General features: G+C 59.5%; 53 protein-coding genes, 3 tRNA genes, 1 other RNA gene and 1 other annotated feature (2 of these 58 cut by a window edge). Of the genes, 35 read left to right on the top strand and 22 right to left on the bottom strand.

Going from position 1 to position 55718, the window contains the following annotated elements:
- The 8 genes from thrS to ihfA all read left to right on the top strand — a co-directional run.
- A protein-coding gene (thrS, locus tag ACJ8HH_RS06340) for a threonine--tRNA ligase (protein ID WP_025159696.1) crosses the window boundary here: on the top strand, nt 1-1011 show its 3' portion. 918 nt of this gene lie to the left of the window's left edge; only the last 1011 of its 1929 coding nucleotides appear in the window; its start codon lies beyond the left edge, outside the window; the stop codon is at nt 1009-1011.
- Nucleotides 1012-1014: 3 nt separating this feature from the next.
- Nucleotides 1015-1566 (top strand): translation initiation factor IF-3, encoded by a 552-nt coding sequence (gene infC, locus ACJ8HH_RS06345; RefSeq protein ID WP_048233542.1) that lies wholly within the window; start codon nt 1015-1017, stop codon nt 1564-1566.
- Nucleotides 1567-1664: 98 nt separating this feature from the next.
- Nucleotides 1665-1862 (top strand): 50S ribosomal protein L35, encoded by a 198-nt coding sequence (gene rpmI / locus ACJ8HH_RS06350; RefSeq protein WP_004931418.1) that lies wholly within the window; start codon nt 1665-1667, stop codon nt 1860-1862.
- 43 nt (nt 1863-1905) lie between these two features.
- Nucleotides 1906-2262 (top strand): 50S ribosomal protein L20, encoded by a 357-nt coding sequence (gene rplT, locus ACJ8HH_RS06355; RefSeq protein ID WP_004931417.1) that lies wholly within the window; start codon nt 1906-1908, stop codon nt 2260-2262.
- 113 nt (nt 2263-2375) lie between these two features.
- Nucleotides 2376-2498: a sequence feature (Phe leader region), on the top strand.
- Nucleotides 2380-2424, top strand: coding sequence for a pheST operon leader peptide PheM (gene pheM / locus ACJ8HH_RS06360; RefSeq protein ID WP_121626058.1), 45 nt, complete (start codon nt 2380-2382; stop codon nt 2422-2424). (Overlaps the previous feature by 45 nt.)
- A 172-nt stretch (nt 2499-2670) precedes the next feature.
- A complete protein-coding gene (pheS, locus tag ACJ8HH_RS06365) occupies nt 2671-3654 on the top strand; it encodes a phenylalanine--tRNA ligase subunit alpha (protein ID WP_004931416.1) in 984 nt (327 codons plus the stop codon).
- Nucleotides 3655-3668: 14 nt separating this feature from the next.
- On the top strand, nt 3669-6056 hold the full coding sequence (gene pheT, locus ACJ8HH_RS06370) for a phenylalanine--tRNA ligase subunit beta (RefSeq protein ID WP_060443258.1): 2388 nt from the start codon (nt 3669-3671) through the stop codon (nt 6054-6056).
- A gap of 4 nt (nt 6057-6060) precedes the next feature.
- Complete coding sequence (ihfA, locus tag ACJ8HH_RS06375; protein WP_004931414.1) at nt 6061-6357, top strand: integration host factor subunit alpha; 297 nt, start codon at nt 6061-6063, stop codon at nt 6355-6357.
- A 185-nt stretch (nt 6358-6542) separates the two neighbouring features.
- Here ihfA and ACJ8HH_RS06380 read toward each other — a convergent pair whose 3' ends face one another.
- Nucleotides 6543-6674 carry a hypothetical protein gene (locus ACJ8HH_RS06380; RefSeq protein ID WP_033653919.1) on the bottom strand — a complete coding sequence of 44 codons (132 nt, stop codon included), beginning with the start codon at nt 6672-6674 and terminating at the stop codon, nt 6543-6545.
- A gap of 232 nt (nt 6675-6906) precedes the next feature.
- Between ACJ8HH_RS06380 and ACJ8HH_RS06385 the strand changes: the two genes are divergently transcribed.
- From ACJ8HH_RS06385 to ACJ8HH_RS06455, 15 genes are all read left to right on the top strand, one after another.
- Nucleotides 6907-7323, top strand: a complete 417-nt coding sequence (locus ACJ8HH_RS06385; protein WP_033638328.1) for a DUF2502 domain-containing protein — start codon at nt 6907-6909, stop codon at nt 7321-7323.
- Nucleotides 7324-7501: 178 nt separating this feature from the next.
- Nucleotides 7502-8509 (top strand): vitamin B12 ABC transporter permease BtuC, encoded by a 1008-nt coding sequence (btuC, locus tag ACJ8HH_RS06390; protein ID WP_033638330.1) that lies wholly within the window; start codon nt 7502-7504, stop codon nt 8507-8509.
- 45 nt (nt 8510-8554) lie between these two features.
- Nucleotides 8555-9106 carry a glutathione peroxidase gene (locus ACJ8HH_RS06395; protein ID WP_033646314.1) on the top strand — a complete coding sequence of 184 codons (552 nt, stop codon included), beginning with the start codon at nt 8555-8557 and terminating at the stop codon, nt 9104-9106.
- Nucleotides 9107-9111: 5 nt separating this feature from the next.
- Nucleotides 9112-9867 (top strand): vitamin B12 ABC transporter ATP-binding protein BtuD, encoded by a 756-nt coding sequence (gene btuD / locus ACJ8HH_RS06400; RefSeq protein WP_043147376.1) that lies wholly within the window; start codon nt 9112-9114, stop codon nt 9865-9867.
- 397 nt (nt 9868-10264) lie between these two features.
- Nucleotides 10265-11419: a UDP-4-amino-4-deoxy-L-arabinose aminotransferase gene (gene arnB / locus ACJ8HH_RS06405; protein WP_033646312.1), complete on the top strand. Its 1155-nt coding sequence runs from the start codon at nt 10265-10267 to the stop codon at nt 11417-11419.
- On the top strand, nt 11376-12386 hold the full coding sequence (arnC, locus tag ACJ8HH_RS06410; RefSeq protein ID WP_194243198.1) for an undecaprenyl-phosphate 4-deoxy-4-formamido-L-arabinose transferase: 1011 nt from the start codon (nt 11376-11378) through the stop codon (nt 12384-12386). Before arnB ends, arnC begins: the two co-directional genes overlap by 44 nt.
- A complete protein-coding gene (gene arnA, locus ACJ8HH_RS06415; protein ID WP_033647431.1) occupies nt 12386-14368 on the top strand; it encodes a bifunctional UDP-4-amino-4-deoxy-L-arabinose formyltransferase/UDP-glucuronic acid oxidase ArnA in 1983 nt (660 codons plus the stop codon). The genes arnC and arnA overlap by 1 nt, the downstream gene beginning before the upstream one ends.
- Nucleotides 14365-15270: a 4-deoxy-4-formamido-L-arabinose-phosphoundecaprenol deformylase gene (gene arnD / locus ACJ8HH_RS06420; protein WP_049234258.1), complete on the top strand. Its 906-nt coding sequence runs from the start codon at nt 14365-14367 to the stop codon at nt 15268-15270. The genes arnA and arnD overlap by 4 nt, the downstream gene beginning before the upstream one ends.
- Complete coding sequence (gene arnT, locus ACJ8HH_RS06425) at nt 15267-16931, top strand: lipid IV(A) 4-amino-4-deoxy-L-arabinosyltransferase (protein WP_033653922.1); 1665 nt, start codon at nt 15267-15269, stop codon at nt 16929-16931. Before arnD ends, arnT begins: the two co-directional genes overlap by 4 nt.
- Nucleotides 16928-17272, top strand: a complete 345-nt coding sequence (arnE, locus tag ACJ8HH_RS06430) for a 4-amino-4-deoxy-L-arabinose-phosphoundecaprenol flippase subunit ArnE (RefSeq protein ID WP_033653923.1) — start codon at nt 16928-16930, stop codon at nt 17270-17272. Before arnT ends, arnE begins: the two co-directional genes overlap by 4 nt.
- Complete coding sequence (arnF, locus tag ACJ8HH_RS06435; protein WP_049234262.1) at nt 17269-17661, top strand: 4-amino-4-deoxy-L-arabinose-phosphoundecaprenol flippase subunit ArnF; 393 nt, start codon at nt 17269-17271, stop codon at nt 17659-17661. The genes arnE and arnF overlap by 4 nt, the downstream gene beginning before the upstream one ends.
- Before the next feature lie 176 nt (nt 17662-17837).
- A complete protein-coding gene (locus tag ACJ8HH_RS06440; protein WP_016927954.1) occupies nt 17838-18302 on the top strand; it encodes an NlpC/P60 family protein in 465 nt (154 codons plus the stop codon).
- Nucleotides 18303-18361: 59 nt separating this feature from the next.
- A complete protein-coding gene (locus tag ACJ8HH_RS06445) occupies nt 18362-19375 on the top strand; it encodes a lipoate--protein ligase A (protein ID WP_060387834.1) in 1014 nt (337 codons plus the stop codon).
- Between the two features lie 510 nt (nt 19376-19885).
- On the top strand, nt 19886-20617 hold the full coding sequence (locus ACJ8HH_RS06450; RefSeq protein WP_033646308.1) for an EAL domain-containing protein: 732 nt from the start codon (nt 19886-19888) through the stop codon (nt 20615-20617).
- A 258-nt stretch (nt 20618-20875) separates the two neighbouring features.
- A complete protein-coding gene (locus tag ACJ8HH_RS06455; protein WP_033646307.1) occupies nt 20876-22318 on the top strand; it encodes a protein adenylyltransferase SelO in 1443 nt (480 codons plus the stop codon).
- 37 nt (nt 22319-22355) lie between these two features.
- Here the strand turns inward: ACJ8HH_RS06455 and ACJ8HH_RS06460 are convergent, their stop codons facing one another.
- The 9 genes from ACJ8HH_RS06460 to ppsR all read right to left on the bottom strand — a co-directional run bounded on the left by ACJ8HH_RS06460 (nt 22356) and on the right by ppsR (nt 31294).
- Nucleotides 22356-23141, bottom strand: coding sequence for a heme ABC transporter ATP-binding protein (locus ACJ8HH_RS06460; protein WP_033646306.1), 786 nt, complete (start codon nt 23139-23141; stop codon nt 22356-22358).
- The gene (locus ACJ8HH_RS06465) at nt 23134-24138 is read right to left on the bottom strand and encodes a FecCD family ABC transporter permease (RefSeq protein WP_033638351.1); all 1005 of its coding nucleotides are present in this window, start codon (nt 24136-24138) and stop codon (nt 23134-23136) included. Before ACJ8HH_RS06465 ends, ACJ8HH_RS06460 begins: the two co-directional genes overlap by 8 nt.
- Complete coding sequence (locus ACJ8HH_RS06470; protein WP_049212650.1) at nt 24138-24968, bottom strand: heme/hemin ABC transporter substrate-binding protein; 831 nt, start codon at nt 24966-24968, stop codon at nt 24138-24140. The genes ACJ8HH_RS06465 and ACJ8HH_RS06470 overlap by 1 nt, the downstream gene beginning before the upstream one ends.
- The gene (locus ACJ8HH_RS06475) at nt 24965-26002 is read right to left on the bottom strand and encodes a hemin-degrading factor (protein ID WP_033638353.1); all 1038 of its coding nucleotides are present in this window, start codon (nt 26000-26002) and stop codon (nt 24965-24967) included. Before ACJ8HH_RS06475 ends, ACJ8HH_RS06470 begins: the two co-directional genes overlap by 4 nt.
- A gap of 66 nt (nt 26003-26068) precedes the next feature.
- Nucleotides 26069-28150: a TonB-dependent hemoglobin/transferrin/lactoferrin family receptor gene (locus ACJ8HH_RS06480; protein WP_197760861.1), complete on the bottom strand. Its 2082-nt coding sequence runs from the start codon at nt 28148-28150 to the stop codon at nt 26069-26071.
- A gap of 94 nt (nt 28151-28244) precedes the next feature.
- Nucleotides 28245-28427 carry a hemin uptake protein HemP gene (hemP, locus tag ACJ8HH_RS06485; protein ID WP_016927944.1) on the bottom strand — a complete coding sequence of 61 codons (183 nt, stop codon included), beginning with the start codon at nt 28425-28427 and terminating at the stop codon, nt 28245-28247.
- A gap of 171 nt (nt 28428-28598) precedes the next feature.
- Nucleotides 28599-29084, bottom strand: a complete 486-nt coding sequence (locus tag ACJ8HH_RS06490) for a glutathione peroxidase (protein ID WP_033646302.1) — start codon at nt 29082-29084, stop codon at nt 28599-28601.
- A gap of 105 nt (nt 29085-29189) precedes the next feature.
- On the bottom strand, nt 29190-30236 hold the full coding sequence (locus ACJ8HH_RS06495) for a 3-deoxy-7-phosphoheptulonate synthase (protein WP_197760860.1): 1047 nt from the start codon (nt 30234-30236) through the stop codon (nt 29190-29192).
- A gap of 197 nt (nt 30237-30433) precedes the next feature.
- Nucleotides 30434-31294: a posphoenolpyruvate synthetase regulatory kinase/phosphorylase PpsR gene (gene ppsR / locus ACJ8HH_RS06500; RefSeq protein WP_049234269.1), complete on the bottom strand. Its 861-nt coding sequence runs from the start codon at nt 31292-31294 to the stop codon at nt 30434-30436.
- 459 nt (nt 31295-31753) lie between these two features.
- Between ppsR and ppsA the strand changes: the two genes are divergently transcribed.
- Nucleotides 31754-34132, top strand: coding sequence for a phosphoenolpyruvate synthase (gene ppsA, locus ACJ8HH_RS06505; protein ID WP_041034881.1), 2379 nt, complete (start codon nt 31754-31756; stop codon nt 34130-34132).
- Between the two features lie 109 nt (nt 34133-34241).
- Here ppsA and rprA read toward each other — a convergent pair.
- Together rprA and ydiK are read right to left on the bottom strand one after the other, a co-directional pair.
- An RNA gene (gene rprA, locus ACJ8HH_RS06510) (antisense sRNA RprA) lies at nt 34242-34351 on the bottom strand.
- 258 nt (nt 34352-34609) lie between these two features.
- Nucleotides 34610-35710 (bottom strand): AI-2E family transporter YdiK, encoded by a 1101-nt coding sequence (gene ydiK / locus ACJ8HH_RS06515; protein ID WP_047567779.1) that lies wholly within the window; start codon nt 35708-35710, stop codon nt 34610-34612.
- A 244-nt stretch (nt 35711-35954) separates the two neighbouring features.
- Here ydiK and ydiJ point away from each other — a divergent pair, with 244 nt between their 5' ends.
- Both ydiJ and menI read left to right on the top strand, forming a co-directional pair.
- Complete coding sequence (gene ydiJ, locus ACJ8HH_RS06520) at nt 35955-39011, top strand: D-2-hydroxyglutarate dehydrogenase YdiJ (RefSeq protein ID WP_197766190.1); 3057 nt, start codon at nt 35955-35957, stop codon at nt 39009-39011.
- Nucleotides 39008-39424 carry a 1,4-dihydroxy-2-naphthoyl-CoA hydrolase gene (menI, locus tag ACJ8HH_RS06525; RefSeq protein WP_016927938.1) on the top strand — a complete coding sequence of 139 codons (417 nt, stop codon included), beginning with the start codon at nt 39008-39010 and terminating at the stop codon, nt 39422-39424. The genes ydiJ and menI overlap by 4 nt, the downstream gene beginning before the upstream one ends.
- Nucleotides 39425-39469: 45 nt before the next feature.
- Here menI and ACJ8HH_RS06530 read toward each other — a convergent pair whose 3' ends face one another.
- Nucleotides 39470-39874, bottom strand: coding sequence for a hypothetical protein (locus ACJ8HH_RS06530; protein WP_004931369.1), 405 nt, complete (start codon nt 39872-39874; stop codon nt 39470-39472).
- A 527-nt stretch (nt 39875-40401) separates the two neighbouring features.
- On the opposite strand from ACJ8HH_RS06530, the gene sufA reads away from it, so the two are divergent.
- From sufA to ACJ8HH_RS06565, 7 genes are all read left to right on the top strand, one after another.
- A complete protein-coding gene (gene sufA, locus ACJ8HH_RS06535; RefSeq protein ID WP_004931368.1) occupies nt 40402-40773 on the top strand; it encodes a Fe-S cluster assembly scaffold SufA in 372 nt (123 codons plus the stop codon).
- Between the two features lie 14 nt (nt 40774-40787).
- Nucleotides 40788-42284, top strand: coding sequence for a Fe-S cluster assembly protein SufB (gene sufB, locus ACJ8HH_RS06540; RefSeq protein ID WP_039566388.1), 1497 nt, complete (start codon nt 40788-40790; stop codon nt 42282-42284).
- Between the two features lie 43 nt (nt 42285-42327).
- On the top strand, nt 42328-43074 hold the full coding sequence (gene sufC, locus ACJ8HH_RS06545; protein ID WP_016927936.1) for a Fe-S cluster assembly ATPase SufC: 747 nt from the start codon (nt 42328-42330) through the stop codon (nt 43072-43074).
- Nucleotides 43049-44335, top strand: a complete 1287-nt coding sequence (gene sufD / locus ACJ8HH_RS06550) for a Fe-S cluster assembly protein SufD (protein ID WP_033638361.1) — start codon at nt 43049-43051, stop codon at nt 44333-44335. The genes sufC and sufD overlap by 26 nt, the downstream gene beginning before the upstream one ends.
- Nucleotides 44332-45558: a cysteine desulfurase SufS gene (gene sufS / locus ACJ8HH_RS06555; protein ID WP_039566382.1), complete on the top strand. Its 1227-nt coding sequence runs from the start codon at nt 44332-44334 to the stop codon at nt 45556-45558. The genes sufD and sufS overlap by 4 nt, the downstream gene beginning before the upstream one ends.
- A 36-nt stretch (nt 45559-45594) precedes the next feature.
- Nucleotides 45595-46011 (top strand): cysteine desulfuration protein SufE, encoded by a 417-nt coding sequence (sufE, locus tag ACJ8HH_RS06560; protein WP_197766191.1) that lies wholly within the window; start codon nt 45595-45597, stop codon nt 46009-46011.
- A gap of 297 nt (nt 46012-46308) precedes the next feature.
- Nucleotides 46309-47322, top strand: coding sequence for a L,D-transpeptidase family protein (locus ACJ8HH_RS06565; protein WP_033638364.1), 1014 nt, complete (start codon nt 46309-46311; stop codon nt 47320-47322).
- Between the two features lie 141 nt (nt 47323-47463).
- Here the strand turns inward: ACJ8HH_RS06565 and ACJ8HH_RS06570 are convergent, their stop codons facing one another.
- The 7 genes from ACJ8HH_RS06570 to ACJ8HH_RS06600 form a co-directional block, all read right to left on the bottom strand.
- Nucleotides 47464-47700: a major outer membrane lipoprotein gene (locus tag ACJ8HH_RS06570; RefSeq protein WP_004931354.1), complete on the bottom strand. Its 237-nt coding sequence runs from the start codon at nt 47698-47700 to the stop codon at nt 47464-47466.
- A 308-nt stretch (nt 47701-48008) separates the two neighbouring features.
- Nucleotides 48009-49421 (bottom strand): pyruvate kinase PykF, encoded by a 1413-nt coding sequence (gene pykF, locus ACJ8HH_RS06575; protein ID WP_033638367.1) that lies wholly within the window; start codon nt 49419-49421, stop codon nt 48009-48011.
- Nucleotides 49422-49814: 393 nt separating this feature from the next.
- Complete coding sequence (locus tag ACJ8HH_RS06580; protein WP_077039016.1) at nt 49815-50120, bottom strand: cupin; 306 nt, start codon at nt 50118-50120, stop codon at nt 49815-49817.
- A gap of 111 nt (nt 50121-50231) precedes the next feature.
- A tRNA-Val gene (locus ACJ8HH_RS06585) sits at nt 50232-50308 on the bottom strand.
- A 20-nt stretch (nt 50309-50328) separates the two neighbouring features.
- Nucleotides 50329-50405 (bottom strand) — tRNA-Val (locus ACJ8HH_RS06590).
- Nucleotides 50406-50425: 20 nt separating this feature from the next.
- Nucleotides 50426-50502, bottom strand: a tRNA-Val gene (locus ACJ8HH_RS06595).
- Between the two features lie 182 nt (nt 50503-50684).
- On the bottom strand, nt 50685-52061 hold the full coding sequence (locus tag ACJ8HH_RS06600; RefSeq protein ID WP_033638369.1) for an MATE family efflux transporter: 1377 nt from the start codon (nt 52059-52061) through the stop codon (nt 50685-50687).
- 238 nt (nt 52062-52299) lie between these two features.
- Here ACJ8HH_RS06600 and ACJ8HH_RS06605 point away from each other — a divergent pair, with 238 nt between their 5' ends.
- Nucleotides 52300-52950 carry a riboflavin synthase gene (locus tag ACJ8HH_RS06605; protein WP_033638371.1) on the top strand — a complete coding sequence of 217 codons (651 nt, stop codon included), beginning with the start codon at nt 52300-52302 and terminating at the stop codon, nt 52948-52950.
- Nucleotides 52951-53004: 54 nt separating this feature from the next.
- Nucleotides 53005-53298: an I78 family peptidase inhibitor gene (locus ACJ8HH_RS06610; protein ID WP_033648175.1), complete on the top strand. Its 294-nt coding sequence runs from the start codon at nt 53005-53007 to the stop codon at nt 53296-53298.
- Between the two features lie 73 nt (nt 53299-53371).
- On the opposite strand, the gene cfa is transcribed toward ACJ8HH_RS06610, so the two are convergent.
- Both cfa and punC read right to left on the bottom strand, forming a co-directional pair.
- Nucleotides 53372-54523 (bottom strand): cyclopropane fatty acyl phospholipid synthase, encoded by a 1152-nt coding sequence (gene cfa, locus ACJ8HH_RS06615; protein WP_033638372.1) that lies wholly within the window; start codon nt 54521-54523, stop codon nt 53372-53374.
- Between the two features lie 344 nt (nt 54524-54867).
- On the bottom strand, nt 54868-55718 hold the 3' portion of the coding sequence (punC, locus tag ACJ8HH_RS06620) for a purine nucleoside transporter PunC (RefSeq protein ID WP_060428189.1). 361 nt of this gene lie beyond the right edge of the window; 851 of the gene's 1212 nt are visible here — the last part of the coding sequence; its start codon lies off the right edge, out of view; the stop codon is at nt 54868-54870.

Here is a 55718-nt window from a genome sequence, read left to right on the forward strand (position 1 = left end):
ACCGGCCACTGGGAAAACTACAAAGACGCCATGTTCACCACCGCGTCGGAAAACCGCGAATATTGCATCAAGCCGATGAACTGCCCGGGCCACGTGCAGATCTTCAACCAGGGCCTGAAGTCGTACCGCGATTTGCCGCTGCGCATGGGCGAGTTCGGCAGCTGCCACCGCAATGAGCCATCGGGTTCCCTGCACGGCCTGATGCGCGTGCGCGGCTTCACGCAGGATGACGCCCACATCTTCTGTACCGAAGAGCAGGTGCGCGCTGAAGTGAACGAATGCATCCGCATGGTGTATGACGTGTACGGCACTTTCGGCTTCGACAAGATCGCCGTCAAGCTGTCAACTCGCCCGGAAAAACGCATCGGCACCGACGACATGTGGACCCGTGCGGAAGAAGACCTGGCCGCCGCGCTGACCGAGAACGGCATTCCGTTTGAATATCAGCCGGGTGAGGGCGCCTTCTACGGACCGAAAATTGAATTTACCCTGCATGATTGTTTGGATCGCGCATGGCAATGTGGTACCGTGCAGCTCGATTTCTTCTTGCCGGGCCGTTTGGGCGCTTCGTATGTTGGCGAAAACAACGATCGCGTCGTGCCGGTAATGATTCACCGCGCCATTTTGGGCTCCATGGAACGTTTCATCGGTATCCTGACCGAAGAATACGCCGGGTTCTACCCGACCTGGATCGCTCCGGTGCAGGTGGTGGTGATGAATATCACCGACAGCCAGTCTGATTACGTCCAGCAATTGACCAAAAAACTGCAGGATGCAGGCATTCGCGTGAAAGCGGACTTGAGAAATGAGAAGATTGGCTTTAAAATTCGCGAACATACTTTACGTCGAGTCCCTTACATGTTGGTGTGCGGCGACAAAGAGGTCGAAGCAGGCAAAGTTGCCGTTCGTACCCGCCGTGGCAAAGACCTGGGAAGCCTGGACGTAAACGAAGTCGTAGACAAGCTGCTGAAAGAGATTCGCAGTCGTAGTCTTCATCAACTGGAGGAATAAAGTATTAAAGGCGGAAAACGAGTTCAACCGGCGCGTCCTAATCGCATTAACAGAGAAATTCGCGCGCAAGAAGTTCGCCTAACCGGCGTCGATGGCGAGCAGATTGGTATTGTCAGTCTGAATGAAGCTCTTGAAAAAGCTGAGGAAGCGGGCGTTGATTTAGTAGAAATCAGCCCAAATGCCGAACCGCCAGTTTGCCGAATCATGGATTACGGCAAATTCCTCTACGAGAAGAGCAAGTCGACGAAAGAACAGAAGAAGAAGCAAAAAGTTATTCAGGTCAAGGAAATCAAATTCCGTCCTGGCACCGATGATGGCGACTATCAGGTCAAACTACGCAACCTGATTCGCTTTCTGGAAGATGGCGATAAAGCCAAAATCACCCTGCGTTTCCGCGGGCGTGAGATGGCGCACCAGCAGATCGGTATGGAAGTGCTTAACCGCGTCCGTAAAGACCTGTGTGAAGATATGGATCTGGCAGTGGTCGAATCCTTCCCTACGAAGATCGAAGGCCGCCAGATGATTATGGTGCTCGCTCCTAAGAAGAAACAGTAAGGCTTACAAGTAATGGAACCCGCGCGGCGCTTGCGCTGTGTGGGTTTTATTCGCCCAACTGATTCGTTGTTTAACAATGCGAAGTGGATTTAATTAAAATGCCAAAGATTAAAACTGTACGTGGTGCAGCCAAGCGCTTCAAAAAAACCGGCAGCGGTGGTTTTAAGCGTAAACATGCCAACCTGCGTCATATTCTGACCAAAAAAGCAACCAAGCGTAAACGTCACCTGCGTCCGAAAGGCATGGTGTCTAAAAACGATCTGGTCCTGGTTACCGCGTGCCTGCCGTACGCATAAGCCATTTTTTTTGAATTTAGAATAAGACTTTAGGAGAGAGCATATGGCTCGCGTAAAACGTGGTGTAATTGCACGCGCACGTCACAAGAAAATTATGAAGCAGGCGAAAGGCTACTACGGTGCCCGTTCGCGCGTATATCGTGTTGCCTTCCAGGCAGTAATCAAAGCAGGCCAGTATGCTTACCGTGACCGTCGTCAACGTAAGCGTCAGTTCCGTCAGCTGTGGATTGCACGTATCAACGCAGCTGCTCGTCAGAACGGTCTGTCTTACAGCAAGTTCATCAACGGCTTGAAAAAAGCGTCGATCGAAATTGACCGTAAGATCCTGGCTGACATCGCAGTCTTCGACAAAGTGGCCTTCGGCGCACTGGTTGAGAAAGCGAAAGCAGCTCTGGCGTAAGTCAGTAGAAGAGGGAGCTTGCTCCCTCTTTTAATCTTTGTTTTCAGCGACAAATATTGACTTTCATTGTCCGCAGCTATATCACTGGTGGGCAATCATCGACAAGGTACCGCAATCATGCACGCAGCTATTTTTCGTTTCTTTTTTTACTTTAGCGCCTGATTTCAGGAGGCTTTGCGCGTAAGAAAAGAAACGAAAAGTAGCGCCTAAGCCTCCCTCGTGGAGGCTTTTTTGTTTTTGGCCATCGTCCCGCCTTGCAACGCGTTGCGGTGAGTATGGCTGGCGTTCAGCTCAGGTGAGCCGCCCGGCCGGCAACGCATTGAAAAGTCTTTGAAGATTGCTCAAAGGCGTGTTCGAATATAGATAACAATTACTTAGGGCCATCCCGGCCAGAGGAAGAGGAAAGCAATGCCACATCTCGCAGAGCTGGTTGCCAATGCCAAGGCAGCCGTAGAAGATGCCCAGGATGTTGCCGCGTTAGATTTGGTGCGCGTCGAATATTTTGGCAAGAAAGGTCATTTCACCTTGCAGATGCAGTCTCTGCGCGACGTCCCGGCGGAAGATCGTCCGGCGGCCGGCGCGGTGATCAACCAGGCCAAGCAAGAGGTGCAAGACGCCCTGAACGCGCGTAAGAACGCGCTGGAAAGCGCTGCGCTGAACGCGCGCCTGGCGGCTGAAACCATCGACGTCTCCCTGCCGGGCCGTCGCATGGAAAACGGCGGTCTGCATCCGGTAACCCGCACCATCGACCGTATCGAAACCTTTTTCGGCGAGCTGGGCTTCTCCGTTGCCACCGGCCCGGAGATTGAAGACGATTACCACAACTTCGACGCGCTGAACATTCCGGGGCATCACCCGGCGCGCGCCGACCACGATACTTTCTGGTTCGACGCCACGCGCCTGCTGCGCACCCAGACTTCCGGCGTGCAGATCCGCACCATGAAGAACCAGCAGCCGCCGATCCGCATCATTGCGCCGGGCCGCGTTTATCGTAACGACTACGATCAGACGCACACCCCGATGTTCCACCAGATGGAAGGGCTGATCGTCGATAAAGACATCAGCTTCACCAACCTGAAGGGCACGCTGCACGATTTCTTGAACAACTTCTTTGAAGAAGACCTGCAGGTTCGTTTCCGTCCGTCCTACTTCCCGTTCACCGAGCCGTCCGCTGAAGTGGACGTGATGGGCAAGAACGGCAAATGGCTGGAAGTGCTGGGCTGCGGCATGGTGCATCCGAACGTGCTGCGCAACGTGGGCATCGATCCGGAAGTTTACTCCGGCTTCGCCTTCGGCATGGGCATGGAGCGCCTGACGATGCTGCGTTACGGTGTCACCGACTTGCGCGCATTCTTCGAAAACGATCTGCGTTTCCTCAAACAGTTTAAGTAAGGCGGGAATATCACATGAAATTCAGTGAACTCTGGTTGCGCGAGTGGGTAAACCCGGCCATCAGCAGCGAAGCATTATCCGATCAAATCACCATGGCCGGCCTGGAAGTGGACGGCGTGGATCCGGTTGCCGGCGCGTTTAACGGCGTCGTCGTGGGCGAAGTGGTCGAGTGCGGTCAACATCCGAACGCCGACAAACTGCGCGTCACCAAGGTTAACGTAGGCGGCGAACGCCTGCTCGACATCGTCTGCGGCGCGCCAAACTGCCGTACCGGCCTGAAAGTGGCGGTCGCCACCGTGGGCGCGGTGCTGCCGGGCGACTTCAAAATCAAGGCCGCCAAGCTGCGCGGCGAACCTTCGGAAGGCATGCTGTGCTCGTTCTCCGAGCTGGGCATTTCCGACGATCATGACGGCATCATCGAGCTGCCGCTGGATGCGCCGATCGGCACCGACATCCGCGACTATCTGAAACTGAACGACAACACCATCGAGATCAGCGTCACGCCGAACCGCGCCGACTGCCTGGGCATCATCGGCGTCGCGCGCGACGTGGGCGTACTGAACCAGGTTGCGCTGACCGAGCCGGACATGAGCCCGGTGGCCGCTACCATCGACGCCACGCTGCCGATCCGCGTTGACGCGCCGCAGGCGTGCCCACGCTATCTGGGGCGCGTGGTGAAAGGTATCGACGTCAAGGCGCCAAGCCCGCTGTGGATGCGTGAAAAACTGCGTCGTTGCGGCATCCGTTCTATCGATGCCGTGGTAGACGTCACCAACTATGTGCTGCTGGAGCTTGGCCAGCCGATGCACGCTTTCGATCTGGGCCGCATCGACGGCGGCATCGTGGTGCGCATGGCGGAAGAAGGGGAAACCCTGACGCTGCTGGACGGCAACGAAGCCAAACTGAGCGCCGACACCTTAGTGATCGCCGATCATCAAAAAGCGTTGGCGATGGGCGGCATCTTCGGCGGCGAGCATTCCGGCGTCAACGGGGAAACTCAGGACGTGCTGCTGGAATGCGCCTTCTTCAGCCCGCTGTCGATCACCGGCCGCGCACGCCGTCACGGCCTGCACACCGATGCGTCTCACCGCTATGAGCGCGGCGTCGATCCGGCGCTGCAGTACAAAGCGATGGAGCGCGCCACGCGCCTGCTGCTAGACATCTGCGGCGGCCAGGCCGGCCCGGTTATCGACGTAACCCACGAAAACGAACTGCCGAAGCGCGCCACCATCACGCTGCGCCGCGAGAAGCTGGATCGTCTGATCGGCCACGTGGTGCCGAGCGAGCAGGTCAGCGACATTCTGCGCCGCCTGGGCTGCCAGGTGACCGAGCAGGGCGACAGCTGGCAAGCGGTCGCGCCGAGCTGGCGTTTCGATATGGAAATCGAAGAGGATCTGGTGGAAGAAGTGGCGCGCGTTTACGGCTACGACAACATCCCGGATGTGCCGGTGCGCGCCGATCTGGTGATGACCCAGCATCGCGAAGCCGATCTGACGCTCAAGCGCGTGAAGACCATGCTGGTCGATCACGGCTACCAGGAAGCGATCACCTACAGCTTCGTCGATCCGAAAGTGCAGGCGCTGCTGCACCCGAATGAAGACGCGCTGATCCTGCCGAGCCCGATTTCGGTCGAGATGTCGGCGATGCGCCTGTCGCTGTGGACCGGTTTGCTGTCCGCGGTAGTGTATAACCAGAACCGTCAGCAGACGCGTCTGCGCCTGTTCGAAAGCGGCCTGCGCTTTGTGCCTGATAGTGCGGCAGATCTGGGTATTCGTCAGGACGTCATGCTGGCAGGCGTGATCGCCGGCCATACGCACGATGAGCATTGGGATCTGGCGCGCAAGCCCGTCGACTTCTATGATTTAAAAGGGGATCTGGAGTCTGTCCTCGAACTGACCGGTAAATTATCCGAAATTCAGTTCCGGGCGGAAGCCAATCCGGCCCTGCATCCAGGGCAGAGTGCGGCGATTTATTTGCACGGCGAACGCGTAGGTTTCATCGGTGTGATTCACCCGGAACTTGAACGTAAACTGGATCTTAACGGCCGCACCGTGGTGTTTGAACTGGAGTGGAACAAGCTTGCGAGCCGCGCCGTGCCTCAGGCGCGGGAGATTTCGCGCTTCCCGGCAAACCGCCGTGATATCGCCGTTGTGGTGGCTGAAAACGTCCCCGCAGAAGATATTTTGGCCGAGTGTAAGAAAGTTGGCGCAAATCAGGTAGTTGGCGTAAACTTGTTTGACGTGTACCGTGGCAAGGGCGTGGCAGAAGGTGACAAGAGCCTGGCTATCAGTCTGGTATTGCAGGATACCGCTCGTACACTGGAAGAAGAGGAGATAGCCGCTACCGTTGCAAAATGCGTAGAGGCTCTAAAACAGCGATTCCAAGCATCCTTGAGGGATTGAACCTATGGCGCTTACTAAAGCTGAAATGTCAGAACACCTGTTTGAGAAGCTTGGGCTTAGCAAACGGGACGCCAAAGACCTGGTGGAACTGTTCTTTGAAGAGGTCCGTCGGGCCCTTGAGAATGGCGAACAGGTAAAACTGTCGGGTTTTGGCAACTTTGATCTGCGTGACAAGAACCAACGTCCGGGGCGTAACCCGAAGACCGGCGAAGACATTCCGATTACGGCGCGCCGCGTGGTGACCTTCCGTCCGGGGCAGAAGCTGAAAAGCCGGGTAGAAAACGCCAGCCCGAAAGGGTGAGTGACGTGTGATATCAAAAAAGGCCGCTTGCGCGGCCTTTTTCTTTTTTGGCATAAAATTCAGTTTATTCCTAATGGGCAATGTAAGAATTAAAATCCTGCGTTCAAACGCTACGGCGAAAGTTTATTTAAGCTCGATTTCGGAATATTCTTAACTCTTATTTGGTGAGAGGCATTGTTTTCGCTTCAATAACGGCCGTGATAATGGCCAGGGCCATCGCCACGGTGGCCGCCGCCCCAGTGCGGGCCCCAGCAGCAGGCGCTGAGGCTTGCTGTCAGGGCCACAACGGCCAGCAGGCTGCCTATACGTTTAATCATCTTATTATCCTCCGATGGAAATTCGCTTAATTATAATTGCCGCGCCGCTTGAGAGCCGTCAGTTATTCGTTAAGCCTTGTCAGCGATTATGATAATTAAAGGCGAGGGCAAACAGTGTAGGGATTGTGTAAGGCCGTCGAAAACAATCTGAAAATAGGCATCGGTGAGATAGTGGTTAAATAAACGCGCTGATATAACCACTGCAGCAAGAAAAATAGAGTGAGAAGGCAAAATGAAAAAGATCCTGTTGCTGGTGTGTTTCCCGCTGTTGCTGCCGCTGGCGGCGCAGGCCGATGTCTCTGTCGATATCAATGTGCCGGGCGTTTCTCTGCATCTGGGGGATCAGGACCGTCGCGGCTACTACTGGGATGGTTACGACTGGCGTCCACCGCAGTGGTGGCATGCGCATCAGGGCCGCGGTCTGGGTGAGCGCAATGCGCGCGGCATGTACTGGGACGGCGGCCGCTGGCAGCCATCGCCGCCGCGTGGCTACGATCACCGTGAGCCGGCACGCAGCGGCAATCCGTTCCGCGGCGATCGCGATAATCGCGACCACGAGCGCAATCATGACGATCGCGGTGCCTCCGACCGCCGCGATGACGGCCGCGGCCAGCCTTATCCACCGGGCAACGCCGGCCCGCATCGTTAACCCTGAGTTTATCGGCGGCTGGTTTTGCCATCATCGTTGCGATGACGGGCAAGGCCAGCCGCTGCTTTCCTGCGCCATCATCCACGCAAGGCTTCCCCTTGCGGCGTTAACCCCCTAATATTCGACTCAAACGTCAATTATCCGGCCACGACAGCGGCCGGCAGGGAACCGCCGCGCCATGCCAACCAGCCGTACCTTCACCTTATTGTTGCAACATCAACGCTACCGCGATAAACGCCAGATCGGTCTGCTGGCGCTGGGCGTGGCGGTGGCGTTGCTGTTCAGCCTTTGCGCCGGCGACCAATGGATATGGCCGTCAGAGTGGTTCAGCGATCGGGCGCAACTGTTCGTCTGGCAACTGCGTTTGCCGCGCGCGCTGGCGGTGATGCTGGTCGGCGCCGCCCTGGCGGTGGCGGGCGCGGTAATGCAGGCGCTGTTTGAAAACCCGCTGGCGGAGCCCGGTCTGCTGGGCGTCGCTAACGGCGCCGGCGTTGCGCTGGTGCTGACGGTGTTGTTGGGGCAGGGGTTGTTGCCGGTGGCGCTGATGAGCGCCGCCGCGATAGCCGGTGCGCTGGCGATGACCTTCTTGTTGCTGGGCTTCGCTCGCCGCCGACGTCTGACCAATGCGCGGCTGTTGCTGGTCGGCGTGGCGCTGGGCATCGTGTGCAGCGCGCTGATGACCTGGGCGGTCTATTTCAGCACCAGCCTCGATCTGCGGCAGCTGATGTACTGGATGATGGGCGGTTTCGGCGGGGTCGACTGGCGCCAAAAGTGGCTGGTGCTGGCGCTGCTGCCGGTGCTGCTGTGGCTGTGTGGCCAGGGCAAAGCGCTCAACCTGATGGCGCTGGGCGAGGTACAGGCGCGGCAACTTGGGCTGTCGCTGCATCTGTGGCGTAACCTGCTGGTGCTGGCGATCGGCTGGCTGGTCGGCGTCAGCGTGGCGCTCGCCGGGGTGATTGGCTTCGTTGGGTTGGTGATCCCGCATATTTTGCGGCTTATCGGCCTGACCGACCAACGCTATCTGTTGCCGGCCTGCGCGCTGGCCGGGGCCGGGGTGTTGCTGGTGGCCGATGTGGTTGCCCGCATTGCGCTGCTGGCGGCCGAGCTGCCGATCGGCGTGGTGACCGCCACGCTGGGGGCGCCGCTATTTATCTGGTTACTGACCCGGGCAAAAGGCGTAAGGTAGTTCTCTTCATTCACCTGCCATTAAAAAACCAAAGGATGACAACCGATGAGCAAGCCAATCGACAACCTGCCGTTACAAACCATTGAAAATCAGCCGACCACGCTGGGCGCCTACCAGGGTAAGGTGCTGCTGGTGGTCAACGTAGCCTCGGAATGCGGGCTGACCAAACAGTACGAAGGGCTGGAAGCGCTGTACGAAGCCTACCGCGATCAAGGGCTGGAAGTCCTCGGGTTCCCGTCCAATGAATTCCTGGGCCAGGAGCCGGGCAGCAACGAAGAGATCCTGGCGTTTTGCCGTGGCACCTTCGGCGTGCAATTCCCGATGTTCGCCAAGATTGAGGTGAACGGCGAACGCCGTCATCCGCTGTACCAGGCGCTGATTGCCTCACAGCCGGAGGCTGTCGCACCGCAGGGCAGCGAGTTTCTGACGCGGATGACCAGCAAAGGGCGTGCGCCGAAGCACACCGGCGATATTCTGTGGAACTTCGAGAAATTCCTGATCGCGCGCGACGGCACGGTGATCCAGCGCTTCTCGCCTGACACTACGCCGGAAGATCCGGCGCTGGTGGCGGCGGTGAAACAAGCGCTGGCAGGATAAGACAGATGCTGCAACTCGTTGAGGTTGGGGTGGCGGGGCGCCTGGCGCCTTTTTCGGCACAGATTGACGGCGGGTTGCAGGTTCACCTGATCGGCCCCAATGGCGCAGGGAAGAGCACCCTGTTGGCGCGGGTGGCGGGCATGCTGCCGGGGCTGGGCGAAGTCTGCCTGGACGGACGCGCGTTGGCCGATTATCCGGGGAGCGAGCTGGCGCGCCGACGCGGTTATCTCAGCCAGCAACAGCCGCCGGTGTCGTTGATGCCGGTGTTTCAGTATTTGGCGTTGCACCGGCCTGCCGGCGCGGCGCAAACCGAGGTGGAGCACGCCATTCTCTATCTATGCCAGCGGTTGAAGCTGGTGGATAAGCTGTCACGCACGTTGACGCAGCTTTCCGGTGGCGAATGGCAGCGGGTGCGGCTGGCGGCGGTGTTGCTGCAGGTGTGGCCCAGCGTCAATCCGCACAGCCGGTTGTTGTTGCTGGATGAACCGACCAATAGCCTGGATGTGGCGCAAAAGGTCGCGCTGGATCGCCTGCTGCGCGAATTCTGCCAAAGTGGGCGCAGCGCGCTGGTGTGCGCGCACGATCTGAATCATACCCTGCAGCAGGCCGATCGGGTTTGGTTGCTGCACGCTGGGCAGCTGGTCGCGCAGGGCATCACCCGTGAGGTGATGGCGCCCGACCTGTTGTCGCAGATCTATGAAGTGGATTTTCACCTGCAATGGGTGGGGAACCAGCGTTGGATCATGACGCGCACGGCTTAATTCGTCCCGGCAGCATAAATGTAAACGAAAACTAAACGTAGTGAATATAAATAGCCGGGTAATCATCGGCTATTATTGTTCCACCGCTCATTTTATCGTGGGTTTTATTGAAAAACGTCAATGACGTGCTAGGCTTGATTCGGAAAAAATAAAATAAGTAAATAATTATTAATATATATAATAAATTGATTTTCATAGTAAATTTAAATTAATGATGACGGCGCCTACCTATCAGTTCTCCCACTGATGACACGTCTCGTCTTAAGGTTTAGTTAAGCTTGCGGCCTTACATTGTCAGTTAATCCACGGAAACGATTCTTCTCTGGCGTTTAATATTCGTTAAACGAAAGGGATTTACAGTGTCATCAAAAGCAGCTCGATACGTTTGGGGTTAACTATGGATCAATTTTTGCCTTTCTCTCGTCCGGCCATCGGCGATGAAGAAATCGCCGCGGTAGAGAAAGTATTGCGTTCCGGTTGGATCACCACCGGGCCGCAAAACCAGCAACTGGAAAGCGACTTCTGCTCCACTTTCGGCTGTAAGCACGCCATCGCCGTCAGTTCCGCCACGGCGGGCATGCACATCACGCTGATGGCGCTGGGCATCGGCGCTGGCGACGAAGTCATCACCCCTTCGCAAACCTGGGTCTCCACCCTCAACATGATCGAGCTGCTGGGCGCCACGCCGGTGATGATCGACGTTGACCGTGATACGTTGATGGTCAGCGCCGCCGATGTCGAGGCTGCCATCACCCCGAATACCAAAGCGATTGTTCCGGTGCATTATGCCGGTGCTCCCCTGCAAATGGATGCGCTGCGCGCCGTAGCCGCACGCCATCGCTTGCCGCTGATCGAAGACGCCGCCCACGCGGTCGGCACGCGCTACAACGGCGAATGGGTCGGCGCACGCGGCACGGCGATTTTCTCTTTCCACGCGATTAAAAACGTGACCTGCGCCGAAGGCGGCCTGATCGCCACCGACGACGATGCGCTGGCGGATCGCCTGCGTTGCCTGAAGTTCCACGGTCTGGCCGTCGATGCCTTCGATCGCCAGCAGCTTGGCCGCAAACCGCAGGCCGAAGTGGTGGAGCCTGGTTACAAATACAACCTGTCCGACATTCATGCGGCGATCGCCGTGGTGCAACTGTCGCGCTTTGCTGAGCTGAACGCGCGCCGTAAGGCGCTGGCACAGCGCTACCTGAGCGCGCTGGAAGGCTCGCCGTTCCAACCGTTGGGCGTGCCGGATTATCCGCATGACCACGCCTGGCACCTGTTTATGGTCCGCGTCGATCCCGCGCGTTGCGGCATCGATCGCGACCAACTGATGGAGCGCCTGAAAGAGGTTGGCGTCGGCACCGGGCTGCATTTCCGCGCCGCGCATACTCAGAAATTCTACCGTGAGCGTTATCCGCAGCTTTCTTTGCCGAATACCGAATGGAACTCGGCGCGGCTGTGCACCTTACCGCTATTCCCTGATATGACCGACGCCGACGTGGATCGCGTGGTCAATGCCTTGTCTTCTGTTGTGGAGTCTTTACGTGCCTCGCGTTGAACCGATTAAAAAAGTATCGGTAGTCATCCCGGTATACAACGAGCAGGAAAGCCTGCCGGCGTTGCTGGAGCGGACTACTGCCGCCTGTAAGCAGTTATCTCAACCTTATGAAATCATCCTCGTCGACGATGGCAGCAGCGACAACTCCGCTGACATGCTGACTGCGGCGGCGGAAAAGCCGGATAGCCACGTGATCGCCGTCTTGCTGAACCGCAACTATGGCCAGCACTCGGCCATTATGGCCGGTTTCAATCAGGTGACCGGCGATCTGGTGATTACGCTGGACGCCGATCTGCAGAACCCGCCGGAGGAGATCCCACGGCTGGTCAGCGTGGCGGAAGAGGGCTATGACGTGGTGGGCACCGTGCGCGCCAACCGTCAGGACTCCTGGTTCCGCAAAAGCGCCTCGCGCGTGATCAACATGATGATTCAACGCGCCACCGGCAAGTCGATGGGGGACTACGGCTGCATGCTGCGCGCCTACCGTCGTCATATCGTTGAGGCGATGCTGCACTGCCATGAGCGCAGCACCTTTATCCCGATCCTGGCGAATACCTTCGCCCGCCGAACGACCGAGATCGACGTGCGTCACGCCGAACGCGAGTTTGGTGACTCCAAGTACAGCCTGATGAAGCTGATCAACCTGATGTATGACTTGATCACCTGCCTGACCACCACGCCGCTGCGTTTGCTCAGCGTGGTCGGCAGCATCGTGGCGCTGTCCGGGTTTGTGCTGGCGCTGGTGCTGATAGCGCTGCGTCTGCTGCTCGGCCCTGAATGGGCCGCCGGCGGCGTGTTCACCCTTTTCGCCGTCCTGTTCACCTTTATCGGCGCCCAGTTTGTCGGCATGGGGCTACTGGGTGAATACATCGGCCGCATCTATACCGACGTGCGCGCGCGTCCTCGCTATTTTGTTCAGAAAGTGGTCGGTGCACAGCAGGGCCACAATACTCAGGAAGAAGAATGATGAAAGCTATTGTATTTGCTTACCATGATATTGGCTGCGCCGGTCTGAAAGCGCTGACTGAGGCGGGTTATGACGTGCAGGCCGTGTTCACGCACACCGACGACCCTGGCGAGAACAACTTCTTCTCCTCCGTGGCCCGTTTGGGCGCCGAATTGGATCTGCCGGTCTATGCGCCAGAGGACGTAAACCACCCGCTGTGGGTTGACCGCATTCGCGCACTGCAGCCGGACGTGATCTTCTCGTTCTATTACCGCCACATGCTGAGCGACGAGATCCTGTCGCTGGCACCGCAGGGCGGTTTCAATCTGCACGGTTCGCTGCTGCCACGTTACCGTGGCCGTGCGCCGGTGAACTGGGCGCTGGTGAACGGCGAAACCGAAACCGGCGCCACGCTGCACAAGATGGTGAAACGCCCGGACGCCGGGGACATCGTCGGGCAGCAAAAAGTGGCCATCGCCGACGGCGATACCGCGCTGACGCTGCACAAAAAAGTGCTGGAAGCCGCGCAGATCGTGTTGAAAGAGCAACTGCCGAAGCTGAAGAACGGCACCGCCACCTTCACCAGGCAGGATGAGTCCCAGGCCAGCTACTTCGGCCGCCGCAGCGCGGCGGACGGCGAGATCCTGTGGCACAAATCCGCCAAAGAGATCAACAACCTGGTGCGCGCCGTCACCGAGCCGTACCCGGGGGCGTTCAGCTACCTCGGCCAGCGCCAGCTGATCGTCTGGCGCTCTCGCGTGCTGGATACCCAACACGATAAGCAGCCGGGCACCGTGCTGAGCACCTCGCCGCTGGTCATCGCCTGTGGCGAAGGCGCGCTGGAGATCGTCGCCGGTCAAAACGACAGCGGTCTGTACGTGCAGGGCAGCCGCCTGGCGCAGGAAATGGGCATCGTCACCGACGTGCGTCTGGCCGCCAAGCCGAACGCCGCGATGAAACGCCGCACCCGCGTACTGATCCTCGGGGTCAACGGCTTCATCGGCAACCACCTGACCGAGCGCCTGCTGCGCGACGATCGCTACGACATCTACGGTCTGGATATCGGCTCTGACGCCATCAGCCGCTTCCTCGACAACCCGCGCTTCCACTTCGTGGAAGGCGACATCAGCATCCACTCCGAGTGGATCGAGTATCACATCAAGAAATGCGACGTGGTGCTACCGCTGGTGGCGATCGCGACGCCGATCGAATACACCCGTAACCCGCTGCGCGTGTTCGAGCTGGACTTCGAAGAGAACCTGAAGATCGTTCGCGACTGCGTGAAATACAACAAGCGCATCATCTTCCCGTCTACTTCCGAAGTGTATGGCATGTGCGACGACAAAGAGTTCGACGAAGACCATTCGCGCCTGATCGTTGGGCCGATCAACAAGCAGCGCTGGATCTATTCGGTCTCCAAACAGCTGCTGGATCGGGTGATCTGGGCTTACGGCGCCAAAGAAGGCCTGAAGTTCACGCTGTTCCGTCCGTTCAACTGGATGGGGCCGCGCCTGGATAACCTGGACGCGGCGCGCATCGGTTCTTCCCGCGCCATCACCCAGCTGATCCTCAACCTGGTGGAAGGTTCGCCGATCAAACTGATGGACGGCGGCGCGCAGAAACGTTGCTTCACCGACATCAACGACGGCATCGAAGCGCTGTTCCGCATCATCGAGAACCGCGACGGCCTGTGTGACGGCCAGATCGTCAACATCGGCAACCCGACCAACGAAGCGAGCATTCGCGAGCTGGCGGAAATGCTGCTGGAAAGCTTCAACAACCATCCGCTGCGCGACCGCTTCCCGCCGTTTGCCGGCTTCAAGGACGTGGAGAGCAGCAGCTACTACGGTAAAGGTTACCAGGACGTCGAGCACCGCACGCCGAGCATCAAAAACGCTCACCGCCTGCTGGGCTGGCAGCCGACCATCGAGATGAAGCAAACCATCGCCGATACGCTGGACTACTTCCTGCGCACTACCGTTCAGGAAGGGAACGGTGCATGAAGAAAGTCGGTCTGCGGGTTGATGTAGATACCTTCAGCGGCACCCGTGAAGGGGTGCCGCAGTTGCTGGACCTGTTCGAAAAGTACGACATTCAGGCCAGCTTCTTCTTCAGCGTGGGACCGGACAACATGGGGCGCCATCTTTGGCGCCTTTTGCGTCCGAAATTTTTGTGGAAAATGCTGCGTTCGAACGCCGCCTCGCTGTACGGTCTGGACATTCTGCTGGCCGGCACCGCCTGGCCGGGACGCAACATTTCACGCGCGCTGGGGCCGCTGATGAAGCGCACCGCCGAAGCCGGCCATGAGGTCGGGCTGCACGCCTGGGATCACCAGGGGTGGCAGGCCAGGGTCGGCAAGTGGAGCGAGGCGCAGCTGACCGAACAGGTGCAGCTGGGCGTCGACGCCCTGAGCGCCTGCACCGGCCAGCCGGTGAAATGCTCCGCCGTGGCGGGCTGGCGCGCCGATACGCGCGTGCTGGAGGTCAAACAACGCTTCGGCTTCCATTACAACAGCGATTGCCGCGGCACCCATCCGTTCCGTCCGGTGCTGAGCGACGGGCGCCACGGTACGGTGCAGATCCCGGTGACGCTGCCGACCTTCGATGAAGTGATTGGCAGCGAAGTCAGCATGGCCGACTTCAACGACTATATTCTGCGCGCCATCGAGAACGATCGCGGCGTGCCGGTGTACACCATTCACACCGAAGTGGAAGGCATGTCGCAGGCGGCGATGTTCGAACAGTTATTGCAACGCGCACAGCGGCAGGGCATCGAATTCTGTCCGCTGAGCGCGCTGTTACCGCAAGATTTGGCGTCACTGCCGTTGGGCCGCATCAAGCGCGCTCCTTTCCCCGGCCGCGAAGGTTGGCTGGGCTGTCAAACCGATGTGAAGGACGTTACATGAAGGCGCTAAAAGGATCCTGGGCCATTGTGCTGGCCGTTTTTTTTGCTCTGGTTTACCTGATCCCGCTTAACGGCCGCCTGCTGTGGCAGCCGGATGAGACGCGTTATGCCGAGATCAGCCGTGAAATGCTGCAGCGCGGCGATTGGGTCGTGCCGCACCTGCTGGGGTTGCGCTATTTCGAAAAGCCGGTGGCGGGTTACTGGTTCAATAACATCAGCCAGTGGCTGTTTGGCGAAAACAACTTTGCGGTGCGTTTCGGCTCGGTGTTCAGCACCGGCATGACCGCGCTGCTGGTGTTCGCGCTGGCGATGCTGATGTGGCGCAATGCGCGCCGCGCCAGCCTGGCGGCGCTGATGTTCCTGTCGATGGTGCTGGTGTTCAGCATCGGCACCTACAGCGTGCTGGATCCGATGATCTCGCTGTGGCTGGCGGCGGCGATGGTCAGTTATTACCTGACGCTGAAAGCCACCTCGGTCAAAGGCAAGCTGGGCGCTTACGCGTTGCTGGGCCTGGCCTGCGGCATGGGCTTTATGACCAAGGGCTTCCTGGCGCTGGCGGTGCCGGTGATCGCGGTGATCCCGATCGTCATTCAGCAACGCCGCATCAAGGATCTGCTGTGCTATGGCCCGGTGGCGATCGTGACCGCTACGCTGCTCAGCCTGCCGTGGGCGCTGGCGATCGCGCAACGTGAACCCGATTTCTGGAATTACTTCTTCTGGGTCGAGCATATTCAGCGTTTCGCCGAAGATAACGCCCAGCACAAGGCGCCGTTCTGGTATTACCTGCCGGTCCTGCTGGCGGCGGTGCTGCCGTGGCTGGCGCTGCTGCCCGGTGCGCTGCTCAAGGGTTGGCGCGAGCGCGTACAGCGTCCGGAGCTGTTCTTTCTGCTGAGCTGGGCGCTGATGCCGCTGATCTTCTTCAGCATCGCCAAAGGCAAGCTGCCGACCTACATTCTGCCGTGCATGGCCCCGCTGGCGCTGCTGATGACCGCCTATGCGGAAGACTACGCCGCCACGCTGCGCGCCAGGCTGTTCAAGGCTAACGCCTGGCTGAACGGCCTGTTCGGCCTGATCGGCATCGTGGCGCTGGTGGTGTTGAGCTCCGGTCTGCTGCCGAAGGCACATCTGTTTACTCCGCAGGAGTGGCCGAAACTGGTGCTCGGCCTGATCGCCTTCGGCGGCTGGCTGCTGTTCGCGCTGGTTTCCGTACGCGACAACGGCCGCCAATGGCGCTGGGCGGCGGCTTGCCCGGTGCTGCTGTGCCTGGTGATCGGTTACGCCATCCCGCAACAGGTGACCGATTCCAAACTGCCGCAAAACTTTGCCCGCGCCACGATGGCCGAACTGAGCGACAGCCGCTATGTGTTGAGCGACAGCGTCGGGCTGGCGGCCGGCCTGGCCTGGGAGCTGAAGCGCAGCGATGTGCTGATGTACAGCCAGAAAGGCGAGGTGGCCTATGGTCTGGAGTACCCGGACGCCAAGGGGCACCTGATCAGCGATGCCGACTTCCCGCAGTGGCTGGCGCAGGCGCGCAAGCAGGGGAACGTGTCGCTGGTGCTGCAGCTGTCCCGTGGCGAAGCGCTGCCGCAGGAACTGCCCGCCGCAGACAAGGTGGATCGCATGAACCGCCTGGTGCTGATGTGGTATAAACAGCAACCATGATGGGTTTTCTGTTGGTGATTGTGGTCAGCCTGCTCACCTGTGGAGGGCAGCTGTGCCAGAAACAGGCGGCGCACTGTTGGGAACGGGCGGACGAGGCGCGGCTGAAGCTGACGCTGCGCTGGTTGGCGCTGGCGGTGCTGCTGCTGGGGCTGGGCATGGCGGTGTGGCTCAATGTGCTGCAACGCCTGCCGCTCAGCCTGGCTTACCCGATGCTCAGCCTGAACTTCGTGATGGTGACGCTGGCGGCGCGCTGGCTGTTTCATGAGCCGACGACCGCCCGCCACTGGTGCGGCGTAGCGTCGATTATGTTGGGGATCCTGCTGATGAGCGTGCATTCATGAGGGGCTATGCCTGGGGCGCCGCCAGCGTGTTGCTGGTGACGTTGGCGCAGTTGCTGATGAAGTGGGGCATGGTGCAAATCCCGCTGATGTCGTTCGCCGACGTCTCGTTGGCGCTGATCGGCGGCTACTGGCTGCCGCTGTTGGCGGTGGGCGGCGGCATCTGCGGTTATGCGCTGTCGATGCTGTGTTGGTTCTTTGCGCTGCGCCACCTGCCGTTAAACCGCGCTTATCCTCTGTTGAGCGTCAGTTATGCGCTGGTCTATCTGGCGGCGGTGATCCTGCCGTGGTTCAACGAGTCCGCTACGCTGCTGAAAACGCTGGGCACGCTGTTTATTCTGTTCGGCGTCTGGCTGATTAACAGCAAGTCCGAGACTCAATCGCCGGAATAGGGCCAAAACCGGCGATCCTGTCATTATCTCCCTTATGGCGCTTGCCTTTTTCCCCGTGCGGGAGATAAATTAACGCCAAATAGCGCTCTCCTTACGTGGTGCCGGCTTTGCCTCGCAGGCGGTGTGGTGGTGTACCGGATGGCATAATGCGGCAACGTGTTCAATGAAGGGATATTATGCGGATGCGTGTGTGGTTTTTATTAGCCAGTTTGATCCTCGCCGGGTGCAGCAGCCATGCGCCGCCGCCCAGCGGCCGCCTGGCGGACTCTATCGTGGTGGTGGCCCAGCTCAATGAGCAGCTGCGCCAGTGGTACGGCACGCCATACCGTTACGGCGGCCTGGATCGGGGCGGGGTAGATTGTTCCGGCTTTGTTTACCGCACGTTCCGCGATCGCTTCGACATGCAACTGCCGCGTTCGACCGAAGAACAGACCTCGCTGGGCACCAAGGTCTCACGCGATGAGCTGATGCCGGGCGATCTGGTGTTTTTCAAAACCGGCGGCGGTGAGAACGGCCTGCACGTCGGCATTTACGATACCAACGACCAATTTATCCACGCGTCGACCAGCCGCGGGGTGATCCGCTCCTCGCTCGATAACGTCTACTGGAAGCGGGTGTACTGGCAGGCGCGACGCATTTAGCCTTAACCCATTGATTTGGTGTATCATGGCGGCATCTCATGTTTTGGACGGTGCCTGCCATGAACAGCCTGCGTTTACTGATCTCCGACTCCTACGATCCCTGGTTCAACCTGGCGGTGGAAGAGTGCATCTTCCGCGAAATGACCACGCAAAAAATTCTCTTCCTGTGGCGCAATGCCGAAACGGTGGTGATTGGCCAGTCGCAGAACCCCTGGAAAGAGTGCAACACCCGGCGCATGGAGCAGGACGGCATTCGGCTGGCGCGGCGCAGCAGCGGCGGCGGGGCGGTATTTCACGACCTGGGCAACACCTGTTTCACCTTTATGGCCGGCAAGCCGGGCTACGACAAGAGCGTCTCGACTGACATCATTCTGCAAGCGCTGCGGCAGCTGGGCGTCGCGGCTAGCGCGTCGGGGCGCAACGATCTGGTGATGGAAACCGCCGACGGGCCGCGTAAAATATCCGGCTCGGCCTATCGAGAAACCCAGGATCGCGGTTTCCACCACGGCACGCTGCTGCTGAACGCCGACCTGGAACGGCTGGCGAACTACCTCAATCCGGATCCCAAAAAGCTGCAGGCCAAGGGCATCACCTCGGTGCGTTCACGCGTCGCCAATCTGGCGGAGTTTTTGCCGGGCATCAGCCATGAGCAGGTATGCGACGCCATCATGCAGGCTTTCTTCGCCCACTATGGCGAAACGGCCGAGCCGGAGATCATTTCGCCGGACGTGTTCCCCGATCTGCCCGATTTTGCCGCGCAGTTCGCCAAACAAAGCAGCTGGGAATGGAATTTCGGCAAGGCGCCGGCGTTCAGCCACTTGCTTAACGAGCGCTTTGTCTGGGGCGGCGTAGACCTGTTCTTCGATGTGGAGAAGGGGGCTATCGTTCGCGCGCAGGTGTTCACCGACAGCCTTAATCCCGCCCCGCTGCAGCGGCTGGCGGATATGCTGGTGGGCTGCCCGTATCGAAGCGAGCCCGTTGCCGCCTGCTGTGACCGACTGATGGCGGACTATCCGCAGCAGGCGGCCGAATTAGCCGAACTGCGGCAATGGCTGAGTGAAACGATCCGTTAGCGAAGGCCTGGTGATGAAGGGATGAGCGTGCTCATCCCTTTTTTTATCGCTGAAATCGACGTTTTGCACGGCGGTAGCGCAGATTTTCTGAAAATCAAGGTGGGCATTTTTTTGCGTTTTCAATGCCGAGAATAACGGGCGGAATTGATGCGTTATTAAATTTAATCAGTCATCGTTAACGGCAGGAAAAATCGGCGTTAAGGCGGGAAGATTATTTTACTTTATTTAAGATTTTTCTTAAATAAAACAAAGGAGATAAGTCAAATTTGGCCGTCAATCCATTCCACTTAAGCCAAATACCTTTTCACATAACGCGTTTGGCGGGCGCCATGGCATAAGTTAGGCTGCTTTTCTTTGCGCCTTTCACGATTGTCGTATAGCTTTAATCTATCAATTAAATGATATTTCATGGGTATTTACATTGATATTTCCGATTAATCCTAGAGGGATTGATCGATAAAATATATTGATATACGATGATACGCTAGCCATTCATCCTGTGGCATTAAAATGAACATCCAACTCGAAGCTGACTTTATTAGTAGCTATGTTTTTCAACCTGTTTACTCAATGGAGGGCGGGCTGTTGGCGGTGGAAATGTTGAGCCGATTCAACAGTCTCGACGGTGATTTAGCCATGCCGGCCGAAATTGGGATTAATTTATTGGCGCCTGAACAAAGGATTGAGTTATTTAATGAGCAACTGAAACTTGCGGAGCAGCATGCGGCTTGGTTTACCGGTAACAACGTGCAGTTGACCATCAATATCGAAGAAACCATCGTTGAGCTTATTCTTTCCGATTCGGCGTTGTGCCAACGGATCGGGCAATATCCTTTTATTGCATTTGAAGTGAGTGAGAGTTTTCCGAATCTTTCGGCCGGGAAGAACAACCCGAGCGTGCGGCGATTAAGCGAAATGTTTACGCTGTGGCTCGATGATTTCGGTTCCGGTAAAGCCACGCTGACCGCGTTGTACGATGGTTTGTTTGACTACGTAAAGATAGACAAGCGTTTTTACTGGCAGCTGTTTACCCATCAGGGATATGACGTGGTCATCGACTCGTTGTTAAAGAATATCAACCTGTTATGTAAAGGCGTGATCGTCGGAGGAATAGAGAAAAAAGAGTATTTTAATAAACTCAGGTACGCCGGTGTTTTAGGTCTGCAAGGTTTTTTATGGCCCAGCGTTGGTGTGGATAATCTGCAAGCTTTGCTGGCGACGCCCAGCGAGTTCAATAATTAAGAAGTGATATAAAAAATTACACACAATGAGGTAAATCATGCGCGGAATGAGGTTACCGTGATTCCGCTACCGTTATTGATCCTCGTTGTTGGGCTGATAACACCGTTTATCAGCCGGCATTAAACCCGCGCTTCCTCAGCCAGGCGGAACGCCAAACTCCCCGCATCCGTCCTGACGACAGGCGGATGCGTTCTCCCTGCATTCCTTCGGTGTTAATCCGCTCGTTCAGGCTCTACACTACGCTGAAACGGAGGGCCTATGCCGCAGTTCGATAACGCTTACTACCAACAGTTACCCGGCTTCTACACCGCTCTGAACCCGACGCCGCTCAAGGATGCGCGCCTGCTGTACCACAGCGAGCCGCTGGCGCGCGAGCTGGGGCTGGATGAAAGCTGGTTTACTCAGGATAAAACCCCGATTTGGGCGGGAGAAACGCTGCTGCCGGGCATGCAGCCGCTGGCGCAGGTGTACAGTGGCCACCAGTTCGGCGTGTGGGCAGGGCAGTTGGGTGATGGCCGCGGCATTTTGCTTGGCGAACAGGTTCTGGCGGACGGCAGCCACCGCGACTGGCACCTGAAGGGCGCCGGGCTGACGCCGTATTCGCGCATGGGGGACGGCCGCGCGGTGCTGCGTTCGGTTATCCGCGAGTTTCTGGCCTCTGAGGCGCTGCACCATTTGGGGATCCCCACCACCCGAGCGTTGACCATCGTCACCAGCAGGCAGCCGGTGTTCCGCGAGCAGCCGGAACGCGGTGCCATGCTAATGCGGGTGGCGGAAAGCCACGTGCGCTTCGGCCACTTCGAACACTTTTACTACCGTAACCAGCCGGAGCAGGTGCGGCAGCTGGCGGATTTCGTCATCGCCCGTCACTGGCCGCAGCTGCAGGATCAGGCCGAGCGCTACCTGTTGTGGTTTACCGACGTGGTCGAACGCACGGCGCGCCTGATCGCCCATTGGCAAACCGTCGGTTTCGCGCACGGCGTGATGAACACCGACAACATGTCGATTCTCGGTATCACCATCGATTACGGCCCTTACGGTTTCCTTGACGACTACCAGCCCGGCTATATCTGCAACCATTCCGATCACCAGGGGCGTTACGCCTTCGACAATCAGCCGGCGGTGGCGTTGTGGAACCTGCATCGTCTGGCGCAGACCCTATCGGGGCTGATGACCACCGAACAGCTGCAGCAGGCGCTGGCGGCGTATGAGCCGGCGCTGATGCGCGCCTACGGCGAACAGATGCGCGCCAAACTCGGCTTCTTCACGCCGACGGCGCAGGACAACGACGTGCTCACCGGTCTGCTGGGCCTGATGGCGCAGGAAGGGCGGGACTATACCCGCACGTTCCGCCTGTTGAGCGAGACCGAACAGCAGCAGGCGCAGTCGCCGCTGCGCGACGAGTTTATCGATCGCGCGGCGTTCGACGCCTGGTATCAGCAGTATCGTCAGCGTTTGCAACAGGAGCAGGTGAGCGATGCGGAGCGGCAACGGGCGATGAAGGCGGTGAATCCGCGGCTGATCCTGCGCAACTATCTGGCGCAGCAGGCGATTGAGGACGCGGAGAACGACGATGTGGGCCGTTTGCAGCGATTGCATCAGGCCCTGCTGCGGCCGTTCGACGATGTGCCGGAGTATGACGATCTCGCCGCGCTGCCGCCGGACTGGGGCAAGCACCTGGAGATTTCCTGCTCCAGCTGAGATGAAGAAAGGGCGCTTGATAGCGCCCTTAAATTTTTTATTGGCGCAGGTAGACCTGCGGCAGCGACACTTCGGGATGATGCACCACGCCGAGATCGGCCTGATACCAGCGGGTGAGGATCTCCGTTTGCAACACTTCCTGCGGCGTGCCGCTCGCCACCAACCGCCCCTGATGCAACAGCAGGATCCGATCGGCGTACAGCGCGGCCAGATTGAGATCGTGCAGCACGCAGCAGACGCCCAGCGGCTGTTGGCGCGTCAGCGAGCGCAGCAGGCGCAGGGTGTGCTGCTGGTGATACAGATCCAGCGCCGAGGTCGGTTCGTCGAGGAACAGCCAGGCGGGGGACGGCTGCGGTTGCCACAGCTGCGCCAACACCCGCGCCAGCTGCACCCGCTGTTGTTCGCCGCCGGACAGCTGGCGGTAGTCGCGCTGCGCCAGCGCCAGGCAGTCGGTTTGCGCCATCACCTGTTGGATCGCCTGATGCTCGTCGCGTTTGCCGTGCGGCGAACGCCCCATGCTGACCACTTCTTCCACGCTGAACGGAAACGCCAAATCGCTGTACTGGCGCATCACGGCCCGGACTTTGGCCAACTGTTGCGGCGCCCAGTGTTCCAGCGGGCGGTCAAGCAGCCGACATTCGCCGCAGTCCGGCGTCAAATAGCCGGTCAGCAAGCGCAGCAGCGTCGATTTGCCGGCGCCGTTAGGGCCGATAATCGCCACCATTTCACCGCCGGCAAGGCTGAGCGAAACGTCGTTGATCAACCGGCGCGTACCGAGGCTGTAACGCAGCTCCCGGGCTGTCAGGCAGGCGGCGTTATCCACCGGCTCGCTCCCGCTGGCGCATCACCAGCCACAAGAAATAGGGACCGCCGATCAGGCTGGTCATCAGCCCCACCGGCATTTCGGCCGGCGCCACCAGCGTGCGCGCCAGCGTATCGCTGACCAGCAACAGGCAGGCGCCGCCCAGCGCGGAGCAGGGCAGCAGCCAGCGGTGATCGCCGCCGAGGCGCATGCGCACCAGATGCGGCACCACCAGGCCGACGAAGCCGATCACACCGCTCATCGCTACCGCCGCGCCGATCAGCAGGGCGCTCAGCAACAGCAGCTGCAGCTTGGCGCGCTGGACGTTCACCCCGAGGTAGTGGGCCTCTTCGTCCCCCAGCTGCAACAGGTTCAGCCGGCGCGCCTGCAGCAGCGTCAGCAGCGCCGCAGGCAGGATCAGCGAGGCGGAAACCGCCAGGGTCGGCCACTGCGACTGGCTGAGGCTGCCCATCATCCACAGCGAGAACTGGCGCAGCTGTTGATCGCTGCTGACGTAAGAGAGCACGCCGATGGCCGCCATGCACAGGGCGTTGATGGCGATGCCCGCCAGCAGCAGCCGCGACAGATTGCCGTGCCCGCTGCGGCTGATGCCGTAGATCAATAATGACACCAGCAGGCTGCCGAGGAACGCCGCCAGCATATGACCGTACAGCGCGATCGTCACCGGCAACGCCAGCGGCATCACGATGAACAGCGCGACAAACAGCGCGCCGCCGCTGCTGATGCCCAGCAGGCTCGGATCCGCCAGCGGGTTGCGGAACAGCCCTTGCATCACGGCGCCGGACACCGCCAGCGCGCAGCCGATCACCACCGCCAGCAGCACGCGCGGCAGGCGAATGTTCAACCAGATGTGCCAGGCTGCGTCGCTGAAAGGTTCGCGCCATAGGGTGCGAAACGACAGCGTCAGCGCGCCCAGGTTGGCGGCGACCAGCGCCAGCAGCGTCAGCAGCACCAGCAGACCGATGATGGCCAGCTGAGGCGAGGTGCGACAGCGCATTACTTTTGCTCCGCCGCGTGGCGCAGCTTGGCCAGCGCCGCCGGCGTTTCCAGACCGAAGCCCAGCAGCGCCATGTCATCGACGATCAGCACGCGGCGCTGCTTGCCTGCCGGCGTCAACGCCAGGCCCGGCAGCGTCCACAGCTGCTGTTCGCCGCCGAGGGTGCGCACGCCGTCGGTAGTGACCAGCAACAGATCCGGCGCGCTGGCGATGACGCCTTCCTGCGACAGCGGCCGGTAGCGGTCAAAGCCCTGCATGGCGTTTTTCAGCCCGGCGGCGGCGATCACCGCGTCGGCAGCGGTGTGTTGCCCGGCGGCCATCGGCGTAATGCCGCCGTGGCTCATTACGAACAGCACCTTGACCGGCAGCGGGGAGGTATCGACCGCCGCCAGCTGTTGTTGATAGCGCTCGCTCAGCTGTTTGCCTTGCTCAACGCGTTGCAGCGCGGCGGCGATCGCGGCGATTTTCTGCGGTACCGCCTGCAGGGTGGTGTCACCCGGCACGCTGACCACTTTGACGCCGCTGTCCGCCAGCTGTTTGAGCACCAGCGCCGGCTGTGCCAGCTCGGTCGTCAGCACCAGCGTCGGCTTCAGCGCCAAAATGCCTTCGGCGTTCAGCTGGCGCATGTAGCCGACGTCCGGCAGCTTTTTCACCGCTTCCGGATGCAGGCTGGTGCTGTCGCGGGCGATCACCTCGTCGCCGGCGCCGAGCGCGAAGGCGATTTCCGTCACGTCGCCGCCGATCGAGACGATGCGCTGCGCCGCTGCGGCGGTGAGCGGCAGCGCCAGCGACATCATCAACGCCAGGCGGCGGATCAAGGAAGATTTCATGCGGCGATGTCCTTGGCGGCGAGCGCGGCAACCTGCTCGCGCCACTGGGTTTGTTCCGGCTGGCCTTCGGTGCGCTGGCCATACAGCTGCGCAATCTGCGTGCCGTCGGCGGCGAACAGCTCCAGGCTGGTGACGATGCCGTCCTTGGTTGGTTTGCGGGTGATCCAGCTTTCGGCGATGGCGTCTTCAATCAGGTGCAGCGTGAAGCGGCGGTTGAACACGTTGATCCAGCCTTCCTGCGGCATCAAACGTTCGATCTGGCCGGTGAAGATCTGCACGCAGCCGCGGTTGCCGACGAAGATCATGATCTCGTTTTGCTGTTGCTGCGCCGCTTCGAGCAGCTGCGACAGCGCGCTGTTGTCCACCTGGTAGGCCAGATCGTCGCCGACGGCGCGGAAGGCCTGTTGGCGCGTCAGCTTGTTGCGGCTCAGCAGCTGGAAGAACTGGTGAACGTCGGTCATCGCGCGCCACTCACCGTCGATTTTGGCATGATCCTGCGTCGTTTCATCGGTGGTTGCCGCCTCGGCGGGCTGCAGCGCCAGCGCCGGGTTTTCTTCGCTCAGGTGGCGCTCCACCAGCGCCATCCAGGCCGGCAGATCGGTTTCCTCGGTGGTGTAGACCTTGTGCAGCGCATCGCCCTGTTGGTCGAAGAACTGAATGCTGTGGCGCACGCCGCGCTTGTTGGTTTCGCTCATGGCGAAGACGCTGGTCCAGTGGTTGAGGAACAGGCGCAGATCCAGCTCGCGTGGGTTGAGGATCAGCCCGGCGTGGCCGTTGAGGTGCTGGTTGCGGTAGCGGCCCATCTGCTCATGCACCGCATAGCTGTTGCGGGTGATGGACTTGGTGACGCCGACCTGCTCAAGCTCGGTCAGCAGGGTGCGCGCGTCGGCCTGCAGGCGGCGGGTGTCGTGGCCGACGCGGGCGTGCGTCAGCTCCGCTTCGCTGACGCCGAGGATCGCCGCCAGATCGCGGGCGTATTTGCCGGGGTGATCGATTTTAGCCTGTTGGTAGCGTTCGTATAGGGTGTTGCTCATGCGGGATTCTCCTGCGCTGTAATGCGAACGGCGGACAACCGGGTTGTCCGCCAGATAGTCAAATGATTACCACTGGTAGCTGACCAGCAGTTTGGCGTTGCGGCCATCCTGCGGGACGCCCTGCGGCGAGTAATATTCCTTGTCGAAGGCGTTGCCCAGCACCACGGTGGTGGTCATGCCCTGCAGCCGATCGCGGCCCTTGTAGCTCAGATAGAAGTCGTTGACGCCGTAGCCGCCTTGTTCCGAGTAGGTGGCGGGCACTCGCTTGGCGCGTTCGGCGAAGGTGGCGACCCAGCCGGCGGACAGACCGGTTTCGCCCAGCGGCACGTCCAGCGAACTGGTGACGGTGTCTGGATTGATGCTGCTTAACCAGTCACCGGTTGCTTCATTTTTGCCACGGGTGCGGTTATAAGCCAAATCCCAGCCGAACCATGGTGTTTTATAGCTGAGCGTAGCGTCCCAACCCCAGATTTTGGCGCGATCGATATTGGTTGAGAATGTGGTGCAACTGATGCAATAAGGACCTCGCGGACCGCGCCCCAGTTCCATCGTGACATCGGTGGTGATGTAGTCCTTGGCTTTGGTATCGAAATAGCTGGCTTTGAACTGCAGACTGTCATCGGCCAGCATCAAATCATCGAAACGCAGACCAAACCCGTACTCTTGGGTTTCGTTGGTTTCCGGTTTCAAATTCGGGTTAGGCACCCAATAGTTGGTGATGGTGGTTGGTCCCATTGGAATTGAGAAGTGCTTGGAGTCGTTGTACATCTCACCCATCGTCGGCGCGCGGAACGCCTGAGAATAGGAGCCGAACAGCATCAGCCAGTCGGTAGGCGTAATACTAACAGCACCGCGAGAGGACCATTTGTCCGCATCCACATCGGCATAGCCGTCGCTTGAGCCCTTGTAATTGTCATAGCGGGTGCCGGCGAGCAGAGTGACAGGCAGATCGCGCAGCGTGATTTCATCCTGCAGCCAGCCTGAAGCGAAATTGATTTTTGCGTGTGGGAAACTTTCGGTAGCGCCGCCCGGTGTTTGTTCCTGTTTGTAGGCCTCGGTGCCGTAGGTCAGCAGGTGCGAGGCGAAAGTATCCGCAAACAGGCGCGTTCGGTTTTCGAGTTTGGCGCCTTTCGTGGTTTGTTTGCGTGCTTCATCTTCGCTGCCATTGGCGTGAGCGTTAATTTTTACGTCTGAATAATACACTTTCGCTTCCGCATCCAGCCAATCCTGGCCGGCGGGTTTCAGTTTGTAACTCAGTGCCGCGTCGCGTTGAATCGTCGAACGATCGGTCATTAAGTTTCCACTGGAGCTGGCTGGCGTTTGCGGGTTTTTCGGTTCCTGCGCGCTGTTATTGTAGTAACGAAGATTGCCGCTCAGAGACTGATTGTCGTCGAGCTGCCAGGTGCCTTTGGCCAGCACGTTGCTGATGGTTTCGTCGTTAGGCGCATCGAAGCCGTTGCCCTGGCGCAGATCGCCGACGTCGCGAGTGCCGAAAGACAGCAGGCCGTCGAGGTTATCGGTCTTGCCATAGGCGCTGGCGCCCATGCCCAGGCTGTGATCGCCGGTGCCGGCGGTGCCGTATACGCGGAACCCGCTATCGTGGCCCGGCAGCAGCAGATCGGCGGCATCGACGGTCTCATAAGACACTACACCACCCAACGCGCCGCTACCGTACAGCAACGCGGAGGGGCCGCGCACGACTTCAATGCGTTTCACTAACGCAGGATCCAAAAATGTGCCGTTAATATGGCCGGTATCGGTCCCCTGGCGGATGCCGTCGACCAGCGTCAGCACGCCGCGTCGGTCGTAGCCGCGCATCATGAGATCCTGCCCATTGCTGCGCCCGGAACCCGTGACGGTAATGCCCGGCACGCGGCGCAGCATATCGGCGGCGGTGCCTGCAGTTTGGCTTTCCGGCGAGTTGCCTTCGATGACCGTGACCATCATCGGCGCTTCAAAGCTGCTGCGCTGGTTGCCGGTGGCGACCACGGTCATGGTCTCGTCGGCGGCTTTGGCTTTTTTGGCCGGCGCCGCGTTGGAAGAGGATGTTGTGCTGGTGTTTTGTGCCAAGGCCACCGTAGGCAGAGCGCAGGCAATCGCCAGACTCAAAGCGGAAAAACGCAGCCGGGTGGAAAATGTCAGAGGCATGGTGCAACTCTCCGTATGTAATAAAACATATCAATAGATTTGCTGGCTGCCTGGATCAAAAGATCGGGGTGGCTGGCGTTTGAGGGTTCTGTGGTTATTTGGTCAGGATCAATTTCCCGGCTTTGGTCTGCCGCAGCTGATAGCGCTGGCCCTGATGGGTAATGAACGCGATGCCGTCGGCGCCGAGCAGCTGTGCGCTGTCGTAGCTGGGCGGCGCGTTTGCGCTGTGCTCGGTCGGGGCCGCGGCGGCGGGGGTAGGCGTGTTGGCAGTATCCATTATCATTGTGCTTATAAAACAGATCATTAAATGGTAATTAATATCAAACTGAGAATCATTATCATGTGAAGGAAAGGTTACATCAAGGAAAATTTTCTTACCGATGGAACCTTTTTGTCGAATGGACATCCGGCGGCGGGCCAAGCGTACCCGGCCCGTAAAAAAGGGGCGTTATTTCAGCAGGGTTTCGATGCGGTCAAACAGGCGTTCGGGCTTGGTGATCGGCGCAAAGCGCGTGACGCGCTGGCCGTCGGCGGTGAGCAGGAACTTGGTGAAATTCCATTTGATGCGGCGGCTGCCCAGAATGCCGGGCGCCAGGCGTTTCAACTCATTGAACAGCGGGTGCGCGCCGGGGCCGTTAACGTCTATCTTGCTGAACAGCGGGAAACTGACGCCGTAGTTGAGGCTGCAAAAGTTGGCGATCTCCAGCGGGCTGCCCGGCTCCTGAGAACCAAACTGGTTGCAGGGGAAGCCGAGCACCACCAGGCCGCGTTCGCGATAGTATTGCCACAAATTTTCCAGCCCGCGGTATTGCGGGGTGAAGCCGCACTTGCTGGCGGTGTTGACCACCAGATAAGCGCGCGCCGGGTAATCGCCCAGCGTTTTTTGCTCGCCCTGCAGCGTGACGCAGGGGATGGATAACAGAGAGTGAATCATGCCGTGGCTCCAGGTGCGTTTCGGCGGGTGCTAAAGCGTTGCAATCAGTATAGATGAGCGGGACAGAAGGGATAAAGCCGGGGCGAGGCCCCGGCCTGCGTTGCGTCAGAAACGGCTATCGACCGCATCCGCCAGCATCGCCAGCAACTGTTCGCTGTCGGACCAGCTCAGGCAAGGATCGGTGATCGACTGGCCATAGGTCAGCGGCTGGCCGGCGACGATCTTCTGCGTGCCTTCCACCAGGAAGCTTTCCGCCATCACGCCGGTGATGGCGGCGGAGCCGGCGCGGATCTGTTGGCAGACGTTGTCGGCCACTTCCAGCTGGCGGCGGTGCATTTTCTGGCAGTTGCCGTGGCTGAAGTCGATCACCAGGTGTTCCGGCAGATCGAACTCGCGCAGGCTGTCGCAGGCGGCGGCGATGTCGCTGGCGTGATAGTTCGGCGTTTTGCCGCCGCGCATGATGATGTGGCCGTACGGGTTGCCGCTGGTCTGGTAGATGGTCATTTGGCCATGTTTGTCCGGCGACAGGAACATGTGCCCGGCGCGCGCCGCGCGAATGGCGTCGATGGCGATGCGGGTGTTGCCGTCGGTGCCGTTTTTGAAGCCGACCGGGCAGGAGAGCGCCGAGGCCATTTCACGGTGGATCTGGCTTTCGGTGGTGCGCGCGCCGATGGCGCCCCAGCTGATCAGATCGGCGATGTATTGGCCGACCACCATGTCCAGGAATTCGGTGGCGGTCGGCAGGCCGAGCTGGTTCACTTCCAGCAGCAGGCGGCGCGCCATTTCGATGCCGCGGTTGACCTGGAAGGTGCCGTCCAGCGCCGGATCGGATATCAGGCCTTTCCAGCCGACGACGGTGCGCGGTTTTTCGAAATAGGTGCGCATCACGATCTCCAGGCGATCCTGGTAGCGTTCGCGCAGGGCGTTCAACCGGCCGGCGTAATCGACGGCGGCGTCGAGATCGTGGATGGAGCAGGGGCCGATCACCACCAGCAGGCGGAGGTCTTCACCGGTGAGGATTTTTTCAATGCGTTTTCGTGACGCGGTCACGTTGTCGGCGACGGCCGCCGAGATCGGCAGCTTGTCCGCCAACGCTTGCGGCGTGACGAGGCTGTCGATGCGCGCGGTCCGCAGTTCATCTGTTTTGTGCATGTTGTTCCCTGGAAACTGTTCTTCTCTGCGGCAGGAGTGCCGGGAAGTGATGGCGATCACAATAACGCAAAAAGCGCTGAATTCAACCGTAGAGATTGTGTTCTGTTGATCAAAGCCGCGAAAAAAAGCACAAAAAAATCAGCGGCTGCTGAAATAAACGGCAGGTGGCGGGGCGCGGCGGCCCCGCGAGGAAAAGGTCAGAACATGCGGCGGCTCATGCCGAGGATGTCGAGGATTTTGGTGGAGATCTCTTCGACCGAATAGTTGGTGGTATTGAGGTAGCGGATCTGATTTTTGCGGAACAGCGCCTCGACTTCGGCGATCTCCATACGGCACTGGCGCAATGAAGCGTAACGGCTGTTTTCACGCCGTTCCTCGCGGATCGCCGCCAGGCGTTCCGGATCGATGGTCAGGCCGAATAATTTATGCTGAAACGGTTTCAGCGAGGCCGGCAGGTGCAAATTGTCCATATCGTCGGCGATAAACGGGTAGTTGGCGGCGCGGATGCCGAACTGCATCGCCAGATAAAGGCTGGTGGGGGTTTTGCCGCAGCGCGACACGCCGAGCAGGATCACCTGCGCCTGATCGAGGTTGCGCAGCGAAATGCCGTCGTCGTGCGCCAGCGTATAGTCGATGGCGGCAATGCGCGCGTCGTACTTGCCGAGGTTGCTGGCGGTCAGACCGTGGGTGCGGTTCGGCACCGGCGTCGGCTCCACTTCCAGCTCGCCCTGCAGCGGGCCGACCAGCGCCTGCACGATATCCTGGCAGAAGCCCTGGCTCTGCACGATCACATCGCGCACTTCCGGCGAGATGATGGAGTAAAACACCAGCGGCCGCACGCCGGTTTCATTATAGATATCATCGATTTGTTGGCGAACTGCGCGAGCGCGCGCCTCGGTTTCGACAAACGGCAGGGTATAGGTGGTCGCCGTGACCGGGAACTGCGACAGCACCGCGTGTCCCAGCACTTCGGCGGTGATCGCCGTACCATCCGAAATATAAAAAACGCTTCTTTCCACCCGAGGCTCCTTACCTGAAAACGGTGTTACTGCTGTCATCACTGTCAATATCATGAGCCGCAGACGATCCGCCGGTAAAGGGGCGAGGGGAAAAATTGTGACGGCGGGGCGGTAAAGCGCCTTGCGGCGGCGCGTGAAGAAAAGCGCGTTTTGCCGGCGGTAAAAATCGCGGCGCGGCGACGCTTTTCGATCCGAAACGTAAATTTGCCGCTATTTTCACCTAAAACGGTAACGTTTGCGTGGTCATTAAAACAGAAGTTTAAAAAGAGCGTAATTTGTTGAGAACTAAGCTTTTCGTGCGATTGGGAACGGTTCCCAGGCAAATCAGCCGGTTAGGACATTCTCTTAAAAACCACTTTCTTCAGTGGGTTGATCGATTCACCTTTCCATTTTCCCCGGATCAGTGTGCTAGTCTGATTCGGCTCCGTGTTAGCGGCGCCGTAAAGCAAGCGAATTAAATCCGTCTTTACCCTACTGATAGCAATAAGGATTGTCTCGATGTCCAACAATGGCCCAGACTTGCGTAATGTGCTTTGGTACAACCAGCTTGGCATGCACGACGTTGACCGTGTCGGCGGCAAAAACGCCTCCCTCGGTGAAATGATCACCAATCTTTCCGATTTGGGCGTGGCCGTGCCGAACGGTTTTGCCACCACCGCACAGGCGTTTAACGATTTCCTCGAACAAAGCGGTGTTAACCAGCGCATCTATCAGCTACTGGATCAGACCGACGTTGACGACGTTGCACAACTGGCCAAGGCCGGCGCCCAGATCCGCCAATGGGTGATCGACACGCCGTTCCACGCCGAGTTCGAACGCGAAATTCATCAGGCTTACCAACAGCTCGCCGACGGCGAACCGGAAGCTTCCTTCGCGGTGCGCTCCTCCGCCACGGCGGAAGACATGCCGGACGCGTCTTTCGCCGGCCAGCAGGAAACCTTCCTCAACGTGCAGGGCATCGACGCCGTAATGGTGGCGATCAAGCACGTGTTCGCGTCGCTGTTCAACGACCGCGCCATCTCTTATCGCGTGCATCAGGGCTATGACCACCGCGGCGTGGCGCTGTCGGCGGGCGTACAGCGCATGGTGCGCTCGGATTTGGCCTCTTCGGGCGTGATGTTCACCATCGATACCGAGTCCGGCTTTGATCAGGTGGTGTTTATCACCTCCGCCTTCGGCCTGGGTGAAATGGTGGTGCAGGGCGCAGTGAACCCGGATGAGTTCTACGTGCACAAACCGACGCTGCAAAACGGCAAGCCGGCGATCGTCCGCCGCAACCTGGGTTCGAAAAAGATCCGCATGGTGTACGCGCCGTCGCAGGATCACGGCAAGCAGGTGCGCATCGAAGACGTGCCGGAAGCGCAGCGCAGCCGTTTCTCGCTGACGGATGACGAAGTGCAGGCGCTGGCGCAGCAGGCGATCCTGATCGAAAAACATTACGGCCGCCCGATGGATATCGAGTGGGCGAAAGACGGCCATACCGGCAAGCTGCTGATCGTGCAGGCGCGCCCGGAAACCGTGCGCTCCAACGAACAGACCATGGAGCGCTACCAGCTGAACGGCTCCAGCCCGGTGCTGGTGGAAGGCCGCGCCATCGGCCACCGCATCGGCGCCGGTCCGGTGAAAGTGATCCACGACATCAGCGAAATGGATCGCATCCAGCCGGGCGACGTGCTGGTCACCGACATGACTGACCCGGACTGGGAACCGATCATGAAGAAGGCCGCCGCGATCGTCACCAACCGCGGCGGGCGTACCTGTCACGCGGCGATCATCGCCCGTGAACTGGGGATCCCGGCGGTGGTGGGCTGCGGCCACGCCACCGACGTGCTGAAAGACGGCCAGAAAGTCACCGTCTCCTGCGCGGAAGGCGACACCGGCTTCGTTTACAGCGATATGCTGGACTTCAGCGTGCAGAGCTCAGAAGTGACCGAGCTGCCGGATCTGCCGCTGAAGATCATGATGAACGTCGGCAACCCGGATCGCGCCTTCGACTTTGCGCGTTTGCCGAACGAAGGCGTGGGCCTGGCGCGGCTGGAATTTATCATCAACCGCATGATCGGCGTGCACCCGCGTGCGCTGCTGGAGTTCGATCAGCAGACGCCGGCGCTGCAAAACGAGATTCGCGCGCTGATGCAGGGTTACGATCATCCGGTCGAGTTCTACGTCGGCCGCCTGACCGAGGGCATCGCGACGCTGGGCGCCGCCTTCTGGCCGAAGCGCGTGATCGTGCGCCTGTCCGACTTCAAATCCAACGAGTACGCCAACCTGGTGGGTGGCGACAAGTATGAACCGCACGAAGAGAACCCGATGCTGGGCTTCCGCGGCGCCGGCCGCTACGTGGCCGACAGCTTCCGCGATTGCTTCGCGCTGGAGTGCGAGGCGGTGAAACGCGTGCGTAACGAAATGGGGCTGACCAACGTCGAAATCATGGTGCCGTTTGTGCGCACCGTGGCGCAGGCGGAAGCGGTGGTGGCCGAGCTGGCGCGTCAGGGGCTGAAACGCGGCGAAAACGGGCTGAAAGTGATCATGATGTGCGAGATCCCGTCCAATGCGCTGTTGGCGGATCAGTTCCTCGAACACTTCGACGGCTTCTCCATCGGCTCCAACGACATGACCCAGTTGGCGCTGGGGCTGGATCGCGACTCCGGCGTGGTGTCGGAGCTGTTCGACGAACGCAACGACGCGGTGAAAGCGCTGCTGTCGATGGCGATTCAGGCGGCCAAGCGCCACGGTAAATACGTCGGCATCTGCGGCCAGGGCCCGTCCGACCACGAAGACTTCGCCGAGTGGCTGATGGAGCAGGGCATCGACAGCCTGTCGCTTAATCCGGACACCGTGGTGCAGACCTGGATCAATTTGTCGAAAAAGAAATAATTTCTCGGCATCGCTGAGGCATTAACGCCGGGCCGCAGTTAACGCTGCGGCCTTTTTATTTCTGAATGTAAATAACGGCGCGTAAAATAATCAATTCGACGAAAAAAGAATAAAAAAAAGCCCACCGTAGGAGATGGGCAAAGACTACACACAGCAATTCACATGTATGGCATTACATTGTTCAGAAAGGTTGCTTTAAAATCAGTGATTTGAAGCAATAGATGGCCATAATACTAGATTTTTGAACGCGACTAGTCATTAAGAATCATCCTAATCGATAGCGGCATCACATTTTATTTGCGGGAGTTATCTCTTTTTGCCGTTTGCAACAAACAGGGATTTACATTGCACCTTTCATTCGCGGCACCGTAATCAATATATGGCGGCATTATATTGGGCGGAGATATTACTCGAATGGGGTAGGAATAATGGCAGGAGTGAAAAGTTCCGCCCGACGATGCGGGCGGAAGAGGGGAATCAGCGTTTTTCCAAATCTTCGATGACTTGCTCCGGCGCGGTGGTCGGCTCCGGCGCTTCATCCATCCAGGCGGTCAGCAGGCGATAAGATACCGCCAACACCACCGGGCCGATGAACAGGCCAATCATGCCGAAGGCCAGCAAGCCGCCGATAACGCCGGACAGGATCAGCAGCAGCGGCAGATCGGCGCCCATGCGGATCAGCACCGGGCGCAGCACGTTATCCAGCGTAGCCACCACGCAGCTCCAGACCAGCAGCACGGTGCCCCAGGTGGTATCGCCGTGCCAGTACAGCCAGATGATGGCCGGCACCAGCACCAGCAGCGGCCCCAATTGCGCCACGCAGCAGATGAAGATCAGCATCGTCAGCAGAGTGGCGGCCGGAATGCCGCTCACCGCCAGACCGATGCCGCCCAGCACCGACTGCACCAGCGCCGTCACCACCACACCCAGCGCGACGGCGCGGATCGCCTGGCCGCCCAGCAGCACCGCCGCATCGCCGCGCGCAGAGCCGAGGCGCACCGCAAAGTGGCGGATACCCAGCGCCACCTGCTCGCCGCGCGCATACAACAGGGCGCTGAACAGCAGCATCAGCGCGCAGTGCAGCAGCAGACGGCCGATATGCGCCGCCTGCGCCACGAACCAGGTGGCGGTCTGGCCGAAGTACGGTTGCACCTTCGCCAGCAGCGCGGCGCCGCCGGCGTTAACCAGCGTATGGTAGCTGGAATAGAGCCTGTCGCCGATCATCGGCACGGACTGCAGCCAGGCGAGATCGGGAATATGCAGTTTGCCCGGCGAGCTGGCCCAGGCGATCAGCGGCGCGCTGTTATCCACCACGCTGCTGATCAGCAGAGAGATAGGCAAAATGAACAGCAGGATCAGCAGCAGGGTCATCACCAGCACCGCCAGCGAGCGGCGGCCCCACAGCAGCTTTTGCAGTTTGAGCAGCAGCGGCCAGGTGGCGATCACCACCATTCCCGCCCAGGCGAAGCCGAGAATGAACGGTTGGATCACCCAAAAACAGGCGACGATCATGATGGCGATAAACAGCACGCCGAAAATAATTCGCGGTAAGTCGTAACGCGATTGCGGGAGTGGCATCAGTGGCTTCTCATCCTGGTCAATTAAATCCCTGGCACCGGCGAATCGGGTGCCTGTCGGTCGGTTTATTACCGCCGGGCGGCCGCCTGTGGCGGCGTTCGCAGGGCGGTAATAATGTGAATGCCTTCACTAAACGAGTATGTTAGTTTTTAGTGTCACTAAAAAATAGGGTGGGTCTGAATTAAAGGCCCGATTCAGCGTACATCAGCGCATAAAAAATAGACGGACAGGGTCAAAAAAGCGAATGATCCCACAGATTTCTCAGGCGCCCGGCCTCGTTCAACGGGTGCTCGACTTTTTGGAAGCACTGAAGCAAAACGGATTCAACGGCGATACCGCCACCAGCTATGCCGACCGGCTGACGATGGCCACCGACAACAGCATCTATCAGCTGTTGCCCGATGCGGTGGTGTTCCCCCGTTCCACCGCCGACGTGGCGCTGATCGCCCGCCTGGCCGGGGAAGAGCGATTCAATGCGCTGACCTTCAGCCCGCGCGGCGGCGGTACCGGCACCAACGGCCAGTCGCTCAATACCGGCATCGTGGTCGATATGTCGCGCCATATGAACCGCATTCTGGAGATCAACGTCGAACAAGGCTGGGTAAAAGTCGAAGCCGGGGTGATCAAGGATCAGCTGAATCAATATCTGCGGCCGTTCGGCTACTTCTTCTCGCCGGAACTGTCCACAAGCAACCGCGCCACCCTGGGCGGCATGATCAATACCGACGCCTCCGGCCAGGGCTCGCTGGTGTACGGCAAAACCTCCGATCACGTGTTGGGCCTGCGGGCGGTGCTGCTGGGCGGCGAGATGATCGATACCCGCGCCATGCCGACGGCGCTGGCGGAAACGATTGCTCTGGACGAGACCGCCGAAGGGCGTATCTACCGCACGGTGCTGAACCGCTGCCGCGAGCAGCGCTCGCTGATCCTGGAGAAATTCCCCAAGCTCAACCGCTTCCTCACCGGTTACGATCTGCGCCACGTGCTGAGCGACGATCTGCAAACCTTCGATCTGACGCGCATCCTGACCGGCGCCGAAGGCACGCTGGCGTTTATCACCGAGGCGCGGCTGGACATCACGCCGCTGCCGAAAGTGCGTCGCCTGGTCAACGTGAAGTACGACTCCTTCGACTCGGCGCTGCGCAATGCGCCCTTTATGGTCGAAGCCAAGGCGCTGTCGGTGGAAACCATCGATTCCAAGGTGCTGAACCTGGCGCGTGAAGACATCGTTTGGCACTCGGTGAACGAACTGATCGCCGACGTGCCGGATAAAGAGATGCTCGGGCTGAACATCGTCGAGTTCGCCGGTGACGATCGCGCGCTGATCGACGGCCAGATGGAAACCCTGTGTCAACGGCTGGACGAATTGATCGCGCAGCGGCAGGGCGGCGTGATCGGTTACCAGATCTGTGGCGATCTGGCGGGCATCGAGCGCATTTACAACATGCGCAAGAAGGCGGTCGGGCTGCTGGGCAACGCCAAAGGGCGCGCCAAGCCGATTCCGTTCGCCGAGGACACCTGCGTGCCGCCGCAACACCTGGCGGACTATATCGTCGAATTCCGTCAACTGCTCGACGACCATAACCTGAGCTATGGCATGTTCGGCCACGTCGACGCCGGGGTGCTGCACGTGCGCCCGGCGCTTGATATGTGCGACCCGCAGCAGGAGGTGCTGATGAAGCAGATCTCCGATCGGGTGGTGGCGCTGACCGCCAAATACGGCGGCCTGCTGTGGGGGGAGCACGGCAAGGGGTTCCGCGCGGAATACAGCCCTGAGTTCTTCGGCGAAACGCTGTATGAAGAGCTGCGCCGCATCAAGGCGGCATTCGATCCGGATAACCGCCTGAACCCGGGCAAGATCTGTTCGCCGCTGGCGGTGGATGCGCCGATGATGCAGGTGGACGCGGTCAAGCGTGGCACCTTCGATCGCCAGATCCCGGTCGAAGTGCGCACCTCATTCCGCGGCGCGCTGGAGTGTAACGGCAACGGCCTGTGCTTCAACTTCGACGTGCGCAGCCCGATGTGCCCGTCGATGAAGATCAGCGGCAACCGCATTCATTCACCGAAAGGGCGGGCGACGCTGGTGCGCGAGTGGCTGCGTCTGTTGGCCGAGCAGGGCGTCGATCCGCTGGCGCTGGAGAAAGAGCTGCCGCAGCAGCGAGTCAGCCTGCGCGGTTTGAGCGAAAAGACCCGCAACAGCTGGCATGCCAGCAAGGGCGAGTATGATTTCTCGCACGAAGTGAAAGAGGCGATGTCCGGCTGCCTGGCCTGCAAGGCCTGCTCCACCCAGTGCCCGATCAAGATTGACGTGCCGGGATTCCGTTCGCGCTTCCTGCAGCTCTACCACACCCGCTATCTGCGCCCGGTAAGCGACTACATGGTCGCCGGCGTGGAGAGCTATACCCCGTTGATGGCCCGCGCGCCGAAGGTGTTCAACTTCTTCTTCCGCCAGCCGTGGCTGCGGGAGATGAGCCGCAACGCCATCGGCATGGTCGATCTGCCGCTGCTGTCCAGCCCGACGCTGCGTCAGCAGCTGTCCGGCCACCGCGCGACCACGCTGACGCTGGAGCAGCTGGAAGGGCTGAGCGCCGATCAGCGCGCCGATCACGTGCTGATCGTCCAGGATCCGTTCACCAGCTATTACGACGCCAAAGTGGTGGCGGACTTTGTCCGGCTGGTGGAGAAGCTCGGCTATAAACCGGTGCTGCTGCCGTTCTCGCCGAACGGCAAGGCGCAGCATGTGAAGGGGTTCCTGACGCGCTTTGCCCGCACCGCGCGCAAAACCGCCGATCTCCTCAACCGTATGGCGCAGCTCGGCATGCCGCTGGTGGGCGTCGATCCGGCGCTGGTGCTGTGCTACCGCGACGAATACCGCGAGATCCTCGGCGCCGAACGCGGCGATTTCCAGGTGCAGCTGGTGCACGAATGGCTGCAGCAGCGGATCGCGGATCGCGCCGAACAGCCGGCGACCGGCGAACCCTGGTATCTGTTCGGCCACTGTACCGAAACCACCGCGCTGCCGGCCAGCGGCCAACAGTGGGCGGCGATCTTCGCGCGCTTCGGCGCCAAACTGGAGAACGTCAGCGTCGGCTGCTGCGGCATGGCGGGCACTTACGGCCATGAAGCCAAGAACCTGCAAAACTCGCTCGGCATTTATGAGCTATCATGGCACCCGACGCTGCAGCGTTTGCCGCGGCAGCGCTGCCTGGCGACCGGCTATTCCTGCCGCAGCCAGGTGAAACGCATCGAGGGCAATGGCGTGCGCCACCCCTTACAGGCACTTCTGGAGATGATTGAGTGAAATTGTGGAAACGTGAAACATCGCTGGAGCAGCTGAACCGCGCCGGCGACGGCTGCATGGTCAGCCATGTGGGCATCGAGTTTACCCAGCTGGGCGAGGATTTCCTCGAGGCCACCATGCCGGTCGATGGCCGCACCCGGCAGCCGTTCGGGCTGTTGCACGGCGGGGCGTCGGTGGTGCTGGCGGAATCGATGGGATCGATGGCCGGTTACCTGTGCAGCGAGGGCGAGCAGAAAGTGGTGGGGCTGGAGATCAACGCCAACCACCTGCGCGCGGTGTTCGATGGCCAGGTGCGCGGGGTGTGCCGCGCACTGCACGTTGGCCGCCGTCATCAGGTGTGGCAAATCGAGATCTTCGACGCGCGCGATCGGCTGTGCTGCACCTCGCGTCTGACCACGGCGGTCATCGACTGATTCCCGCCGGTTTCCGCAGGCGATCGGCCTGCGGAGCCTTGCGCCTTACAGCTGAAACGGCACGCGTTTGACGAAGTCCTTCTGAAACGCGTTTGCCTTCTCCCAGGTGCCTTCCATTGCATATTTTTGGCAGATCAGCGTCAGCGTGTGGCGAGCGAAGTGGTAGCTTTGCACCCGAAAAAGCTGGCAGCGCTGTGGGTTGTTGATCTCGACGATCAGCCGGTTGTGCAGCTTGCTGAGCGCATGCAGGTAGCTGTCGTCGTCGCCGTTCTCCAGACACAGATTGGCCATGGTGAGGCTGACGCTGTTATACCGCTTCAGGTGGTCGATATTGCATTCCGGGCGCCGCAGCGCCGCTTCGGCCATGTAAAAGTCCACCGTGGCGTCGCGCACGCTGAATTTGTAGTCATCAATCTTGCCCAGCAACCATGCGTTGATCGAAAGAGTCATTGGCTTCGCGCTCAAATTACAATTGAATGATAATCATTATCATATAAACTGCCGCGTTGCCGATCAATCCCCGGCGCGGCGTTTTTTCATCGCGCGGGGGTGTAAAAGGCCGCCGACGACCCAATTTAATCCTGAGCGACTAAACTTTAACCTGAGGGTGCGCGCTTGCGCCGCGCCACGAAATGCCGATAAACGCACATTTACGACAGACAGAATGCAGAAATAGGTATTTTCTATGAATGTTTAGATCGGCAACGCCCTGCGGCGCTGTAACGCTGACGGGCCACCGGGGAGTGCGGTACGGTGATGCAGGATAGAGAACAAATTCATAGGGATAGCATGCACGCCTTGCCGCCAGACGCCGCAAGCCGCCACGGGTGTCCCGTTGGCTTGCCGCGCGCCGCAGCGAAAAACCGCGCTCGCGGCGGATACCCCCGCAAAACAAACGGTTGAAGTGATAATCGTTATCACTAACATATAAGCAACCCAGATTGGCTGTGGCCAAACACGAGTGTGAGGTAGACCCTATGCAAACGGAAAATGTCGGCACTTTTTCTCTGGATGAAAATGTCTGGCAAGGCATTTCGCTCAGCGACAGCGCCGTACGACAAATAACCAAACTGATGCAGCAGGATCCGCAGGTGAAAGGGCTGCAGCTAGGGGTGAAACAATCCGGCTGCGCCGGCTTTGCCTATGTGCTGGATCTGACCCGCGAACCCGCCGATGACGATCTGCTGTTTGAGCGCGACGGCGCCAAACTCTATGTGCCGCTGAAGGCCATGCCGTTCATCGATGGCACCACGGTAGATTACGTCCGCGAAGGGCTGAATCAGATATTCAAATTTAACAACCCTAAAGCTCAGCATGCCTGCGGGTGCGGCGAGAGCTTTGGCGTTTGAGCGATGCAATCAACATGACACGAAGCAATGTAGAAATGCCTAATGAAGTGCAGGCTTGGGTCAGCGAAGGTCGCTACAAAGAAGGTTTCTTCACCCAGCTGGCAACCGATGAGTTGGCCAAAGGCATCAACGAAGAGGTGGTGCGCGCCATATCGGCCAAGCGTAACGAACCCGAGTGGATGCTGGAATTCCGCCTCGAGGCCTACCGCGCCTGGCTGCAGATGGAAGAGCCGCACTGGTTGAAGGCCAATTACGATCGCCTGAACTACCAGGACTACAGTTACTATTCGGCGCCGTCCTGCGGCAGCTGCGACGACGCCTGCGGTTCGCAACCCGGCGCCGAGCAGCAACCGGGCGCGGCGACGGAAAAAGATTACCTGACCAGTGAAGTGGAGCTGGCGTTCAACCAGCTCGGCGTGCCGGTGCGCGAGGGCAGCGAGGTGGCGGTGGACGCCATCTTCGACTCGGTCTCTGTCGCTACCACTTACCGTGAAAAACTGGCGGAGAGCGGGGTGATTTTCTGCTCGTTCGGCGAAGCGATCCAGGAATACCCGGAGCTGGTGCGTCAGTACCTGGGGCGCGTGGTGCCGTCCAACGATAACTTCTTCGCCGCGCTGAACGCCGCGGTGGCTTCCGACGGCACCTTCGTTTATGTGCCGAAGGGCGTACGCTGCCCGATGGAACTGTCGACCTACTTCCGCATCAACGCCGCCAAAACCGGCCAGTTCGAGCGCACCATCCTGATCGCCGACGAAGGTAGCTACGTCAGCTATATCGAGGGCTGTTCCGCCCCGGTGCGCGACAGCTATCAGCTGCACGCGGCGGTGGTGGAAGTGATCCTGCATAAAGACGCCGAAGTGAAATACTCGACGGTGCAGAACTGGTTCTCCGGCGGCGAGAGCAAGGGCGGTATCCTCAACTTCGTCACCAAGCGCGCGCTGTGCGAAGGCGCCGGCTCGAAAATGTCCTGGACCCAGTCGGAAACCGGCTCGGCCATCACCTGGAAATACCCGAGCGTGATTTTGCAGGGCGACAATTCGATCGGCGAATTCTTCTCGGTGGCGCTGACCAGCGGCCATCAGCAGGCCGATACCGGCACCAAGATGATCCACATCGGCAAAAACACCAAGTCGACCATCATCGCCAAAGGCATCTCCGCTGGCCACAGCGAGAACACCTATCGCGGCCTGGTGAAAATCCTGCCGGGGGCGGAAAACGCCCGTAACTTTACCCAGTGCGACTCGATGCTGATCGGGCCGGACAGCGGCGCCCACACGTTCCCTTACGTTGAAGCGCGCAACAACAGCGCTCAGCTGGAGCACGAAGCCACCACCTCGAAGATCGGCGACGACCAGCTGTTCTACTGCCTGCAGCGCGGCATCAGCGAGGATGACGCCATTTCGATGATCGTCAACGGCTTCTGCAAGGACGTTTTCTCCGAGCTGCCGCTAGAGTTCGCCGTCGAGGCGCAGAAACTTCTGGCCATCAGCCTGGAACACAGCGTGGGTTAATCGCCGCATTTTTAGCGCCGCCGGCGCTATCTGAGGACACAGCATGTTAAGCATCAAGAATTTGAAAGTCAGCGTGGAAGGCAACGAGATCCTCAAGGGATTGGATCTGGAGATCAAACCGGGCGAAGTGCACGCCATCATGGGGCCGAACGGCTCGGGCAAGAGCACGCTGTCCGCCACGCTGGCCGGGCGTGAAGAGTACGAAGTGACCGAAGGGGAAGTCACCTTCAAGGGCAAGGATCTGCTGGAGCTGGATCCGGAAGATCGCGCCGGCGAAGGCGTGTTCCTGGCCTTCCAGTACCCGGTGGAGATCCCCGGCGTCAGCAACCACTTCTTCCTGCAGACGTCGGTCAACGCGGTGCGCAAATACCGTGAGCAGGAGCCGCTGGATCGCTTTGACTTCGCCGATTTCATCGAAGAGAAAATCGCGCTGCTGGATATGCCGGCCGATCTGCTGACCCGTTCGGTCAACGTCGGCTTCTCCGGCGGCGAGAAAAAGCGCAACGACATTCTGCAGATGGCGGCGCTGGAGCCGGATCTGTGCATTCTCGATGAAACCGACTCGGGCCTGGACATCGACGCGCTGAAGATCGTCGCCAACGGCGTCAACTCGCTGCGGGACGGCAAGCGCGCGTTTATCATCGTCACCCACTATCAGCGCATTCTGGACTACATCCAGCCGGATTACGTACACGTGCTGTCCCAGGGGCGCATCGTCAAATCCGGCGATTTCTCGCTGGTGAAACAGTTGGAGGAGCAGGGCTATGGCTGGCTTACCGACCAACAGTAATTCAAACGCGCTGCAGCAGCTGTATCGCCTGTTCGAAGGCCGCGGCGGCGAGCGTTCGCCGCATGCGCTGGCGCACTGGCAGCAGGCGCTGCGCCTCGGCTGGCCAACGCGCAAGCATGAAAACTGGAAATACACGCCGCTGGAGAGCCTGCTGGAGCAGCAGTTCCTCGATCCGCAGCCCGCGCCGGTGAGCGCTGAGCAGCTGGAGGCGCTGGCGCTCGGCATCGATGCCTGTCGGCTGGTGTTTATCGACGGCCGCTACAGCGCCGCGCTGAGCGATGGCGATTTGGGCGACTACCAGTTCGAATTGACTGCCTACGGCACGCCGCAGGCGCTGCCGGAGCCGATCCAGCCGGAAATTTTCCTGCACCTGACTGAAAGCCTGGCGCAGGAAACCAGCCTGATTCGCTTGCCGGCCGGCAAGGTCCCTGCCCGCCCGCTGTACCTGCTGCATATCAGCAGCGGACGCGGCGCCACCGGGGAAGTGAACACCGTGCATCATCGTCACCATCTGGAGATCGGGCGCGGGGCCGAGGCGGAAGTGATTGAACACTACGTCAGCCTGGGCGAGGCCGCGCACTTCACCGGCGCGCGCCTGACCGCAAACGTAGCGGACAACGCCGGGCTGTTGCACTGCAAGCTGGCGTTTGAGAGCCAGCCGAGCTACCACTTTGCCCACAACGATCTGGTTATCGGCCGCGACGCGCGGGTGAAAAGCGACAGTTTCCTGCTGGGCGCCGGTCTGACGCGCCACAACACCAGCGCGCAGCTGAACGGCGAAGGCGCAAACCTGGTGATCAACAGCCTGGTGCTGCCGGTGGGCAAAGAGATCTGCGATACCCGCACCTATCTGGAGCACAACAAGGGCTATTGCGAAAGCCGCCAGCTGCATAAAACCGTGGTCAGCGATCGCGGCAAGGCGGTGTTCAACGGCATGATCAAAGTGGCCAAGCACGCGATTAAAACCGACGGCCAGATGACTAACCATAACCTGCTGTTGGGCAAGGTGGCGGAGGTGGATACCAAGCCGCAGCTGGAGATCTACGCCGACGACGTCAAATGCAGCCACGGCGCCACCGTGGGGCGCATCGATGAAGAGCAGCTGTTCTATCTGCAGTCGCGCGGCATCGACAAACACGCGGCGCAGCAGATGATCATTTTCGCCTTCGCCGCCGAGCTCACCGAAGGCATCGCCAATGACACCATCCGGGAACGGGTGCTGGCGCGTATCGCCCAGCGCCTGCCGGGGGAGGCTGAATGAGTTATCCGATTGAACGCGTGCGCGGCGATTTCCCGCTGCTGGCGCGTGAGGTGAACGGCCAACCGCTGGCCTATCTCGACAGCGCCGCCAGCGCGCAGAAACCGCAGGCGGTGATCGACCGCGAGCTGGAGTTCTACCGCCACGGTTATGCGGCGGTGCATCGCGGCATTCATACCCTGAGCGCCGAGGCGACCCAGCAGATGGAAGCGGTGCGGGAACAGGCGGCGCGCTTTATCAACGCCGCCTCGGCGGAAGAAATGGTGTTCGTCAAGGGTACCACCGAAGGCATCAATTTGGTGGCCAACAGCTTTGGCCGCCACCTGCTGCAGCCGGGCGATGCGATTCTCATCACCGAGATGGAGCACCACGCCAATATCGTGCCGTGGCAGATGCTGGCGCAGGAGCGCGGGCTGCAGCTGCGGGTGTGGCCGCTGCAGCCGGACGGTACGCTGGATCTGGCGCTGCTGCCGGAGCTGGTCGACTCGTCCTGCAAACTGCTGGCGCTGACCGAGGTCTCCAACGTGCTGGGCACCGTCAACCCGGTGCGCGACATCATCGCCCGCGCCAGAGCCCTGGCGCCGGAGCTGACGGTGCTGGTGGACGGCGCGCAGGCGGTAATGCACCAGCGCGTCGATGTTCAGGCGCTGGACTGCGATTTTTACGTATTTTCCGGCCATAAGCTGTACGGCCCTTCCGGCATCGGCATGCTGTACGGCCGCCAGGCGTTGTTACAGCAGATGCCGCCGTGGGAAGGGGGCGGCTCGATGATCCGCCAGGTCAGCCTGACGGCGGGCACCACCTTCGCCGATCCGCCGTGGCGCTTCGAGGCCGGTTCGCCGAACACCGCCGGCATCATGGGGCTGGGGGCGGCGTTCGATTACGTCGAAGCCCTGGGCCTGAATGCGATCCACGATTATGAACAGTCGCTGATGCACTATGCGCTGGAGGCGCTCAGGCAGGTGCCGACGCTGAAAGTTTATGGTCCGGCCCATCGCGCCGGGGTGATCGCCTTCAACCTGGGGGAGCACCATGCCTATGATGTCGGCAGCTTCCTCGACCAGTACGGCATCGCCATTCGCACCGGCCATCACTGCGCGATGCCGCTGATGGCGTTTTATCAGGTGCCGAGCATGTGCCGCGCTTCGCTGGCGTTATATAATACCCGCGAAGAGGTGGACCGGCTGGTGGCCGGGCTGCAACGCATTCATCAGCTATTAGGCTAGGCCGGGGCGCGTCCCCGGCGGTACAAAAGGATCCCCATGGCGAATTTGCCGGACAAAGATAAATTGGTGCGAAATTTCTCCCGCTGTTTGAACTGGGAGGAGAAATACCTGTACGTGATTGAACTCGGCGCCAAATTGCCGCCGCTGGACGAGGCCGAGCGGCAGGCCGGCAACCTGATCTCCGGCTGTCAGAGCCAGGTATGGATCGTGATGCGCCGTGATGAGCAGGGGCAGGTCGAGTTTCACGGCGACAGCGACGCGGCGATCGTCAAAGGGCTGCTGGCGGTGGTGTTTATTCTTTATCGTCAATTGACGCCACAGAAGATCGTCGATCTCGATGTGCGGCCGTTTTTCAGCGAGTTGGCGCTCAGCCAACATCTGACGCCTTCGCGTTCACAGGGGTTGGAGGCGATGATCCGCGCCATTCGCAGCAAAGCGGCGCAGCTGGCCTGACCCATAACGGCCGCACCCTCAAGGCTCATTGATACCTTCGCTTTGTCAATGAGTCTTTACAATCCGCAGTTTTCCTCCTGGCAATGCTCCCAATTCAGTGATATTTCAGCAGCTTACCTATTGACGTTTCGTTGACAATCAGCGGCGGCGATTACGTTATAACGTGTTGATTTTTAGAGGACTTATTGCCTTTGATACCAGCGTTGCTAGTATTAATCAGGTATTGTCTGATTTACCCACCGCCAGGCGCTCGTTAGCCTTGGGGGCGAACCGTCATAAAAAAATATAGGGATGATAATGAAACGTGCGTTGAGTTTAATGGGCATGGTCTTCGCCACCGTATTGGCCGGCACGCAGGCCGCCAGTGCGACCGAGTACCCGCTGCCGCCGCCGGACAGCCGTCTGATCGGTGAAAACACCACTTATACCGTGCCAAACGACGGCCGTCCGCTGGAGGCGATCGCCGCCGACTACAAGATCGGCCTGCTGGGCATGCTGGAAGCCAACCCTGGCACTGACCCGTTCCTGCCTAAGCCGGGTTCGGTGCTGACCATTCCGACCCAAATGCTGCTGCCTGACACCAAGCGTGAAGGGATCATCGTCAACCTGGCCGAGCTGCGCCTTTACTACTACCCGAAAGGCGAGAACAAAGTGATCGTCTATCCGATCGGTATCGGCCAGACCGGGATGCACACGCCGCTGGAGGTGACCTCCGTCAGCCAGAAGATCCCTAACCCGACCTGGACGCCAACCGCCAATATCCGTAAACGCTATCAGTCCCAGGGCGTGACGCTGCCAGCGGTGGTGCCGGCCGGCCCTGAGAACCCGATGGGGTTGTTCGCCCTGCGTCTGGCGATGGGGCGCGGTGAATACCTGATCCACGGCACCAACGCCAACTTCGGTATCGGCATGCGCGTCAGCTCCGGCTGCATTCGTCTGCGTCCGACGGATATCGAAGCGCTGTTCAATCAGGTGCCGCGCGGTACGCGGGTGCAGGTGATCAACGATCCGGTGAAGATTTCAGTTGAGCCGGACGGCAAACGCTATGTGGAAGTGCATCAGCCTCTGTCGCGGGTAGAAAGCGACGATCCGCAGACCATGCCGATTGCGTTGTCTAAAGCGGAGAAAGCCTTCGCTGCGGATGCTCAGACCGATCGCGCCGTGTTCGATAGCGCGGTTGTACGCCGTTCTGGCATGCCGGTGCTGGTCAACGTAGGGGAGAGCCCGTCGGCGGTGAGTTTGACGCCTGCAGCGACGCCTGAGGCGAATAAGAGCCCATTCAAGGCAGCGCCAATCAGTTCCGTGAACTAAGTTTGCAGGATTGTGTGGTCGAAGAGGGGTTCAGCGTGCTGAGCCTCTTTTTTTTGCCTGCGGTGCAGGAAAAACCAGTCCAAGGGACAGGCAAAAAAAAACGGCGCACAATGTGCGCCGTTTTCAATAACCAAAGCTATCTTACTTTTTGTAAGCGTGAGCTTGGTTGTCCAGACGCTGGTTAGCGCGTGCTGCGTCGTCTTTAGCAGCTTGAACGTCAGAACGCATTGCGTTCACGTCGTTGCTCAGCTGATCAACTTTAGCGTTCAGAGTCTGAACGTCAGAAGACAGTTGATCGATTTTAGCGTTGCTAGAGCAGCCAGCCAGCAGAGTGGAACCCAGGATTACCGCGCCCAGTACCAGTTTAGTACGATTCATTATAACACCCTCTAGATTGAGTTAATCTCCATGTAGCGTTACAAGTATTACACAAACTTTTTTCGAAAGAGAATAATTTTTTAGTGTTGAGGTGCTTTATTTTGATCGTTCGCTCAAACTTGCATCTGGTTTTACAAATTAGTTAAAAAAACGAGGGAAAACAGCCGGCTTCCATGGGACTACTCCGATTCTTTATTAGCTAAATAATGAGCGGATCGCGGTTGCGTTTTGAGAAAAATAGTTTACTGCCGATAAAAAAAACGCCGCAAAGCGGCGTTTTGATCAAGGCAATTATGTCACGTTTTATATTACAGCACGTGTACCGAGGCAGTGTTGGTGGTGCCGCTCGGCACCAGCGCGCCGGAAACCATCACCACGACGTCGCCTTTCTGTGCCAGGCCGCTGGCCAGGGCGGCTTCTTTACCGATGCGGTAGAAGTCGTCGGTAGAGGCGATTTCCTTGACCATCTGCGGGATGACGCCCTTGCTCAGCACCAGCTGGTGCGCGGTGGTTTCATTGGTGGTCAGCGCCAGGATCACCGCGTTCGGGAAGTATTTACGCACGGATTTCGCCGACTTGCCGCCGCTGGTGGCGACCACGATCAGCGGCGCGTCCAGTTTCTCGGCGGTTTCAACCGCACCCCGGCACACCGCTTCGGTGATGCGCAGCTTGCGGCGATCGTTCAGGGCGTCGATGCGGCTTGGCATCACGCGATCGGTACGCTCGCAGATGGTCGCCATGATGTTGACCGCTTCCAGCGGGTATTTGCCCTTGGCGCTCTCGCCGGACAGCATGACGGCATCGGTGCCGTCCAGGATGGCGTTGGCAACGTCGCCGGCTTCCGCGCGGGTAGGGCGCGGGTTCTTGATCATGGAATCGAGCATCTGGGTGGCGGTGATCACCACTTTACGCGCGCGGTTGCATTTCTCGATCATCATCTTCTGGGCGAAGATCACTTCTTCGACCGGGATCTCCACGCCCAAGTCGCCACGGGCAACCATGATGCCGTCGGACGCTTCGAGGATTTCGTCGAAGTTGTTCAGGCCTTCCTGGTTTTCGATCTTGGAGATGATCTGGATTTGCTCGCCGCCGTGGGCTTTCAGGTGTTCGCGGATCTCCAGCACGTCTGAGCGTTTGCGGATGAAGGACGCCGCCACGAAGTCGACGCCTTGCTCGCAGCCGAAGATCAGGTCGCGTTTGTCTTTTTCGGCCAGCGCAGGCAGCTGGATGGATACGCCCGGCAGGTTGACGCCCTTGTTCTCGCCCAGGTCGCCGTTGTTCAGCACTTTACAAACGACTTCGTTCTCGGTCACGTTGGTGACTTCCATGCCGATCAGGCCGTCGTCAACCAGCACGGTATTGCCGATCTTCAGGTCGGCGGCGAAGCCGGCGTAGGTGACCGCCACGCGTTCGCTGTTGCCGATCACGCTCTGGTCGGTGGTGAAAGTGAAGGTTTGGCCGGCGACCAGCGAGGCGTCTTTGCCGCCTTCCAGTTTCATGGTGCGAATTTCCGGGCCTTTGGTATCCAGCAGGATGCCGGCGTTGATGCCGGTTTTCGCCATCACAGCGCGCATGTTCTTGATGCGGTTGCCGTGCTCTTCATAGTCGCCGTGAGAGAAGTTGAGACGCATCACGTTCATGCCCGCATTGAGCAGGTTGGTCAGCATTTCTTCCGATTCGGTTTTTGGACCGATGGTACAAACAATTTTGGTCTTTTTCATGGCGGAGTTTTCTACAAGTTGTGATGGATAAAAAAACGAATTTGACCGGCGCGGTTTACGCCGGTAGGGAATTTGGGCCGTGCCTGGTGGTGAAAAACATAGTTAAGGATAGGTGACGACAGTTGAAGTGGGGCGGAAAAATTCAGCCCGCGCGGGGGCGCGGGGATGCTGCGCAACGGGGTAAGATCACATCGTGTTGTTATTGCGTTTTCGCAGATCAAGGGCTGAAACCATTCAACTGATAGACGTTGCGCATTATAAAGGCTAAGCGGCGGGAAACAAAATAAAAAACCGCGGCGGTGCGGCGGATATAGCAAAACGGGGCCAAATGTGGCGCAAATGCAACGCGTTGTGGGCCGTTTGTTGCGCAAATAACCTTTCTGTAAATATGGCTTACCGCGGTAGGGGGATTTCCAGCAGCACGCCGGCGCTCAGGCAGAAGCAGCCGCTGGCGACGTTGGCCGGCAATATCAGGCTCTCACCGGCCCGCACCACTCGCGTATCGCCGCCGAGAGTGAACTCGAATTCACCGGATATCACTCGGGTTTGCAGCGCGTGCGGGGGCTTTTGCAACTGGCCGAAGGCGCCGGCTTCGAAACGCACTTCCGCCGCCGGCGAACCGTCGCTCATCACGCCTTCACGGCGGGCAAGGCCATTGTTGAGCGGTAAAAAGGCGGTTTTGGCGGTAAAAGTGGTCATGTGGCGTTCCTGATGACGGTAGCACGGCGCGATCGACATAACGGGCAGGCGGTCGGGCAGAGACGAAATAACGGGAAGTATAACGCGACAGGGGGAGGTGAATCAGCAATATGGTGCGTCCGAGTGGACTCGAACCACCGACCCCCACCATGTCAAGGTGGTGCTCTAACCAACTGAGCTACGGACGCACTGCGCTGCTTCTGAAATTTGGTGCGTCCGAGTGGACTCGAACCACCGACCCCCACCATGTCAAGGTGGTGCTCTAACCAACTGAGCTACGGACGCACTGTACTGCTTCAGGAATTTGGTGCGTCCGAGTGGACTCGAACCACCGACCCCCACCATGTCAAGGTGGTGCTCTAACCAACTGAGCTACGGACGCATCTTTTCCTGCCTGTCATGGCTGACAGCGGGGACGAATATTAACGAGCTACCCGCGTGCTGGCAAGGGGAAAAGCGCAATTTTATTTGGTATTTCACGCGATTGCTGAGGTTGTGCGCAGTCCGGCGTTTTTTTCCGCAAACCGCAGCCCGGCCGGGGATGAAACCGGCCGGGCTGCGGATTCAGCGCGTGGATCGCTGCAGGATGACGGTGGTCGGCTGTTTCTGCAGCCAGCGCATGCGCAGCGCCATCATGATGGCGGCGAAGGTCAGGCCGATGATAAAGCCGATCCAGAAACCGCTCGGCCCCATCGCCGGCACCACCGCGTCGGTTAACGCCAGCAGATAGCCGCTCGGCAGGCCCAACACCCAATAAGCAATGAAGGTGATGAAGAAGATCGCGCGGGTATCTTTATAACCACGCAGCACGCCGCTGCCGATCACCTGGACAGAATCCGAGATCTGGTACAGCGCCGCCAGCAGCATCAGCTGCGAGGCCATCGCCACCACCGCCGGGCTGTCGTTGTACAGCAGGGCGATCGGTTCGCGGAAGGCGGCGGTAAACAGCGCGGTGCAGACGGCCATGGTGATGCCGACGCCGATGGCGGAGTAAGCGGCGACGCGCGCGCCTTCGACCGAGCCTTCCCCCAGACGATAACCGACGCGGATGGTGGCGCCGACGCCCAGCGACAGCGGCAGTACGAACATCAGCGCGCTGAAGTTAAGCGCGATCTGGTGGCCGGCGACCGCGACGATCCCCAGTGGCGACACCAGCAGCGCCACCACGGCGAACAGCGTGACTTCGAAGAACAGCGCCAGCGCTACCGGCATGCCGATGCCGATCAGGCGCTTCAGCGCCGCCCAGTCCGGGCCGCCGAGATCGCCGGTTTGGCGTTTGATGTCGCGCTGCGACGGCGCGCGCTTCACGTAGCCGCGCATCATCAGGAACATGATCCAGTAGACGCTGCCGGTGGCGACGCCGCAGCCGACGCCGCCCAGCTCCGGCATGCCGAATTTGCCGTAGATGAAGATGTAGTTGATCGGGATATTCACCAGCAGGCCGAGGAAGCCGATCACCATGCCGGGCTTGGTTTTGGACAGCCCCTCGCACTGGTTGCGCATCACCTGGAAGAACAGGTAACCCGGCGCCCCCCACATGATGGCGTGCAGATAACCGACGGCTTTATCCGCCAGCTGCGGATCGATGTTGTGCATCATGTCGATGACGAACTTGCAGTTATACAGCACGACGATCAGCAGCACGGACACGCCGGAAGCCAGCCAAAAACCCTGGCGCACCTGGTGAGCGATGCGATCGCGACGCCCGGCGCCGTTGAGCTGGGCGATAACCGGGGTCAGCGCCAGCAGCAGGCCGTGGCCGAACAGGATGGCCGGCAGCCAGATTGAAGTGCCGACCGCAACCGCCGCCATGTCTGTGGCGCTGTAAGCGCCGGCCATGATGGTATCCACCACGCCCATGGCGGTTTGCGATATTTGCGCGATGATGACCGGGATAGCGAGAGCCAATAAACTACGCGCTTCAATTAAGTACTTCTGCACGCATACACCTTTTCTATTTATATATGTGGGAGGGAGGGCTGCCGCGAGAGGACAACAATTAAAATAGCGGAATTTTGTCAAAAAGATTGTACCTGCTCGGCGTCGTTAAGCAAACGCCGCAGATAAATAGTTATTAAATGCGCAGCCATTCGTTTTTTGCCGTCGCGGATTTGGTTTTCAGCGCCAACTGGGGCAAACTGCCGATAGCGTTTTAACCTATTTAGTAAAAGAGGCACATATGTTCACCGGTATCGTACAAGGCACCGCGCCGCTGGTCGCCATTGATGAGAAACCCAATTTCCGCACCCACGTGATCGAAATGCCTGCCGAGCTGCTGCCGGGGCTGGAGCTGGGCGCGTCGGTGGCCCATAACGGCTGCTGCCTGACCGTCACCGCGGTGGAAGGCAACCGCGTCAGCTTCGATTTGATTAAGGAAACGCTGCGCCTGACCAACCTCGGCGATCTGGCGCTGGGCGACATCGTCAATATCGAGCGCGCGGCGAAGTTCAATGACGAAATTGGCGGCCATTTGATGTCCGGCCATATTATCTGCACGGCGGAAGTGGCCAAGATTTATACCTCGGAAAATAACCGGCAGGTATGGCTGCGCATGCCGAATGCCGAATTGATGAAATATGTGCTGCACAAAGGCTTCATCGGCATCGACGGCATTAGCCTGACCATCGGCGAAGTGGTGAATAACCGTTTCTGCGTGCACCTGATCCCGGAAACGCTGGATCGCACCACGCTGGGTAAGAAACGCCTGGGTGACAAGGTGAACATCGAGATCGATCCGCAAACGCAGGCGGTGGTGGACACCGTCGAGCGCGTGCTGGCCAATCGGGAAGCGGCGCTGGCGGCGGCGATGGCGCCGGCGCACAAAGACTGACAGCGATTCGGGCGTTGCCGCCGGAATCGAATCATAAGCAGAGAGGAGAAACGCGTGAAGTTTTATGGGAAAACGTTGTTGTTAACCGCGTTGCTGGCGCTGAGCGCCTGCAGCAGTTCGCCTGAGCAGGGCGCGAGCGCGCAAATGGCCGATGCGGATGATACCTGCGGCGCTTCGCAGTATCAAAACTTCGTCGGCAAACCGATGACCTCGCTGGAAGGCGTGCGGATCGACGCCAAGGTGCGCGCCATTCCGTACAACTCTGCCGTCACCATGGATTTCAACCTGCGCCGCCTGAACTTCCTTGGCGACAGCGACGATAAAATCATCCGCGTCTACTGCGGCTAAGCCGTACGCGTCGAACGAGCAAAAAAAGGCCCCGGCGATATTGCTGCCGGGGCCTTTTTTGTCGGGCAAGCGCTTAGCGGGCGACGCGGATGCCGCCTTCAACGCCTTTCGGGCTGAACACCACCTGCCACAGCTGCAGATCGCGCGCCCGGAACGCGCCGGCGCAGGCGTTCAGGTAATAGCTGAACATCCGCTCGAAGCGTTCGGAATAGCGCGGTGCAAGCTGCGGCCACGCCTGTTTGAAGCGCTCGAACCAGGCCATCAGCGTGCGATCGTAGTCGGCGCCGATGTTGTGCCAGTCTTCCATCACGAAATGGCCTTCGCTGGCTTCGGCGATATGGCTCACTGAAGGCAGGCAGCCGTTCGGGAAAATGTACTTGTTGATCCACGGATCGACGTTCATGTCGGTTTTGTTGGAGCCGATAGTGTGCAGCAGGAAGAGACCGTGCGGCGCCAGATTGCGTTCTACCACATTGAAATAGGTGCGGTAGTTTTTCGGCCCGACGTGCTCGAACATGCCGACCGAGACGATGCGATCGAACTGCTGATGCAGATCGCGGTAATCCTGCAGCAGGATCTGCACATCCAGCCCGGCGCAGCGCGCCTGAGCCAGCTTCTGCTGTTCTGCGGAGATGGTCACGCCGACCACCGATACGCCGTAATTTTTCGCCGCATAGGCGGAGAGGCCGCCCCAGCCGCAGCCGATGTCCAGCAAGCGCATGCCCGGTTGCAGCTGCAGTTTCTCGCAGATCATCCGCAGCTTGGCTTCCTGTGCCTCCTCCAGCGTGGTGGCGTCTTTCCAGTAGCCGCAGGAATATTGCATGTAAGGATCGAGCATCAGGGTAAACAGATCGTTGCCGAGATCGTAATGTTCTTTGCCGACGATCCAGGCGCGCTTTTTCGATTGCAGATTGGTCAGGCGCGCGGCGGCGATACGCAGGGTATCTTTCAGGTGGTGGGGGAGTTTCTTCTCCAGCCCGGCGCTGACCACGCGCTGGAAGAACATATCCAGCCGCTCGCATTCCCACCAGCCGTCCATATAGCTTTCGCCCAGGCCCAGCGAACCTTGCTGCAAGACGCGTTTAAAGAAATCGGGGTTTTTAACCTGAATATCGAAGGGGCGCGAACCGTTGATTTCAATGCCGGCCAGGCCGAGCATTTCGTGCGCGATACGGTACCACTGATTGTCCTGGATGCTCAGATCTTCTATACACGATGAACTCATAGCTTCTCCATCACCTTCTTCTGACTGATGACCCGTTAGGAAACAGCTTAGACAATTTCTGCGGGTGCATACGTTTACCGGCGGAAAATAGACCCGCGGCGTCTGATATCCGACTATGAACAGAGGAAATTTAAAGAAGCGACCCGGCGCGAACGGCGCGGGATAAACGCATCCTTAAAAAAAGAGTGTGACGCAAAGCGCGTACACAAGCGCTAATTGAGATATAGAGATTATAAGGTGTTACTTTACAAGGTTGTTTTTGAGTATAGGCGTGCCGAGGCGTTGACTCAACTGTAAATCGCACTCGGCACGCATATTCTTTAAGTGATTATTAAACTTGGCAATTATGACGCTGAGTTAGCATGTTCCCGCTGCGGCTTTTGCTGCGCATCGGCCGCTTTTCCACGCTGCAGGAAATACCCCAGCGCGGCCAGGATTACCGTAGACACCATCACCGTCACCGTCGCCAACAGCGGCTGGGCAATAAATGCCGACACCAGCATGCTCGCCACAAAGCACAGCCCCAACTGCAGCGTATTTTGCAGCGCGGCGGCCTTGCCGCTGCTTTCCGGGAACGGCATCAGCGCATTCGCCACCATGATCGGATAGCCGGCGCCGTTGACCAGCGCCATCACGCAGAATGGGATCAGCAGCGTGGTGAGCGTCGGATCGGTCAGGGTGGCCACCAGATACAGCGCCACCATGCTGACACCATAAGCTACCAGCAGCCACGGCAGCAGGGTTTTGCCGTTGATGCGCTTGAGCGCGGCGCGGCAGCCGTAGCCACCCAGCAGGAAGGCCAGCGTTTGCGGCACGTAGCTCAGGCCGATATCGCTCGGGCTGTAGCCCATGTCACCGAGGATGAACGGCGAGCCGGTCAGCCAGGCGAAGAAGCCGGCCGAGCAGGCGGCGTACATGGCGACGTTGCCGCTGAACACCGGGGATCTCAACAGTTGCCAGAAGCTGACGCTGTTTTTTGGCGCATCGGCGCTGGGTTGCGTTTTGGCGCGCTCTTTGAGCAGCAGCGTCGGCAGCAGCAGCAGCGCGGTGATGGCCAACAGCGCGGCGAAGATCGCGCGCCAGCTGGCGTGGTTCAGCAACCAGGCGCCGAGCAGCGGCGCCAGCGCCGGCGACAGCGCTACCAGCGGCATAATGGTGGCGAACACGCGGTTGGCCTGGCCTTCGCGGTAACGGT

Origin of the sequence: Serratia sp. CY32780, assembly GCF_052169135.1 — a bacterium.
GTDB classification, from domain to species: domain Bacteria; phylum Pseudomonadota; class Gammaproteobacteria; order Enterobacterales; family Enterobacteriaceae; genus Serratia; species Serratia sarumanii.

Excerpts from the sequence above, each read along its gene's own strand:
- rpmI (WP_004931418.1), top strand. The coding sequence starts at position 1,665 with ATGCCAAAGATTAAAACTGTACGTGGTGCAGCCAAGCGCTTCAAAAAA.
- rplT (WP_004931417.1), top strand. The coding sequence starts at position 1,906 with ATGGCTCGCGTAAAACGTGGTGTAATTGCACGCGCACGTCACAAGAAA.
- pheS (WP_004931416.1), top strand. The coding sequence starts at position 2,671 with ATGCCACATCTCGCAGAGCTGGTTGCCAATGCCAAGGCAGCCGTAGAA.
- pheT (WP_060443258.1), top strand. The coding sequence starts at position 3,669 with ATGAAATTCAGTGAACTCTGGTTGCGCGAGTGGGTAAACCCGGCCATC.
- ihfA (WP_004931414.1), top strand. The coding sequence starts at position 6,061 with ATGGCGCTTACTAAAGCTGAAATGTCAGAACACCTGTTTGAGAAGCTT.
- ACJ8HH_RS06380 (WP_033653919.1), bottom strand. The coding sequence starts at position 6,674 with ATGATTAAACGTATAGGCAGCCTGCTGGCCGTTGTGGCCCTGACAGCA.
- ACJ8HH_RS06385 (WP_033638328.1), top strand. The coding sequence starts at position 6,907 with ATGAAAAAGATCCTGTTGCTGGTGTGTTTCCCGCTGTTGCTGCCGCTG.
- btuC (WP_033638330.1), top strand. The coding sequence starts at position 7,502 with ATGCCAACCAGCCGTACCTTCACCTTATTGTTGCAACATCAACGCTAC.
- ACJ8HH_RS06395 (WP_033646314.1), top strand. The coding sequence starts at position 8,555 with ATGAGCAAGCCAATCGACAACCTGCCGTTACAAACCATTGAAAATCAG.
- btuD (WP_043147376.1), top strand. The coding sequence starts at position 9,112 with ATGCTGCAACTCGTTGAGGTTGGGGTGGCGGGGCGCCTGGCGCCTTTT.
- arnB (WP_033646312.1), top strand. The coding sequence starts at position 10,265 with ATGGATCAATTTTTGCCTTTCTCTCGTCCGGCCATCGGCGATGAAGAA.
- arnC (WP_194243198.1), top strand. The coding sequence starts at position 11,376 with ATGCCTTGTCTTCTGTTGTGGAGTCTTTACGTGCCTCGCGTTGAACCG.
- arnA (WP_033647431.1), top strand. The coding sequence starts at position 12,386 with ATGAAAGCTATTGTATTTGCTTACCATGATATTGGCTGCGCCGGTCTG.
- arnD (WP_049234258.1), top strand. The coding sequence starts at position 14,365 with ATGAAGAAAGTCGGTCTGCGGGTTGATGTAGATACCTTCAGCGGCACC.
- arnT (WP_033653922.1), top strand. The coding sequence starts at position 15,267 with ATGAAGGCGCTAAAAGGATCCTGGGCCATTGTGCTGGCCGTTTTTTTT.
- arnE (WP_033653923.1), top strand. The coding sequence starts at position 16,928 with ATGATGGGTTTTCTGTTGGTGATTGTGGTCAGCCTGCTCACCTGTGGA.
- arnF (WP_049234262.1), top strand. The coding sequence starts at position 17,269 with ATGAGGGGCTATGCCTGGGGCGCCGCCAGCGTGTTGCTGGTGACGTTG.
- ACJ8HH_RS06440 (WP_016927954.1), top strand. The coding sequence starts at position 17,838 with ATGCGGATGCGTGTGTGGTTTTTATTAGCCAGTTTGATCCTCGCCGGG.
- ACJ8HH_RS06445 (WP_060387834.1), top strand. The coding sequence starts at position 18,362 with ATGAACAGCCTGCGTTTACTGATCTCCGACTCCTACGATCCCTGGTTC.
- ACJ8HH_RS06450 (WP_033646308.1), top strand. The coding sequence starts at position 19,886 with ATGAACATCCAACTCGAAGCTGACTTTATTAGTAGCTATGTTTTTCAA.
- ACJ8HH_RS06455 (WP_033646307.1), top strand. The coding sequence starts at position 20,876 with ATGCCGCAGTTCGATAACGCTTACTACCAACAGTTACCCGGCTTCTAC.
- ACJ8HH_RS06465 (WP_033638351.1), bottom strand. The coding sequence starts at position 24,138 with ATGCGCTGTCGCACCTCGCCTCAGCTGGCCATCATCGGTCTGCTGGTG.
- ACJ8HH_RS06470 (WP_049212650.1), bottom strand. The coding sequence starts at position 24,968 with ATGAAATCTTCCTTGATCCGCCGCCTGGCGTTGATGATGTCGCTGGCG.
- ACJ8HH_RS06475 (WP_033638353.1), bottom strand. The coding sequence starts at position 26,002 with ATGAGCAACACCCTATACGAACGCTACCAACAGGCTAAAATCGATCAC.
- ACJ8HH_RS06480 (WP_197760861.1), bottom strand. The coding sequence starts at position 28,150 with ATGCCTCTGACATTTTCCACCCGGCTGCGTTTTTCCGCTTTGAGTCTG.
- hemP (WP_016927944.1), bottom strand. The coding sequence starts at position 28,427 with ATGGATACTGCCAACACGCCTACCCCCGCCGCCGCGGCCCCGACCGAG.
- ACJ8HH_RS06490 (WP_033646302.1), bottom strand. The coding sequence starts at position 29,084 with ATGATTCACTCTCTGTTATCCATCCCCTGCGTCACGCTGCAGGGCGAG.
- ACJ8HH_RS06495 (WP_197760860.1), bottom strand. The coding sequence starts at position 30,236 with ATGCACAAAACAGATGAACTGCGGACCGCGCGCATCGACAGCCTCGTC.
- ppsR (WP_049234269.1), bottom strand. The coding sequence starts at position 31,294 with ATGACAGCAGTAACACCGTTTTCAGGTAAGGAGCCTCGGGTGGAAAGA.
- ppsA (WP_041034881.1), top strand. The coding sequence starts at position 31,754 with ATGTCCAACAATGGCCCAGACTTGCGTAATGTGCTTTGGTACAACCAG.
- ydiK (WP_047567779.1), bottom strand. The coding sequence starts at position 35,710 with ATGCCACTCCCGCAATCGCGTTACGACTTACCGCGAATTATTTTCGGC.
- ydiJ (WP_197766190.1), top strand. The coding sequence starts at position 35,955 with ATGATCCCACAGATTTCTCAGGCGCCCGGCCTCGTTCAACGGGTGCTC.
- ACJ8HH_RS06530 (WP_004931369.1), bottom strand. The coding sequence starts at position 39,874 with ATGACTCTTTCGATCAACGCATGGTTGCTGGGCAAGATTGATGACTAC.
- sufA (WP_004931368.1), top strand. The coding sequence starts at position 40,402 with ATGCAAACGGAAAATGTCGGCACTTTTTCTCTGGATGAAAATGTCTGG.
- sufB (WP_039566388.1), top strand. The coding sequence starts at position 40,788 with ATGACACGAAGCAATGTAGAAATGCCTAATGAAGTGCAGGCTTGGGTC.
- sufC (WP_016927936.1), top strand. The coding sequence starts at position 42,328 with ATGTTAAGCATCAAGAATTTGAAAGTCAGCGTGGAAGGCAACGAGATC.
- sufD (WP_033638361.1), top strand. The coding sequence starts at position 43,049 with ATGGCTGGCTTACCGACCAACAGTAATTCAAACGCGCTGCAGCAGCTG.
- sufS (WP_039566382.1), top strand. The coding sequence starts at position 44,332 with ATGAGTTATCCGATTGAACGCGTGCGCGGCGATTTCCCGCTGCTGGCG.
- sufE (WP_197766191.1), top strand. The coding sequence starts at position 45,595 with ATGGCGAATTTGCCGGACAAAGATAAATTGGTGCGAAATTTCTCCCGC.
- ACJ8HH_RS06565 (WP_033638364.1), top strand. The coding sequence starts at position 46,309 with ATGAAACGTGCGTTGAGTTTAATGGGCATGGTCTTCGCCACCGTATTG.
- ACJ8HH_RS06570 (WP_004931354.1), bottom strand. The coding sequence starts at position 47,700 with ATGAATCGTACTAAACTGGTACTGGGCGCGGTAATCCTGGGTTCCACT.
- pykF (WP_033638367.1), bottom strand. The coding sequence starts at position 49,421 with ATGAAAAAGACCAAAATTGTTTGTACCATCGGTCCAAAAACCGAATCG.
- ACJ8HH_RS06580 (WP_077039016.1), bottom strand. The coding sequence starts at position 50,120 with ATGACCACTTTTACCGCCAAAACCGCCTTTTTACCGCTCAACAATGGC.
- ACJ8HH_RS06605 (WP_033638371.1), top strand. The coding sequence starts at position 52,300 with ATGTTCACCGGTATCGTACAAGGCACCGCGCCGCTGGTCGCCATTGAT.
- cfa (WP_033638372.1), bottom strand. The coding sequence starts at position 54,523 with ATGAGTTCATCGTGTATAGAAGATCTGAGCATCCAGGACAATCAGTGG.